Annotated in this window: 60 protein-coding genes; 36 read left to right on the top strand and 24 right to left on the bottom strand. The window is 70.5% G+C overall.

Going from position 1 to position 50,453, the window contains the following annotated elements; all coding sequences use genetic code 11:
• Nucleotides 1–1,261 precede the first annotated feature (1,261 nt).
• From ACFYNS_RS30330 to ACFYNS_RS30320, 3 genes are all read left to right on the top strand, one after another.
• Complete coding sequence (locus ACFYNS_RS30330; protein ID WP_236246816.1) at nt 1,262–1,924, top strand: replication/maintenance protein RepL; 663 nt, start codon at nt 1,262–1,264, stop codon at nt 1,922–1,924.
• Nucleotides 1,918–2,334, top strand: coding sequence for a hypothetical protein (locus tag ACFYNS_RS30325; RefSeq protein WP_388606044.1), 417 nt, complete (start codon nt 1,918–1,920; stop codon nt 2,332–2,334). Before ACFYNS_RS30330 ends, ACFYNS_RS30325 begins: the two co-directional genes overlap by 7 nt.
• 558 nt (nt 2,335–2,892) lie before the next feature.
• Nucleotides 2,893–3,015, top strand: a complete 123-nt coding sequence (locus ACFYNS_RS30320) for a hypothetical protein (RefSeq protein WP_388606042.1) — start codon at nt 2,893–2,895, stop codon at nt 3,013–3,015.
• A 106-nt stretch (nt 3,016–3,121) separates the two neighbouring features.
• On the opposite strand, the gene ACFYNS_RS30315 is transcribed toward ACFYNS_RS30320, so the two are convergent.
• A complete protein-coding gene (locus ACFYNS_RS30315) occupies nt 3,122–3,334 on the bottom strand; it encodes a cold-shock protein (RefSeq protein ID WP_358290777.1) in 213 nt (70 codons plus the stop codon).
• A gap of 383 nt (nt 3,335–3,717) precedes the next feature.
• Here ACFYNS_RS30315 and ACFYNS_RS30310 point away from each other — a divergent pair, with 383 nt between their 5' ends.
• Entirely contained in the window at nt 3,718–4,113 is a 396-nt protein-coding gene (locus ACFYNS_RS30310; protein ID WP_358290779.1) for a copper chaperone PCu(A)C, read from the top strand.
• A 32-nt stretch (nt 4,114–4,145) separates the two neighbouring features.
• Entirely contained in the window at nt 4,146–4,505 is a 360-nt protein-coding gene (locus ACFYNS_RS30305) for a hypothetical protein (RefSeq protein ID WP_388606040.1), read from the top strand.
• A gap of 167 nt (nt 4,506–4,672) precedes the next feature.
• On the opposite strand, the gene ACFYNS_RS30300 is transcribed toward ACFYNS_RS30305, so the two are convergent.
• The gene (locus ACFYNS_RS30300; RefSeq protein ID WP_388606038.1) at nt 4,673–5,464 is read right to left on the bottom strand and encodes a hypothetical protein; all 792 of its coding nucleotides are present in this window, start codon (nt 5,462–5,464) and stop codon (nt 4,673–4,675) included.
• Nucleotides 5,465–5,686: 222 nt separating this feature from the next.
• Between ACFYNS_RS30300 and ACFYNS_RS30295 the strand changes: the two genes are divergently transcribed.
• Nucleotides 5,687–5,983 (top strand): hypothetical protein, encoded by a 297-nt coding sequence (locus tag ACFYNS_RS30295; RefSeq protein WP_388606036.1) that lies wholly within the window; start codon nt 5,687–5,689, stop codon nt 5,981–5,983.
• Nucleotides 5,984–6,128: 145 nt separating this feature from the next.
• Nucleotides 6,129–6,635: a hypothetical protein gene (locus ACFYNS_RS30290; RefSeq protein WP_388606034.1), complete on the top strand. Its 507-nt coding sequence runs from the start codon at nt 6,129–6,131 to the stop codon at nt 6,633–6,635.
• 120 nt (nt 6,636–6,755) lie between these two features.
• Here the strand turns inward: ACFYNS_RS30290 and ACFYNS_RS30285 are convergent, their stop codons facing one another.
• The 5 genes from ACFYNS_RS30285 to tap form a co-directional block, all read right to left on the bottom strand.
• Nucleotides 6,756–7,013: a hypothetical protein gene (locus ACFYNS_RS30285; RefSeq protein WP_388606032.1), complete on the bottom strand. Its 258-nt coding sequence runs from the start codon at nt 7,011–7,013 to the stop codon at nt 6,756–6,758.
• The gene (locus ACFYNS_RS30280) at nt 7,010–7,315 is read right to left on the bottom strand and encodes a DUF6247 family protein (protein ID WP_388606050.1); all 306 of its coding nucleotides are present in this window, start codon (nt 7,313–7,315) and stop codon (nt 7,010–7,012) included. Before ACFYNS_RS30280 ends, ACFYNS_RS30285 begins: the two co-directional genes overlap by 4 nt.
• A 77-nt stretch (nt 7,316–7,392) precedes the next feature.
• A complete protein-coding gene (locus ACFYNS_RS30275; RefSeq protein WP_388606030.1) occupies nt 7,393–7,824 on the bottom strand; it encodes a hypothetical protein in 432 nt (143 codons plus the stop codon).
• A gap of 153 nt (nt 7,825–7,977) precedes the next feature.
• On the bottom strand, nt 7,978–8,535 hold the full coding sequence (gene tpg / locus ACFYNS_RS30270; protein WP_388606028.1) for a telomere-protecting terminal protein Tpg: 558 nt from the start codon (nt 8,533–8,535) through the stop codon (nt 7,978–7,980).
• A 3-nt stretch (nt 8,536–8,538) separates the two neighbouring features.
• On the bottom strand, nt 8,539–10,647 hold the full coding sequence (gene tap, locus ACFYNS_RS30265) for a telomere-associated protein Tap (protein ID WP_388606026.1): 2,109 nt from the start codon (nt 10,645–10,647) through the stop codon (nt 8,539–8,541).
• Nucleotides 10,648–10,888: 241 nt separating this feature from the next.
• Here tap and ACFYNS_RS30260 point away from each other — a divergent pair, with 241 nt between their 5' ends.
• Nucleotides 10,889–11,191, top strand: coding sequence for a hypothetical protein (locus ACFYNS_RS30260; protein ID WP_388606024.1), 303 nt, complete (start codon nt 10,889–10,891; stop codon nt 11,189–11,191).
• A gap of 247 nt (nt 11,192–11,438) precedes the next feature.
• On the opposite strand, the gene ACFYNS_RS30255 is transcribed toward ACFYNS_RS30260, so the two are convergent.
• The 4 genes from ACFYNS_RS30255 to ACFYNS_RS30240 form a co-directional block, all read right to left on the bottom strand.
• Entirely contained in the window at nt 11,439–11,633 is a 195-nt protein-coding gene (locus ACFYNS_RS30255) for a hypothetical protein (RefSeq protein WP_388606022.1), read from the bottom strand.
• A 319-nt stretch (nt 11,634–11,952) separates the two neighbouring features.
• The gene (locus tag ACFYNS_RS30250) at nt 11,953–12,639 is read right to left on the bottom strand and encodes a hypothetical protein (RefSeq protein WP_388606020.1); all 687 of its coding nucleotides are present in this window, start codon (nt 12,637–12,639) and stop codon (nt 11,953–11,955) included.
• Nucleotides 12,639–13,187, bottom strand: coding sequence for an RNA polymerase sigma factor (locus tag ACFYNS_RS30245; RefSeq protein WP_388606018.1), 549 nt, complete (start codon nt 13,185–13,187; stop codon nt 12,639–12,641). Before ACFYNS_RS30245 ends, ACFYNS_RS30250 begins: the two co-directional genes overlap by 1 nt.
• Nucleotides 13,184–13,423 carry a hypothetical protein gene (locus ACFYNS_RS30240; protein ID WP_388606016.1) on the bottom strand — a complete coding sequence of 80 codons (240 nt, stop codon included), beginning with the start codon at nt 13,421–13,423 and terminating at the stop codon, nt 13,184–13,186. The genes ACFYNS_RS30245 and ACFYNS_RS30240 overlap by 4 nt, the downstream gene beginning before the upstream one ends.
• A 513-nt stretch (nt 13,424–13,936) precedes the next feature.
• On the opposite strand from ACFYNS_RS30240, the gene ACFYNS_RS30235 reads away from it, so the two are divergent.
• Nucleotides 13,937–14,155 (top strand): hypothetical protein, encoded by a 219-nt coding sequence (locus tag ACFYNS_RS30235; protein WP_388550584.1) that lies wholly within the window; start codon nt 13,937–13,939, stop codon nt 14,153–14,155.
• Nucleotides 14,156–14,196: 41 nt separating this feature from the next.
• On the opposite strand, the gene ACFYNS_RS30230 is transcribed toward ACFYNS_RS30235, so the two are convergent.
• Together ACFYNS_RS30230 and ACFYNS_RS30225 are read right to left on the bottom strand one after the other, a co-directional pair.
• Nucleotides 14,197–14,865 (bottom strand): HNH endonuclease family protein, encoded by a 669-nt coding sequence (locus tag ACFYNS_RS30230; RefSeq protein ID WP_388606048.1) that lies wholly within the window; start codon nt 14,863–14,865, stop codon nt 14,197–14,199.
• Between the two features lie 213 nt (nt 14,866–15,078).
• The gene (locus tag ACFYNS_RS30225; RefSeq protein ID WP_388606014.1) at nt 15,079–15,321 is read right to left on the bottom strand and encodes a hypothetical protein; all 243 of its coding nucleotides are present in this window, start codon (nt 15,319–15,321) and stop codon (nt 15,079–15,081) included.
• Between the two features lie 344 nt (nt 15,322–15,665).
• On the opposite strand from ACFYNS_RS30225, the gene ACFYNS_RS30220 reads away from it, so the two are divergent.
• Nucleotides 15,666–16,934 carry a hypothetical protein gene (locus tag ACFYNS_RS30220; protein ID WP_388606012.1) on the top strand — a complete coding sequence of 423 codons (1,269 nt, stop codon included), beginning with the start codon at nt 15,666–15,668 and terminating at the stop codon, nt 16,932–16,934.
• Nucleotides 16,935–17,029: 95 nt separating this feature from the next.
• Here the strand turns inward: ACFYNS_RS30220 and ACFYNS_RS30215 are convergent, their stop codons facing one another.
• The gene (locus tag ACFYNS_RS30215) at nt 17,030–17,296 is read right to left on the bottom strand and encodes a hypothetical protein (RefSeq protein ID WP_388606010.1); all 267 of its coding nucleotides are present in this window, start codon (nt 17,294–17,296) and stop codon (nt 17,030–17,032) included.
• A gap of 279 nt (nt 17,297–17,575) precedes the next feature.
• On the opposite strand from ACFYNS_RS30215, the gene tcmP reads away from it, so the two are divergent.
• Entirely contained in the window at nt 17,576–18,727 is a 1,152-nt protein-coding gene (gene tcmP / locus ACFYNS_RS30210; protein WP_388606008.1) for a three-Cys-motif partner protein TcmP, read from the top strand.
• A gap of 1 nt (nt 18,728) precedes the next feature.
• Here tcmP and ACFYNS_RS30205 read toward each other — a convergent pair whose 3' ends face one another.
• The 4 genes from ACFYNS_RS30205 to ACFYNS_RS30190 form a co-directional block, all read right to left on the bottom strand.
• Nucleotides 18,729–19,478, bottom strand: coding sequence for a DUF5131 family protein (locus ACFYNS_RS30205; protein ID WP_388606006.1), 750 nt, complete (start codon nt 19,476–19,478; stop codon nt 18,729–18,731).
• Nucleotides 19,479–19,776: 298 nt separating this feature from the next.
• Entirely contained in the window at nt 19,777–20,655 is an 879-nt protein-coding gene (locus tag ACFYNS_RS30200) for a DciA family protein (RefSeq protein ID WP_388606004.1), read from the bottom strand.
• A gap of 9 nt (nt 20,656–20,664) precedes the next feature.
• Nucleotides 20,665–22,116 (bottom strand): winged helix-turn-helix domain-containing protein, encoded by a 1,452-nt coding sequence (locus ACFYNS_RS30195; protein WP_388606003.1) that lies wholly within the window; start codon nt 22,114–22,116, stop codon nt 20,665–20,667.
• A 660-nt stretch (nt 22,117–22,776) separates the two neighbouring features.
• Nucleotides 22,777–22,965, bottom strand: coding sequence for a hypothetical protein (locus ACFYNS_RS30190; protein WP_388606046.1), 189 nt, complete (start codon nt 22,963–22,965; stop codon nt 22,777–22,779).
• Nucleotides 22,966–23,139: 174 nt separating this feature from the next.
• Here ACFYNS_RS30190 and ACFYNS_RS30185 point away from each other — a divergent pair, with 174 nt between their 5' ends.
• The gene (locus ACFYNS_RS30185; protein ID WP_388606001.1) at nt 23,140–23,793 is read left to right on the top strand and encodes an HAD family hydrolase; all 654 of its coding nucleotides are present in this window, start codon (nt 23,140–23,142) and stop codon (nt 23,791–23,793) included.
• Nucleotides 23,794–23,797: 4 nt separating this feature from the next.
• Entirely contained in the window at nt 23,798–24,631 is an 834-nt protein-coding gene (locus ACFYNS_RS30180) for a DUF1932 domain-containing protein (RefSeq protein WP_388605999.1), read from the top strand.
• Between the two features lie 7 nt (nt 24,632–24,638).
• Here the strand turns inward: ACFYNS_RS30180 and ACFYNS_RS30175 are convergent, their stop codons facing one another.
• The 3 genes from ACFYNS_RS30175 to ACFYNS_RS30165 form a co-directional block, all read right to left on the bottom strand.
• Nucleotides 24,639–25,208: a guanylate kinase gene (locus ACFYNS_RS30175; protein ID WP_388605997.1), complete on the bottom strand. Its 570-nt coding sequence runs from the start codon at nt 25,206–25,208 to the stop codon at nt 24,639–24,641.
• The gene (locus tag ACFYNS_RS30170; RefSeq protein WP_388605995.1) at nt 25,205–26,242 is read right to left on the bottom strand and encodes an AAA family ATPase; all 1,038 of its coding nucleotides are present in this window, start codon (nt 26,240–26,242) and stop codon (nt 25,205–25,207) included. The genes ACFYNS_RS30175 and ACFYNS_RS30170 overlap by 4 nt, the downstream gene beginning before the upstream one ends.
• 179 nt (nt 26,243–26,421) lie before the next feature.
• On the bottom strand, nt 26,422–27,213 hold the full coding sequence (locus ACFYNS_RS30165; protein WP_388605993.1) for a GntR family transcriptional regulator: 792 nt from the start codon (nt 27,211–27,213) through the stop codon (nt 26,422–26,424).
• A gap of 411 nt (nt 27,214–27,624) precedes the next feature.
• On the opposite strand from ACFYNS_RS30165, the gene ACFYNS_RS30160 reads away from it, so the two are divergent.
• From ACFYNS_RS30160 to ACFYNS_RS30110, 11 genes are all read left to right on the top strand, one after another.
• The gene (locus tag ACFYNS_RS30160; RefSeq protein ID WP_388605991.1) at nt 27,625–28,233 is read left to right on the top strand and encodes a hypothetical protein; all 609 of its coding nucleotides are present in this window, start codon (nt 27,625–27,627) and stop codon (nt 28,231–28,233) included.
• Between the two features lie 195 nt (nt 28,234–28,428).
• Nucleotides 28,429–28,695, top strand: a complete 267-nt coding sequence (locus ACFYNS_RS30155) for a hypothetical protein (protein ID WP_388605990.1) — start codon at nt 28,429–28,431, stop codon at nt 28,693–28,695.
• A 376-nt stretch (nt 28,696–29,071) separates the two neighbouring features.
• Entirely contained in the window at nt 29,072–29,374 is a 303-nt protein-coding gene (locus ACFYNS_RS30150) for a hypothetical protein (RefSeq protein WP_388605988.1), read from the top strand.
• Nucleotides 29,375–29,433: 59 nt separating this feature from the next.
• A complete protein-coding gene (locus ACFYNS_RS30145) occupies nt 29,434–29,574 on the top strand; it encodes a hypothetical protein (RefSeq protein WP_388605986.1) in 141 nt (46 codons plus the stop codon).
• A 372-nt stretch (nt 29,575–29,946) separates the two neighbouring features.
• On the top strand, nt 29,947–31,761 hold the full coding sequence (locus ACFYNS_RS30140) for a DUF2637 domain-containing protein (protein WP_388605984.1): 1,815 nt from the start codon (nt 29,947–29,949) through the stop codon (nt 31,759–31,761).
• 116 nt (nt 31,762–31,877) lie between these two features.
• A complete protein-coding gene (locus tag ACFYNS_RS30135) occupies nt 31,878–32,354 on the top strand; it encodes a hypothetical protein (RefSeq protein ID WP_388605982.1) in 477 nt (158 codons plus the stop codon).
• Complete coding sequence (locus ACFYNS_RS30130) at nt 32,351–32,659, top strand: hypothetical protein (protein ID WP_388605980.1); 309 nt, start codon at nt 32,351–32,353, stop codon at nt 32,657–32,659. The genes ACFYNS_RS30135 and ACFYNS_RS30130 overlap by 4 nt, the downstream gene beginning before the upstream one ends.
• 280 nt (nt 32,660–32,939) lie before the next feature.
• Nucleotides 32,940–34,970 carry an ATP/GTP-binding protein gene (locus tag ACFYNS_RS30125; RefSeq protein WP_388605978.1) on the top strand — a complete coding sequence of 677 codons (2,031 nt, stop codon included), beginning with the start codon at nt 32,940–32,942 and terminating at the stop codon, nt 34,968–34,970.
• A gap of 20 nt (nt 34,971–34,990) precedes the next feature.
• Nucleotides 34,991–35,410 (top strand): conjugal transfer protein TraB, encoded by a 420-nt coding sequence (locus ACFYNS_RS30120; RefSeq protein ID WP_388605976.1) that lies wholly within the window; start codon nt 34,991–34,993, stop codon nt 35,408–35,410.
• 92 nt (nt 35,411–35,502) lie between these two features.
• Nucleotides 35,503–37,632, top strand: a complete 2,130-nt coding sequence (locus ACFYNS_RS30115; RefSeq protein ID WP_388605975.1) for a chromosome segregation protein ParM — start codon at nt 35,503–35,505, stop codon at nt 37,630–37,632.
• Between the two features lie 78 nt (nt 37,633–37,710).
• Nucleotides 37,711–37,899 (top strand): hypothetical protein, encoded by a 189-nt coding sequence (locus ACFYNS_RS30110; protein WP_388605973.1) that lies wholly within the window; start codon nt 37,711–37,713, stop codon nt 37,897–37,899.
• Here ACFYNS_RS30110 and ACFYNS_RS30105 read toward each other — a convergent pair whose 3' ends face one another.
• Nucleotides 37,900–38,112, bottom strand: coding sequence for a hypothetical protein (locus tag ACFYNS_RS30105; RefSeq protein WP_388605972.1), 213 nt, complete (start codon nt 38,110–38,112; stop codon nt 37,900–37,902).
• 181 nt (nt 38,113–38,293) lie between these two features.
• Between ACFYNS_RS30105 and ACFYNS_RS30100 the strand changes: the two genes are divergently transcribed.
• From ACFYNS_RS30100 to ACFYNS_RS30050, 11 genes are all read left to right on the top strand, one after another.
• Nucleotides 38,294–38,785, top strand: a complete 492-nt coding sequence (locus ACFYNS_RS30100) for a hypothetical protein (protein ID WP_388605970.1) — start codon at nt 38,294–38,296, stop codon at nt 38,783–38,785.
• Between the two features lie 107 nt (nt 38,786–38,892).
• Nucleotides 38,893–39,708 (top strand): hypothetical protein, encoded by an 816-nt coding sequence (locus ACFYNS_RS30095; protein WP_388605968.1) that lies wholly within the window; start codon nt 38,893–38,895, stop codon nt 39,706–39,708.
• A 264-nt stretch (nt 39,709–39,972) separates the two neighbouring features.
• Nucleotides 39,973–40,398, top strand: coding sequence for an RRQRL motif-containing zinc-binding protein (locus ACFYNS_RS30090; RefSeq protein ID WP_388605966.1), 426 nt, complete (start codon nt 39,973–39,975; stop codon nt 40,396–40,398).
• 111 nt (nt 40,399–40,509) lie between these two features.
• Complete coding sequence (locus tag ACFYNS_RS30085; protein ID WP_388605965.1) at nt 40,510–41,439, top strand: AAA family ATPase; 930 nt, start codon at nt 40,510–40,512, stop codon at nt 41,437–41,439.
• A gap of 75 nt (nt 41,440–41,514) precedes the next feature.
• Nucleotides 41,515–42,000, top strand: a complete 486-nt coding sequence (locus tag ACFYNS_RS30080) for a Pycsar system effector family protein (protein ID WP_388605964.1) — start codon at nt 41,515–41,517, stop codon at nt 41,998–42,000.
• Complete coding sequence (locus ACFYNS_RS30075) at nt 41,997–42,680, top strand: hypothetical protein (RefSeq protein ID WP_388605962.1); 684 nt, start codon at nt 41,997–41,999, stop codon at nt 42,678–42,680. The genes ACFYNS_RS30080 and ACFYNS_RS30075 overlap by 4 nt, the downstream gene beginning before the upstream one ends.
• A gap of 118 nt (nt 42,681–42,798) precedes the next feature.
• Complete coding sequence (locus ACFYNS_RS30070) at nt 42,799–43,203, top strand: hypothetical protein (RefSeq protein WP_388605960.1); 405 nt, start codon at nt 42,799–42,801, stop codon at nt 43,201–43,203.
• Entirely contained in the window at nt 43,200–43,400 is a 201-nt protein-coding gene (locus ACFYNS_RS30065; protein WP_388605959.1) for a hypothetical protein, read from the top strand. Before ACFYNS_RS30070 ends, ACFYNS_RS30065 begins: the two co-directional genes overlap by 4 nt.
• A 150-nt stretch (nt 43,401–43,550) precedes the next feature.
• A complete protein-coding gene (locus tag ACFYNS_RS30060; protein WP_388605957.1) occupies nt 43,551–43,748 on the top strand; it encodes a hypothetical protein in 198 nt (65 codons plus the stop codon).
• Nucleotides 43,748–45,481, top strand: coding sequence for a DNA cytosine methyltransferase (locus tag ACFYNS_RS30055; RefSeq protein ID WP_388605955.1), 1,734 nt, complete (start codon nt 43,748–43,750; stop codon nt 45,479–45,481). Before ACFYNS_RS30060 ends, ACFYNS_RS30055 begins: the two co-directional genes overlap by 1 nt.
• A gap of 235 nt (nt 45,482–45,716) precedes the next feature.
• On the top strand, nt 45,717–46,091 hold the full coding sequence (locus ACFYNS_RS30050) for a hypothetical protein (RefSeq protein WP_388605953.1): 375 nt from the start codon (nt 45,717–45,719) through the stop codon (nt 46,089–46,091).
• A gap of 1,451 nt (nt 46,092–47,542) precedes the next feature.
• On the opposite strand, the gene ACFYNS_RS30045 is transcribed toward ACFYNS_RS30050, so the two are convergent.
• Both ACFYNS_RS30045 and ACFYNS_RS30040 read right to left on the bottom strand, forming a co-directional pair.
• Nucleotides 47,543–48,658 carry a ParB/RepB/Spo0J family partition protein gene (locus ACFYNS_RS30045; RefSeq protein WP_388605951.1) on the bottom strand — a complete coding sequence of 372 codons (1,116 nt, stop codon included), beginning with the start codon at nt 48,656–48,658 and terminating at the stop codon, nt 47,543–47,545.
• Entirely contained in the window at nt 48,655–49,899 is a 1,245-nt protein-coding gene (locus tag ACFYNS_RS30040; RefSeq protein WP_388605950.1) for a ParA family protein, read from the bottom strand. The genes ACFYNS_RS30045 and ACFYNS_RS30040 overlap by 4 nt, the downstream gene beginning before the upstream one ends.
• A 354-nt stretch (nt 49,900–50,253) precedes the next feature.
• Between ACFYNS_RS30040 and ACFYNS_RS30035 the strand changes: the two genes are divergently transcribed.
• A partial coding sequence (locus tag ACFYNS_RS30035; protein WP_388605948.1) for a DUF2637 domain-containing protein occupies nt 50,254–50,453 on the top strand: 200 nt, incomplete at its 3' end.

The following is a 50,453-nucleotide window of genomic DNA, read 5'->3' as shown; positions in this document are numbered from 1 at the left end:
CCCGCGGAGCGGGATATGCCCCGGCAAGCCGGGGCATAGAGTGCGCAGCGCGCAAGCGCGCTGCGAATTCCCGCGCAAGCGCGGGAATTGAATTCCGCAAGCGGAATTCTAAAGGCGGGTCAATTCGCGCAAGCGCGAATTGCGAGCACCCGCGCAAGCGCGGGTGTCGAGGCTGGCAGCAAGGGGAGGTGCATCACGCATGGGCCTGTGTAGGGCTTGGGGATCCCAGCCACCACCCCCACAACGAGAGTGAGTGACGGACCGTCGGCCTGACGGGGCGCCGACCCTACCGAAGTGACGGGCTCCGCTGCGCTCCACCCGAACCCCTCCCCCACCCTCGAAGCCAGCCGCTCACGTTCACTAATACCCCGCCAGCATACACATCAACCCGTCACTGCGGGGCGGAATGTGGCGACGCCTCACCTGAGAGGGCGAACGCGCATTCAGCATGATGCATCATCCAGCGCGGCTGTGTAGCTTTTGGGACCTGGTTGCACCACCACAGGCTCCGGCCAAAAACTCACCCGCTGAATTCAGAATCGCGCGCCCTTGAACAGCTTAGCCACAGAACGGAAGCCCGATATGGGAATGCTGGAATTCGGCATGCGGAGGTACATGAGCCGTGCGGCCGCCAGGCCGCACGGCGGAACCCACCACCGGCACCGGCCACGCCTCCAGGCTTTTGAGCGTCACGGCTGGCACCCCCCGAGACTTAGAGCCGATGGTGCCCTCCACGGCCCGCACGGGAGCCGTCGGGCCGTACGCGAAGCCGCCTCAGCCACGGAGGGGTGCGTGCGCAGGAGTGGAAGGCCGCTCGTGCCGAGTGTCGGCCGCGGGCCGGGGCGCCCGGAGAGTGCGCGCCTGGGTGCCCCGTCTGTTGGTGCCGTCGGTGGCGGGATGCCGGGACGATCCCGAGGCCCTGGTGCGACCTCGCGCGCGCGTGCGTCTTAGGGAAAAGAGGGGGCCTCGCGGAAACGCGCCCTGACCTGGGCTTTTCCGGAAGGGGATGTGTCAGCCACAACACATTGACCTGCGGAAATGTGTCCGTGGTGCCACAGCGACACCCGTATTTGCCAACCCAGCTTGTACAACTGTGGAACGTTGCTGGTGAGACAGGGTTTTCAGGAAACACGGCCCGAATCCGCTGTGTCGGCGCCGACACCAAAGCGCCACGCCAGCATGTACAAATCTGCCAACTGAGCTTGAACAACTGCTAGTGTCCGGCGCGTACCCCACAAGATCGAGGACAGGACCCCCGTCGATGCCTCCCCAGCCCAAGCGCCCCTCCGCCGGCCGCGGCAAGGGCCGCATCGCTGCCGTTCCGCCCGGTGGTGACAGCGCCTTCCGCGAGACCCTGTCCTCCCGGCTGGGCAAGGACATCAAGCCGCCGACCCGCAAGCGGGCCGTGCAGCAGATGGACGTCAGCGTCCGGTACACGTACCGCGCGCCCCACGACATGTACGGCCGGTCCGGCTACAGCGTGGTCTCCAACGACTTCCTCGCCGACGTCCTGGCGGTGCTCATCGCGCAGCACGGCATGTCGCCGATCCAGTCCGCGGTGCTCCTGTGGTGCATCGGGCGGCAGCGCGAGGGCTGGCTGCGCGCCACGCACAAGAAGATCGCCGACAAGCTGGGCGTGGAGCGGTCGAACGTCACCCGGGCCATCGGCCGCCTGGAAAGCTGGCACATGATCCAGCGCGTCGACAACGGGCTGATCTTCGTGAACCCGATGCTCGGGTTCGAGGGCAACGGAGACGTCCAGCGCGAGATCCTGGACGCGCTGCGCGACAAGGAGACCGGGAAGCTCCCCGAGGACGTCTTCCCGGCCCTCAACGCCCCGCCGCCGCCGCGCAGCGTGCAGCTGGAGCTCGGTGTCGAAGACGGGGAAGATGGAGTCGTCGACGAGGAGGGGCAGGCATGCTGATCCAGGCCAGCGCCGGTTTCGGAATGCTGTACCGGCTGGACCTCACCAAGGCCGCCATGGAGTTGCTGAGCGCCCTCATCGAGCGCCAGGAGCCCGGCGGCGAGGTGAACGCCTCCCAGGCCGAGCTGGGGGCCCGCGTGGGCCTGTCCAGGAACTCCGCGAACACCGCGATGGCGCTGTTGGAGAGCCGGAACCTCGTGCTGCGGCCCAAGGACCGCAAGTACCGGACCTACTACCTCCACCCCTACGTCGCCTCCTACGCCTCCCAGGAGCACCTGGAGGAAGCGATCGAGGACGCCGCCGAGCGGATCGAGGCCGGCGAACTGCCCGAGATCACCGCCCCGCTGTACGAGACCGCCCCGCCCAAGCGCCAGGCCCAACCGCTCCGAGCCGTGCGCGCCGCCGGCTGATGCCGCGCGCCATCACCTCCGGGTGATAACCGACTGCGGAATGTGCCCCCGACGCACAGGAATGTGCACCGGGGGCACATTCACCTGCTCCGAGCGACGAGCACCCGGTGCGTACATCGTTCCCCTCCAGGGGAAACCAGCAGGTCAGGGGCGTGTGACGCGGGCGATCGGTAGCACTAGGTGAACCGGTTTGTTTTGGTTCTCCAGAACAAACCGGGCTGCTCCGGCCCTTGCGTACATCGTTCCCCTCTGCGGGAAACCCACAGGCAGTCGCACCGCCGGGTGGCGCTGGTGCCAGCGTTTCGTGGCGGCAGCGCCACCGAACAGCGCCGTAGGTCGGCAGACTCTGACGCACGGCGCTGCATGCAGCAGCCGTGCATAGACCTCGTCCGAACATCGCAGATCTGCGATCTTATGCAGCCGCTGCAACGCGCCCTCGGCCCGCTTCCCGGCCCCGGAGCAGCGGACGCGGGCCGGCTGCAGCAGCCCCGAGCAGCAGCGTGCAGCAGCAGGCCGTGCTGCACCGGCCGAGGCCGGCCCGCTACCCGAGCAGCACCCGTGTCCCGCCTGGCCCATGCAAATACTGCGCTGCGCCGCGACACCGCCCTGCTGCACCCCGAGGACCACCACCAGGACCACGAGCAGCACCCCCGGCGACAACCGCTGCTCCCCACCGGGTAGCAACCTGCTGCACACCACGGCGAGCAGCACGACCAGGAGCAGCAGCACTGACCTCTGACAGGTGATCTTGACCGATTGCCAAGTGACCTTGACGTACGGCCGGAACTCAGCCCTCTGCCTGGACCTCGTCCGCCTGCATGCCCTTCTGGCCCTGCACGGCAACGAAGGTCACCCTCTGGCCTTCCTTCAGGCTCTTGAAGCCGTTCCCTTGGACCGCCCTGAAGTGCACGAACAGGTCCGGGCCGGATTCCGGGGTGATGAAGCCGTACCCCTTTTCCTCGTTGAACCACTTCACAACGCCGTTCTGCCGCTCCGCCATGTTCACTCCTTGGATCGCCTGCTGTAGCCGGACGCGCAAGCGCCCCGGTGAGCTGATCATCACCGACGGGAGGGCGGAAACCCGGGATAGGCACCGCCATCAGACTCACCCGGCAAACGGTCAAGATCAACTGCCACGGGTGTCAACGGGACAGGAGGTGACCTTTGGCAGGCGACTTTGACCGATTGACAGGCGATCTTGACCGCTGCCGTACGCACGTTGCCCGGCGTTACCAAGCCGGGTGGTGGCCGTCACAAATCGCGCCGGGGGCGCACACCCACCGGGCTCGGCGGCCCCGGCGGTTCTCCTTGAGCACAGGACCCGCTCCGGATTGTCTGGGTTGGAGGGGGCCGGACGGCAACCCCGCTGCGGAAGGAGCGCCCATGAAGATCCCAGTGAGCACGGACGTCACGCCCCGGGAGAAGTCGGTGTGGGTGCGGTGGCTGCCCAACGCCCTGCCGGCCGCGGGCTACGTCATGCTGGACAACTCCTCCGATCAGCCTTTGGAGGTCACCAAGATCAAGAGCCCGGACTACGCGAAGATCACGATGTACGAGACGGTGACGGACGCGGAGTCCTCGAAGATGGTGAAGCTGGACAAGGTCACCCTCACCCCCAAGGGCGGCTTCGCCTTCTCGCCGGACAAGGCCCACATCATGTTCGAGAAGCCCACCCGCCTGATCACCCCCGGCGACAACGCCCGGGTCGTGTTCTTCCTCAGCGACGGCCGGATCTTCAAGGTCCGCATGCCCGTGCGCACCTCCCCCGAGCTGTACTGACCCGCCCCCACCAGCCAGGAGAGCAGCCGGACATGACCACCTACCACCTGGACCTGGGCGATGGCCGCACCGAGGCCCTCGACTCCGTCACCAAGCTCACCCTCGTCGGCACCCCCGTCGACATCGACACCTACGCGGTCGGCGACTTCAAGTCCCCCGTGCCGCTGTGGGGCAGCGTCGTACTCACCCGCGGCGAGCAGCGCCATCCGGCCACCACCCGGTGGGCCGAGGACGTGGAGAACACCGACACCCACCAGGACATCGTCCTGATCGCCGACGGGCGCCGCATCCGCCTCGCCGGCGCCTACGCCAGCACCACCTACCACCTCGACGAGGACGACGACCCCGACGCCTTCGCCATCAGCTTCACCGACATCACCACCGACAAGTAGCACCCGCCAGTCGGTCAAAGTCACCTGTCAATCAGTCAAGGTCACCTGTCAAAGGTCAAGCACCCCGTGGACGCAGGCCCTCGCCTCACACCTCACGCCCTCATAGGCACCGCGCCCACCTGGGGAAACGGGCTGTGTGCCTCACAGGAGCAGCCGGGATGGGAGGTCTACAGGACGGTGCCGTGCAGGGCGCGGCGGTCGCCGGACATGGCGTAGCGGCGGGCGGCGAGGCCGTGTTCGAGGGGTTCGCCGATCTGGTGGCACAGCAGCGCCAGGACGTCGGCAGCTTCGGTGTCGGAGAGGTAGGCCGGGGCGACTTCGAGCATCAGCTCCCCGATCGCGTGGGTGCTGGCGGCGAGGTCGTCGACGACGCGGCGCAGCGCGGCGACGGCCGGGTCCGCCGGCGGTGGCGGTTCGGGGGGCGGCGGAGGCAGTGCGGTGCGGACGTCGCGGACGGCCTGGCGGACCACCGCGCGCACCGTGTCCGCGTCGAGGGCCCGGAGGCCGCTGTGGGCGAGTGTGGCGAGGCGGCGGGTGATCAGCTCCGCGACGTCGCCGGAACGGGCGGAGACGGCGATCAGGGCGCGCTGGGACAGGCCGTAGTCGAGCGCGGCCGCGGCGGCCGGGCCGGTGTCTCGCGTGCGAGACGGATCGGCGTGGGCCGCGACGGCGCCGTGGATCGCGGCGAGGGCGCGGGCGACGTCCAGGAGCCGGTACGCCTGGGCGCGGCTGATGCCGAACTCCGCGGCGCAGTACGACTCCCAGCTGCTGTGCCCGAGGGGGAGCCAGACGCGGGCGGCGTGCGCGTCGCGGACCCGGGCGGCGAGGACCGCCACGGAGCGCCGGACGTCGTCCATCGCCTCGCGCAGCCCGGCCGTCATCTCCCGGGCGCGGGCCGCGGTGAGCGGCGGCTGCGTTGGTTCGGCGCCGTGCTCCTGGCCCTCGTGCTGCTCGCCCACGACTCCATCGTCCTCCGGGCCGGCGGGCCGCACCAGGGCGTGCGGGAGCACCGCCGGGAGCTCCGCCTCACACCCTCACAGCCTCACAGTTCACCTCGTCTACCTGGGGAAACACCCTGTGAGCCTGCCAGCCTCACAGCGTGACACCGTGCGGGGCGCGGGTCTGTCACGCTGATCCGCGACGGCGGGCGCGGGCCCGCCGCACGACGCGAAGGGGGCCAGGTGGCGGGCATCGAGCGGGAGCCGGCGGAGGTGCGGGTACCCAAGACGGCGCTGGACGCCTTCGCCGCGGCGCTGAGCGTGCGCACGGTGGCGATGCGGACGTGGCCCGACGGCATCGAGTGGATGTACCCGGTGGGCACGTGGGAGGACGAGCACCTGGAGGTGGCGCTCATGCCCGGCGGCGAGGAGGTGTGGCTGCGGATGTCCACCGGCCGCTCCAGCGTCGCCGTGTGGACCATCGAGCAGTGGTGGGCCTTCTCCGGGGAGCTTCCTGGCGCGACGCCGCCGCCAGCCTGAGACGCGAAGCCCACGGCGGGTTCGGCCGGCGCACGGACGGCGGAGGTCGGCGTGGCCCTGGCGGGCCCGGGTCGTTGAGCACCCGGCCGCACCCGCAGGCCCTGCGGCAGGGTGCTGAGCGCCGTAGCGACGCGAACGAGGACCGATGCCGAAGAAGCCCGCCCACGACCCGACGTACGGCTACGACCCGGAGACCAACACGGTCCGGGTCGATCAGCACGACCTGGCGCGGCTGCTGCTGATGTTCCGCAAGGTGATGCGCGAGCAGCCGCCCGGCAAGTGGAAGCACATGGACGACTTCGACCTGTCCTTCGAGCGCCTCGCGGACGCGGTCGACGCCAGCTCGGAGATCCGCTACGGCAAGCGCTGGACGGGGCCTGATCTGCGGATGCGCTGCACCACAACCGAGCTGGTCTACAAGTGGCCGGGCGGAGCCCCGTACGACGGGGAGGCGACGTTCACCTGGCTGGTGCCGGGCTACGGCTCGCACGCCACCAAGGACGAATCCTTCCGGGGCGTCACGCACAAGGCGCTGTGCGGGTTCAGCTGGACGAAGGACAACAGGCCACGCCGGATGGAGGGCCCACCGGAGTGCCCGGAGTGCCGGCGCGAGGTGCAGCTCGGTGCCGACCGCTCCCGCGGCGCCTGGTGACAACTGCCCGGCTACGCGTTGCCGCCGGGGTGATTACCGGTGGATACGGCGGTGGCTACGATCGGAAACGGCCTGACCCCGGCAGCTGCAATGCCGGGGTCAGGCCGTTGTCATGGGTGGCTACCCGAGCCAGACGATGTTCAGAACCGTCAGGCTGTGCAGGGGCCGGTTGATCCAGTAGGTGACGGAGAGCTGGCCGACGGCCGCGTAGCGGACGTCCTCGCCTTCGTCGTCGGTGTCGAACTGCCCGAAGCCCCACGGGTCTGCGGCGGCCGCGGCGAGGATGTCCCACACGATGTCCACCGCGTGCTCGGGCAGGGAGTCGAGGACCTTGGCGGCCGGGGCGGAGACGCGGACCGCGTACGGCGACGGGCTCACCCGCGCCGCCGGCGGAGCTCCGCCAGGTCGATGGCGTCGCTGTCGTCGTAGCCGGAGGCGACGAACGCGTCGACGGCCGGGGCGTGCGCGATGCGGCCCTGCCAGTCCTGGATGACCTCGTAGAGCCCGGCCAGGGAGAACGTGCGCCGGGATTCCTCGAGGGCGGCCGACCACTCGCGCTCGAACGCCGGCACCCAGGTGTCCGCGCGCTTGTCGGCGCGCAGCTGGGCGAGGAGTTCGGCCGGCGCCCCGGGCGCGGGGGCGTACGGCGTGACGGGTGCGTGGTCGGGCTGCGCGCTCATCTGGTCCTCCCGGCGGGTCGTCACCTCACGGTACGCGCGCCGGGTGGCCGTGGATGCGGGCATGGACGGATCCCCTCCTACTGGGTGCGCAGGGTACGGGCGACGGCCTGGGCGTGCTCGCGCAGCGGCAGGTCCTGCTTGTCCCAGGTGGCGGCCACGTAGTTGAGGAGTTCGGCCGTGGCGCGCTCCGAGTCGCTCGGGTCGCTGGCGAGCAGCTTGTCGGCGGCGAGGGCGACGTCGACGGCCGGGGTGGACAGGTCTTCCGTGGCGAGGGCGTTGCCGCGGTCGACGTCCAGGACCAGGAGGTGGCGCACCTGGTTGCGGGACTGGATGGTGATGGTGTCCTCGCGCGGCGAGTCCGCATCCGCGCTGACGAAGCCGGGGTGGTTGAGGATCGCCGCGGCGATGGCCTCGGTGAGCACCGGCTCGGGCAGCAGGTCGTCGGCGGTGGGCTCCGCCTCCTTGAAGGTCAGCGTGTAGTTGATGCCGGCCTCGGTGGTGAACCACACCGTGTCGCCGCCGGGGTCGGCGTCTGCGGCCGCGAAGTGCGGGCTGCGGCGCAGCGCGTCGGCGACGCGGACCGGGTCGTGGTCCGCGTCGAACAGCGGGCTCTTGTCGCGGTCGATGGGCGGAAATTCAGCGGGTCATGTATTCGCTCCTAGTCAGTAATCCAGATCGAGGTAGTCGATGTCGTTGATTTCCACTTCTGACAGTCCCATAGCGCGACCGCCGCCGTCCTGGAAATACACTTCCTTAAACCCTTCGGCGATGATTCCGCGCATCTGCTGGTCGCTGGCCCCCGCGTCGCGGGCGTCGAAGAGGCGCTGTGCGTACTCCGGGGGGAGGTGCACGGTGAGTCGCCGGAATCGTCCGTCGTCGGTTGTGCCGACCGGCGCGGTGTAGCCGAACCGGGCGCGGGTCTCCACCGTGATCCCGCCGGTGGTGGCGGCCTTCTTCTGCCGGCGCTTGCGCACCAGCGGCTGCCACCGCTGCCGTACGGCGTCGTCAATCTTCGCGGCGACGTCGGCGCGGGCGTGCTTGCGGGCGCCGCGCCGGTAGCGGTTGACGGAGTCGGCGGTGACCCCGAGCTCCTGGGCGACGGCCTTCGCGCTGCCGAACTGCTTGAGCAGGAACCCGATCTGGCCCTTCAACGTCTTGGGCGGGTCCTTGGTGAACGCCTCGCGGTCGGCCCGCTCGATCGCTTCCTCGATCTCCCCCACGGTCTACTCCCCTTCGTCCAGGACGGCGTCGCCGCCCTTGATGTGGCGGGCCGGGTTGAGGCCCTTCTCCATCAGCTCCACCGCCCACAGCATCGGCTGGACGCCCTCCAGCTTCGCCAGGCCGGGCGTGGGCCCGAGGCGGAACCCGCCGGGCTGCGGCTTGCCCGAGGCGGCGTACGGCAGGAAGTCCAGCGGGCTGTTGCCGGAGCTCGGGTAGACGACGCAGTCGGAGAGCACGGCGAGCGGGAACAGCCCGGTCATCCGGGACATGTTCAGCAGCTTGCGGTGCATGTTGACGCGGGCCTTGGAGATGACGGCGGCGCGGATGTCCGGGCGCCAGGTCGGCCGCATCATGGCCGGCCACGGCTCGCCCTCCTTGTAGTTCTTGCCCTGCGGGTTCTCGAACAGCTTCCCGATGCCGCCCTTCACCGTGCCCTTGATCGCGGCCAGCACGGCGGCCATCGCCGGGTCGACGTCCTTGTGCCGCTCCATCGCCGCCAGGAACTCCACGTCGGTGAGGTCCTTGGTGACGCCGAGGTCGGCGAGGGTGTCGACGTACGCGGTCTTGAGCCGGTCGTGCCACGGGTCGAGGTACGCGCCGGTCTCCTTGCGCAGGTACGCCTCGATCGGGGCGACGTTGTAGCCGAGCTCCTGGGCGTAGGCGACGGTGTTCGTCTGGTACCAGGCCGGGCCGGTCGGGCGCTCACCGGTCGGCGTGAACGGGCTGGGCAGGCGCGGGTCCAGCTCGATGCCGGACAGGTCGACCAGCCATGAGCCGGGGATCTTCGGGTTGAACGGCGGGTTCACGAAGTGGACCGGCTCCGACAGACCGACCGTCAGCCGCGCGGCGGCGGCGAGGAACGCCGTGTTGAGGTCCAGGCCCACGGCGAAGGGCAGCAGGCACTCCTCATCGGTGAGCGTGTCCACGTCCCGCACCCACTGGTACGCCTCTTCGTGCAGGAAGCCGCCCTTCCACCCGGAGTGGTAGATCGCGGGGTGCTCGGGCTGGCCCTCCGGCGGCGCCGGGTCCATCGGCTCTGTGCCCAGGCTGCTGGGGTTGAGGCCGGACACCCAGTTGCCGGTCGCTTCGTCGCGCACCGGCCGGGTCGGCGGGCGCAGCGCGGTCATCAGCTCCAGACCCGAGACGGCCGTGGAACCGCGCGGGGTGATGACCCGCTGGGCGTACACGCCGAGGACGCGGGCGATGTCGGCCGGCTCCATCTGAGCGACGCCGGGCCAGGACCGCTCATCGAGGGCGTCCCAGGGCAGGATCACCAGCTGCACGCACTGCCGCTCGCGGCCCTGCGCCTTGCGGTAGATCCGCGCCCACGGCCCGAACCCGCGCTGGGTGAGCTGCCACTTCGCCTTCGCCACCTGCTTGACGACCGGGTGGTCCTCCGGCAGGCGCAGGCCGCGCCGGTCCTCCAGGCGCTCGGGCAGCCCCAGCTTCACGGCCGCCGTGACGGTGAGCACGATCAGCGGGTCGGCGTCCTTGCCGTGGCGGTGCAGCTTCGGCGCGCCGAGGCCGGACTCGCGCAGCGTCCACTCCACCAGCTCCACCACCGTGGTCGCCGGACAGTCCAGCACGATCCCCTCGGCGCCGTAGGCGGAGCCGTCGCCATCGAGGACGGCCAGCGGGCCGTGCGGGAAGCGCGGGTCGAGGGCGGGCGCGGCGGTCTTCCTCGCCGCCGGGCGCCGGGACGACGCCGCCGGGCGCGCGGCCGGACGGGCGGGGCGCCCGGGCGCGACCGCCGGCGCGGCAGTCTCCGGCTCGGCCGGGGCAGCCGGGCCGGTGAACGTCTCGGGCGCCTCCGGCTGCGGCGCGGCGGCCGGAGCCGGGGCGGGTGCCGCCGGGGCGCCGCTGGCGGGGTACTTCGCCGCCCACCCCTTCAGGAGTCGCTGGTAGGCCTCCAGGCGCGGAGACTTCGGCTCGGAGCGGCCGTTCTCGTAGTTCTTCACCGTCTGCGTCGATGTCTTCAACGCGACCGCGAGCCGGGCCTGGGTGATACCGGCGGCTTCGCGCAGCCGGGCACGCTCTGCCGGGGGCGGGAGCTGCGGCTCCTCCTCCAGCAACGCGTCGATGTTCGCGAACAGCTCTTCCTCGGACGCCATGTCGATCTCCTCTCGCGCTCCCACCCTAGCAGCACTTACCCTGAAATTTAACCCATTCTTTAACTCTGTTGAGGATAGTTTCTGACCGGTGTGTCCGTCCGGCGCGGGTTCTGGCTCACACCTCACAGGCTTCGCGTACGAGGCGATCACCTCGGAAAACGCGGTGTGAGGCTCATAGAAGGCGGACCGAGTTCCCGAGAGAGCGCCCCGTCGACCGGGGAGGCTCGCTACCGTGGCGACCATGGCGGAACAGGGCGAGGCACAGTCGTGGTCGACACGGGCGCGGCCGGGCGCTGCCGAGCTCCCGCCGGGCGCACCAGCCGGGACGGTGCGGATGGTCACCGGCACCCGGGCCCGGCTGGTGAACGACCAAGAGGCCCGCGACTTCGGGATCTCCACCGACCGGGCCTGCCTGGAGATCGAGCAGATCTTCTACGACGCGGACGATGACGTCCTGCGGCACACGGTCACTGTCGACTACAGCGGCCAGTCGCACGTCATCCGGTACGTGCCCACCCCCGAAGAACTCGCACTCCGCGAGTAGCCGGCCGCCCCCGCTCGCCCGGCCGGGGCTGATCGGCGGATCCGGCTGGGCGGGGCCGGTACCGTGCCCACGACAACGACGCCAGCAGCTGGACCAGCCCGCCGACCAGGCCCCGCTCCCAGCGGGGCACCCCGTCAGCATGAGACCGGTTCCCGCCGGTACCAGATGGTGGTGTTCTGGCCGGGTTGGTGGCCGGCTCTCCGTCTCGATCGGTGGGTCCGCGGGTGCACAGCGGACCCACCGACGGTCAGTGCCGGGTCTCCCACCACAGGATCAGTACCGTCACTGCGCCGCTGCCGAGCTTTTGTGCGGCGCCATGCGCGAACTGAGTGTGCAGTTCGCGCCGGCTTGTCCATTCGACCAGGCGAGCAACGGTCGAGCGGATCCACCAGGACAGGCGAGCCGTGTACCCGGGCCCCTCATTCCCGCTAGGGTTGGCCATACGGAGTTCCTTTCGTCTGCGGGCGTTCTGGAACACCGCGCAAGGAGCCCTCCCAACTCAGTGGCCTCGTAAACCCGTTGGGGACGCAGGGCTCCTTTCGCGTTGCCAGGAGTATATGGAGGCTTCCCGACACCCCCGTGGTGTGGCCCGCTCGCCGTGAGCGCCTGGGGCGGCCCCAGGGACGCCCATGCGGAGCTCAGAGCCTGGCAGGGGGTGATCGAGCCCGAATGCGGGCTCACCGGCCGAGCCGATGAACTTGCCGCGGCCGTGCAGCATCGCCAGCTGACCGGCCGGGGCCGCTGCTCGCGGCTGCGGCCCGTCAGCCGACGGGGAGTTCCTGCGGAAGTGAGGGCGAGTGGAGGAAGGGCCCCAGGACGGAGCTTTCGAAGTGGGGGTGGGAGACGGTCTCGGGGTAGGAAGGGTCGCTGACTGGGCAGGGCAGGTGCCGGGTGGGGTCGAAGCCGAGCATCCGGGCGAAGTGCCGCCACACGCGGGCATCGATGGACCAGCCGACCGCGGCGTGGTGAGTGGCCAGCAGGTGGGCGGCGAGCGGGTCGCCGGCCCCGGCGGCGAACCGCCACCAGTACAGGGCTCCGTCCCGCCGGTCGAGGGTGTAGAGGAGGCAGGCGAAGGTGCGTGCGCCGGCGCAGTCGTAGTCCGAGGCGAAGGCGTTGATCGTCTCCAGGTCGTGGGAGTGCAGTACCCGGTCGCACAGGGTCCGGACGTGGGCGACGACCGCTTGGGGGCAGGTCGTCGGGTTGGTGGCGATGATCGGGGTTGGCCGGCGGCGGCGTCCGCGGGGGAGCGGCCGCTCGGGGGAAGGGCCCCGGAGGCTGCCCACAGTGGGACGGTTCCGGGCGCGCTGGTTGTCCTTCTCCGCCTGGGCGATGCGCAGGGCCAGCCTCCGGGTCAGATCGGAAGGGTCGTGGTCCGCGAACTCGGCTTCTACCTGAGCGCTTTCCGCCTGGAGGAGTTCCTCCAGCTCGGTGGGGTCCATGAGGTCCATCAGCTCCGTTTCCCGTTCATGAGTGAGCGGAGGGTCTTGATGCCGCGGCAGACGCTTGTCTTGGCGCAGCCCTCGGAGATGTCGAGCCGGTGAGCAATCTCCGGGTAGGTGAAGCCCTCGAGGTGGCGGAGCCTCACGCAGGATGCCTGGGTGGGAGCGGCCTTCTCCAGCTGCTCCAGGGCCTGGTCGAGCTGTTCGTGGCGGCGCAGCGCGTTCACGTCGTCCCCGGTGGTCTGCGGCATCCGGCTGAGGAGACGTTCGTGCTCCAGGTGCCGGGAGATCGTGCGGTAGTAGTCGATGATGGTCTCGTTGAGGATCTTGTAGACCAGCGCCATGGGGTTCTGGTGGGCGAGGATGCGGACCCATTTGCTGTGCATCTTGCAGCCGGCCGTTATCACCGCTTCCTCGGCGTCCCGGCGGTCGTGCAACCGCAGATGGGCGCGTTTGAGGAACTCCTTCTGGTGCTGCTCGAAGAACACCTCGAACGAGGGGGGAAGCTTGGCCGGGTCCGGCTCGGTCATGTTCTGATCGGGGTGCAGATGGTTCACCAGCTGCTCCCTTCCCGAGGCGGCCGGCCGTGGGCCGGTGCCGTTTCGGCAGCCGCGCGTTCCGGCTCACGGGGGTGTCCGGGGCGGCAGGCGTGCCGGGCGGGGAAGTACTGCGTGCGGGGGCGCAGCGGGGTCGTGCGGATGGTGCACCGCGAAGCGGCGGTGGGGGGCGAGGCGGTCATCCAGTAGGCGCCGCACAGTACTGCGAGCGCGTACCAGGCCATGTAGTGCCTCACGGACCCTCCTTGTCCAGGGATAGGTGCCCCCGGACACGTCGTCGGGACCGGGGGAAGGCTCCAGGTGTGCGAGCCTTCACCCATCTCACCGACAACACAGCGCCCTCGGTTAACCACATAACGTGATCTTTTCAGGTGGAGGTCCATCCTCCGTGCTTGATCGCCTCCGGACCTGCACATTTCCCTGTCCACGTGATGCAGGACACAGCGCGCTTGAGTTTATTCGCGACCTCCCGTACCCGGCGCACTCCACCCGATCCGGGAGATCCGACGATGGGGACTACACCTGCGCGCGGCCTGTCCCGGCGACCGGCCCTCCGACCAGCCCGACAGTCCAAGCTCGATCGGGTCCGCTGACCTTCGGGTACCGACCCCAGCTCGGGCGTGTCCGTCACGAGTCGGCTCCTCCTTCCGGCCAGCCGTCGGCTCCCCCTCGCTCGACGTCGAAACCATGCGCCGAAGGGGCCGATACTTCGAGATGCGGGTCGTCTCGCGGTCTCGCACCCTGGGGGCATGGCTGCTGCGGTGGTGGTCCATGGCCCCGACAGTGAGGGAGGCCGTCGCGTCGTCGCCCGCGGGCAGATCCTCGGCACCGCTTACAACGTCTTCGACGTGCTCAGCTTCCTCGAAGAGGTCGGGCTCGACCCCGCCACGGTGAGACTGGATGACGCGGGCCTCATCGACTGGCGCGGCGGCGGTGCGTGGGAGTGGGCACCCGGCAGTGGAACGTGAGGCCGGGGACTGCGACAGCGGGCCCCGGCCTCACGGGGCGGCTACGGTGCGATGTGGGTCTTCACCCTCGTGTCCGGGCAGGCCGTCGCCCGCTCGTCGAGGGCGTTCTTCTCCGCCTGGTCGACGGCAAGCTGCCACCGGGTTTTGGTGGCCACCCAGTCCGAGAGGTACTGGCAGGACGCGGAGGCCGCCGGCACCCACCAGTCAGAGGGGTCCTTGTCGGCCTTTTGCCGGTTCTCCCGGGCGGTCACGGCCACCAGGGACCGGGGCGCGTCGAGGTCGTTGGCGTACCGCTCGCGGCGGTCGGCGTCCCACTGGGAGGCGCCGGAGTCCCAGGCCTCGGCGAGCGGCACCATGTGGTCGATGTCGAGGCTGCGCGCGCTGGTGGTGTCCTTGTCGTCGTAGTACGAATGCCACCTGCCCCCTGTCAGCTTGCAGCGTTTCCCGACGGCCGCTTCTTCGGTGGCTTCCTCGATGAGGACTTCCTTGCGGGTGTTGCAGCCGTCATGGTCGGCGTCGATCCAGTGCTTGAACTTGCTGCGCTTGTAGCCGGCACGGCTCTCCTTCTCGAGCGGCAAGGCCTCGATGGCCTGCGCCACCGGCAGGTCGACAGCCCGCCGGGCGGGCGCCGGGTCGGCCCCCGCGGGAGCAGCGGCAGTCAGCAGGGGCACAACCAGAGCAGCGGCCGTCAGACCGCGAACCAAAGTGATCACCCTGCCGTTGTAGCCGGGCGTCTGGCTGCGTCTCCGCCTCATCGTGGTAAACCACCCGACCGTGCAGTAGCAAGTGGGTTCCCGTCAGGTGATGGGCGCGGCCGGGGCGAGGGGTCCTCGGACCGGCGGTGTTCCGGGCCTCGCGCTTCACCGAACCCATTCTGCTCGCCCTGGCGGTCCTGGCCCTCCGCGCCCGCGTCCAGCGCTGAATCATCCCCGCTGCCCGAGGTGGTGTATCGCGTAGCCGCGCTCCTCCGGGTGCCGTTGCAGCCGGGCCAGTACCCAGGCGGTCCGGGCGTCCATGCCCATCCCGCACGTGGCGGCCAGGCGCCGAGCCCGCCAGGTGGTGCGCGGGGCAAGCAGCCACCGGGCGAGCGGGAAGCGAACCCGAGGCCCCTGCCCCGGGCTCTTCGTCGAAGCTCTCGCGGTGCCGAAGGTGGGGGTGTCTGTCACGCCGAGAGCGTCGCGCCCCTCCGCACCGGACTGCTGCAAATCGACGCCTCGCCACTCGAAGGCGGTAGGCGCGCCGCGCGGTGTGTTGACGCGAAGCTGCGGGGGCGCCGACGTCTCCCTTCGTTCCTGGGCCACGGTTGCGGCCGCGGATATCCGAGGTATAACGGCGCCCTCTTCCAGGGCGGGCCGGCCCCTTAACCCAGGCATGCCATCTGTCCGGAGTGCACCTCTCAACGCCCCTCCATTTTCGGCCAGTTGGTCAATCTGTCCGCGCGGAACGCCGCATCCAAGGCAACATACGCAGCGAACTCGCTCGACTACCAAAAGCAACGAGATGGGGGAAGATGCCTGGTCGCTCGAACCCGGACCTGACCAACACGCTGACGATGCTGCACACCGCCGTCATGCACACGGACAAGAGCTTCCGCGATGAACTCGACAAGAGCGTCGAGAAGCTCGAGGCGGCCAACCAGGCCGCTCACAGCAAGACGGCCAAGGAACTCGTCGACGAGCTCAGCCGGATGCGCGCGAACTTCCGCGAGGTCTACAACAAGCTGAACTCCAACGGGGAGGCGCTCAACAGCGCCGTCCAGGACGTCGTAGCCCAGCTGCGCTCCGAGCTGCGCGCGGTCCGCAGCGCACTCGCGGACCTCACCCCCGAACCTCCCCCGCTCACCGGTCCGCTCTCCCCGACCCCGCATTCCCACGAGGAATCCGGGGTCGGGCGCGGCGACACCAGCCTCACTGCTGCAGTCGCCGTCGCCGAGCCTGCCGAATCCCAGGAGAAGCCCGACCTCACCGGCGCGATCCCGGCGCAGCGCTCCGCCGCCAAGGACGCCGGGTCCGGGCCGGTGCTGTCGGCTGAGATGGTCCGTCAAGCTGTCCGCGAGGTCCTCATCGAGGAACTCGCCCCCATGCTCGCCCCGCCCCGCACCGGCGAGAGCCCGGCCGACCGGCAGCAGGATGTTCCCGGGCAGCTGCAGGAAGCTGCCGGGGAGATCAGGCAGGAATTCAGCACCGTCCTGGAGGAGGCCCGGGCCGAGCTGACCTCTGTGCGGAAGCAGGTCTCCGGGCTGCGCACTGTGGTGGAGGAGCTGCTGCCCCGCCCCGACACCACCGCCGCCGGGATTGCGGCTGCGGAGGTGGGCGCGGAGCACAGCGCCCTACTCAGGACTGCGGCCCGCGTCTCCTCAACCGGCCTGCTGTGCCATCGCGACATCTGGGAGTTCCTCACCGCCCGCGCCGGACAGCATCCGCACTTCCGGGTGCCGCCACAGGTCGTCGACGAGGGAGACGAGCGGATCCGCGCCGCGCTCTCCGGCCGCTCCCTGATCGCCCTCCTGATCAGCCTTCACTCCATCCAGCACACCGCCAGTGAGGGCGACGGCGACCAGGAACTCGCAGCCACTGTGTACGAGCGGATCGAGAAGAGCCTGACCGGCCTCACCTCCAGCGGTGAGCCGGTCACCATCACCCTCGACGACCGCACCCGCCCCGCCCCGAACACCCAGACCGCCGAAACCACCGACGAGCCGACGGACACCAACGCCGAGCCGAACTCCAGCGAACAGGCCCCAGGCCCGGACGAGGAGCCCAGCCCCACCACCGTGTGACCCGCCCAGCCCAAGCTCCGGGCCCGGCCCTCCAAGCGCGGGCCCGGCTCGGCGGCCCTCCACCAGCAGCAGTCATCCATCGAGGGCCGAGCCGATCACGCCGCAGTGGCGGAGGTGCCCGGCGCGAGCGCTGCGCGGGCGGTCCTCTTCAGGTCCTGGCTGGCGAGGAAGTAACCGTGCTCCTCGACCAGACCGGAGGCGTGGAGCGCAGCTTCCTTCTCGGTGACGACCTGTCGCACCCGCTCCCGCACGCCCTCGGCATCGTCGCCGGGATAGGCATTCAGCTCATCGAACAGCTCGTAGACATGCTGCTGGAGTTTGATGAGGTCAGCGTGTCTTTCAGGGTCGATCACAGAGGCCATACCGACGAGCCTACGACCGGCTGATGACATCTCCGACCTATGTGGGGGTAGGGCGGAGCGGTAGCGGGGTGGCCAGCGGAACACTTTTGGCGTGCGTCCGGGCGCTGCGGTCGTCGCGGGAGAGACGCACGGTTCGACGGCGAGTCAGACGCAGCTGTCCGGATCGCGTCGGGCGGGCGCACGGGTGCATGGCGGTTGATTCGGGTGTCGGCGGTCTTTACTGCATGCAGCGTCACATTCACCATCGGTAATCCGGAGGGGAATGAGGGGGAGGCCGGGATGTCTACGGGAACGAGTGGCGCGTATTGGTCGGCTCAGGCGCTGCCGAGCGTGCTCAAGCACAATCTGCTGGGCCGGTACATACCGCAGTTCGGGGGGATGACCGGCTCCCGGGACGGCCGGGTGGTCTACCTCGACGGATACGCGGGCGAGGGCCGGTATGAGAGCGGTGAGCCGGGGTCGGCGGAGATCGCCATGCGCGTCGCAACACAGCATCGCGCTCGGGGACTGCGCTGGACGTGCTTCTTCACCGAGAAGGAAGCCAAGTCGCACGCCCGTCTCGAAGAGGTCGCCGCCATCTACCGGCGGCAGGGCGTCGATGCACGGGTGCACCACGGCGAGGCCGACGGGGTCCTGGACGAGGTCCTGCGCACGGCCACCGGTCTGCCCCTGTTCCTGTTCCTCGACCCGTGCGGGCTGGGCCTGCCCTGGCAGCGGCTCACCCAGACCCTGGCGCGCCGGCGGATGCCGCGCCGGTGGCCGCCGACGGAGTTCCTCATGAACTTCAGCATGGTCGCGGTACGCCGCCTGGGCGGCAACGCCCGCTCCGCCAAGGGCCTGGAGCGGTCCTCGGAACGTTTCGACGAGGTGTGCGGCGGACACTGGTGGCGGGACTTCTTCCCCGCCGACCGGGAGCCGGCCCCGGATGCGGCCGAGGCCGTCGCGGCGGAGTACGCACGGCGCCTGGGCGAGGCGACCGGCATGCTCGTGCAGTGGATTCCGGTGGCCAAGGCCCCGCAGCACAAGCCCGTGTACTACCTGGTGTTCGGCACCCGCCGCCAGCACGGCCTGTGGGTCTTCGGCGACGCTGCCGCCCGCGCCCGGAACGAGTGGTGGGATGGGCTGGAGGTGACCGAGGTCGAGAGCAACCCGGACACGCTCTTCCCCGCGACCTCACTGATCCGCCCCGATCCCAAGGACGTGACCGACAAGGCTGTGCCCGTGATGGCCGAGAATCTCGAGAAGCTGTTACGGCAGGGCAGGTCCGTCAAGCTGGTCGACCACACCCTCGACGTCTTCGGGGACTATTACGGGCAAGTACCCGAGACAGCGGCCCGCGCGGCCGTCAAGCAGCTGCACCGCGACGGCAGAACACCCAGCACCGGGATGGGCAAGAAGGTACGGGACCTGGTCGTCGAGCCGCCGCGGTAACTCACCCGACGGCGGCCGGCAGCGGCATCTGGTCCCAGGTCCGGCCCTCAAGTTCACGGCCGGCCGCCTTCGGAGTGCGCCCACCCCATTGCTTGAAGAAGAAGGCCACTCCCGCCTCCTGGCAGGTGTCCCGGATCTGAAGGGCCCACGCTTCGTCCATCGGCCGGTGCTCGGGGCCGGACTCGCCGCCGGCGATGACCCAGTCGATCCCCGCCAGGTCGAGGCCATCCAGCGAGCCGAGCAGCGGTTCGCAGGACAGGAACCGCACCGCAGCCGGCACCAGCCGCAGATCGTCGACGCGGGGCAGCTCTTTGGCGGTCTCGACCGAGACGCCCATCCACAGGTTCTCGGGCCACTCCAGCCGGTCGGCGACCTGCCGAAGCCGCCGGGCGCGCTTGGTGAGGACCTGGTAGGTGTGCTGCGGCGTGGAGGCGATCACGTCGAAGACCTGGCGGACGTAGTCGAGCGGCACGCGGGCGTGGAACAGGTCGGACATCGAATTGACGAACACCGTGCGAGGAGCCTTCCACCCCAGGGGAACCTCCAGCGCTTCCGGGTGGATCGTCAGGCCGAAGCCCGGGCCGGAAGTCCGCGGGTCACCGTCGGCCTGGTACTTAGGAGACCCCATTGCCTTCAACCGCTTGGCCAGAGCGAGCGCATAGCAGTTGTCGCAACCGGCCGAGACCCGGTCGCACCCGGTCGTCGGATTCCAGGTCGCCTCGGTCCACTCGATCGCGCTGCGGTCACTCAACGCTCTTCCCTCCCCGCCTCGAAGCGGCCTGGCTACCACGGCAGGCAGCATGACCAACGACGCGCCACTCCTGCAGGCACCGGCATCCAACCACCAGTCCGGCCGCCAAGGGGCACGATTCCACTAAATAGAACATCAGTACGTAACTCTCCGTCTGCAGCGCCTCGTATGCCAGCCCAACACGAATCAGTTCCTGACCTCCCACCGGGGTGCGATAGACGTCAGCGAACTGGCGGATACCGGCGGCGTATTCGGTCACGTCGGTCTCCCACCCGCTCCCGTTCGAGTTCCCCCATCCTCACGCGGTCCTGCCCAGCGGCGGCAAGGTTGGGACCGCGGCCGCCGCCCCGGCCTCCCGCGCTGCCCGCTCGGTCCGGGCCCGGCGCAGGGCCGCGGTGTGGGAGGCGTCGGCCTGGCGGCGCCGCTCGGTGAGGGCCGGCTCGATCGGCGCCGGCTCGTCGGCTGCCTGCTCCGGCTCGGGGAACGCCTGGAGACTGAGCACCCGCATCGCGGCGGTCTGCCGCTCCACCGCCTCGGCGATCGACGGGTCGACGCGGCTCGGGCGTGTGGCGGCCTGGTGCGCGGCGAGTGCCTGGTGGAAGCCGGGCGAGGCATCTTCCCGGGTCTTCACCGGCACCTTGGGCGCGGGGGCGGGTATCGGTGCGGCGGCTGCTTCGCGGGATGCCGGGCCGGTCGCGCCGATGGTCATGACGCGGATGGTGCGGACCGCCTGGGTGCCGGCCGCGTCGTTCGCTGCGGCGATGACCCGGGTGCTGAGCAGCCGGAGCTGGGTGGCGTAGGCGGGCGAGTCCGGGCGCAGGTCCAGCTGCCCGGAGTCCGTGTGGAAGGCGACGGCGCTGACGTGGGAGGCCAGGTTCGGGGAGACGGCGGCCGCGATGTCGGACCATTGGTCCAGGATGCTTCCGCCGGCGGCCGGGACGTCCCAGCCCCGGTCGGCCATCAGCCCGGCCAGCACGGCGGCGAATCCAGTCGGCTCCCGCCCGTCCCGTCGCGCGGCCGCGGTCCGGGCAGGCCGCTTCGCCTTCCGGATGCCGCTCTGCCCGCGGGCCTTCGCGGCTTCGCGGGCCTGGCGCAGGGCGATGCGGGCCAGGTCGGCGCCGGGCAGGTCTCCGGCGTCCGCGTCCTGCTGTTGGGTGGGGTTGGTCGTCTCGGTCATTCCGGCCTCCTACCGGTGTCCCAGGGCCATCAGCGAGCTGCGGCTGCCGCTCGCGAGGCGGAGTGCGCGCTGCACGAGGTCAGCGCCGTAGAGCCGTTCAGCAGCGGGTCCCCCGAACGCGTCGACCGTGGAGGTGACGAGCGTCGTGTCACCGCGCATGAACTCGCCCCAGGCCCTGTGCTGCAGATCCTCGCGCTCGGTCTCGCAGAGGTCGTCGATGCCGGTCTGCGCGGGCAGCACCTCGCCCTCCTGGTCCGGCTGCAGCGGCTGCTGGGCGCGCGGGGCGAAGGCCTCGGCGACCATGCGGCAGGCCGCCAGGCTGCGCGGGGCCTGCCAGGCGCCCTCCCACTCCTGGTGGCGGGCCTTCTCCGCGCGCCGGGAGTCCCGGTAGGCCTGGACCGCGCGCTGGCGGCCCTCCTCCGTCGGCCACAGCGCCGTCGCACCGGCCAGCCGCCCGGCAAGGAACCCGGAAGGGCGGTGGACGATGCCCGGGACGTCGCCGCAGTCCAGGAACGCGATCACCTGATCGGCGGTCCAGCCGGCGTCCGAGACCTCCTTGAGGACCCAGGCGATGCGCGGCACCGAGGCCCGGCCCATCCACGGCACCCGGCGGATCAGCTCCGAGGCCAGCTGGAAGCGGCGCCCCACCGCGTTGAGCTTCCGGCGGCCGCGCTTGGCCTTCTTCGGAGTGGGGGACTTGCTGTGCCCGCTTGCGAGCTTGCTCTCAGGGGGGAGGGAAGTACCACCCGCAGAAGAAGAACCCCCAGTACCACCCCCCATTGGGGTGCAACGCTGCCCATCCGAAACAGCCGTCACATCCCCCTGCTTGGCACCCTTCCGGGGCCCCTTCGCCGGGGCCTTCGAGGACGTCTTCGGCCGCGGCTTGCGTACCTTCCGGGATGCCTTCTTCGCCAGCTTGGCCATCAGGCCCCGGCCCGACTCCGCGATCCCGACCACCCGGCGTCCGGTCCCCTCCCCGGCGGTACGGATCCCCAGCGCGGCATCGAACTCGGCCGGGATCATCCGCGCGAACTCCGACGCCTGCGCCGACTCCCCCCGTACTCGGGTGCCCTTGACGATGTACGTCAGCAGCCCGGCCTCCCGCAGCATCCCCAGGTGATACTCCACCGACCGCTCCGCCAGCCCGGTCCGGCGCACCAGGTATCCGATTCCCGGACGGCAGGGGAAGAGCTGCGCGAGCTCCTGGGCGACGCGCACGGTCGTCGGCCCGAAGCTGCGTGGCCCGTGCGACCGGTGACGGCGCGGCTCGTAGAGGCCGGACCCGGCGACCCAGTGGACCGCCTGCATCCAGGAATAGCCCTCCCCCGCGATCCGGCCCGACGACGCCGACAGCCACTGCGACGCCTCCGGCACGAACAGCACCGGCAGCTCGGCGACCGCGTCCTCGACCGACGACCGCGCAGCGGGCACCATCACCGCGGCCGCCGCCACCCCGCTCACCGGCCTGCCCGAACGGATGAGGAAGAAGCCATCGCGTCAGACTCGCGCGGACTGCCTGTGGACAGATTCCGAGAAGCGGCGAGCCCCCGCAGACGTTCCGCGGGGCGGGCAGGGGCCCCCCTCTCGGCCACGATGCGGCGGGCCGGGAGCGTGGCACTCCACCACGAAGAAACTTCGTGACTAATGCCGTGAACAGGGCAAACAGGATGTGCGAATCCCGTCACGCGGGAAGCACGAGTGCCCTGAACCGGTGTGAATCGGGCACTGTCGAGCTGACAAGGGGACACCAGGTCGTGCACTATGACGGGGACACCAACTTCTGCGTGCGATGCGGATGCGGGTGGCAGCCCCCTCCGGGAGGAGCGGGCAGATGCCGAACGGGCGGAGGGGTCTCTCCTCTCTTCTCGGTGGTGAGTCCCTGTGGTGGGGGCTCCGCGGCGACCGGCCGTCAGGCCGGGTGAGTTGGCACTTCTGCGGCTGTGGTGGCCGCGTGAAGAGCGTTTGGGATATATGCGGCTCGGTGAGCCGCAGCTCAGGACCGGGGGTGAGACCGGTGTCTGAGCAGCCGATGCGGGTGGTTAATCCGCGTCGGTAGACGGGCCGCGCGAGGCCAGTGGGTGGTTAGTCCGCTTCTGGCGCGCGCGGTCGATGGCCACTAGGTCATCCCGACCCCCTTGATTCCGAGGTCGGCGTCGGCATGCCCTCATCCGGTTCAGCGGCCTCGGGGAAGCGCTGTGCGAGGCGGTTGAGCAGGTGCATGTAGACAGCTCGGTGTGGACGTCGGGGGTGGGTCTGTCCCAGCTCCCAGCGGGCCACGGCGAGACGCTTTACTCCTACGGCCTCCGCCACTTCCTGCTGCGTGAGGCCAGCCGCGCGGCGCAGCTTCGCGCGCACAGGTGGCGGTGGGAGGACGTCGTCCAGTAGGGCGTCGACCCGCTTCAAGCGGTCCGAGTCGGTCACGGCACACCCTCTCAAGATCGATGTCTCCTCGAAAGATACACCATGCGATGCCCGGTAGGGTTCATGTCCGTGCCCCGCCTCGCGCTTTTCGATCTGGACGGCACGCTGATCGACCGGCAGTCGGCCCTCAGCGACGCCGTGACCGGACTGTGCTGCGCCTACGCTCTCGCTCCGGACGCTGAACAGTGGCTGCGCACCGAGCTGTTCGACCGCGCGACCACCAGCGACTTCGTCCGGTTGCGGGAAGTCTTCGGACTGGAAGCGCCGGCCGCCGAGCTGTGGCAGGCGTACGTCGGCCTCATGGCGGCCGCCGTCACCTGTCGTCCCCAAGTCCTCGAGTGCCTGGCCCGCCTGCGGGCGGCCGCATGGACGATCGGCGTCATCACCAACGGGGCCGGCGACATCCAGCGCGCCAAGCTCGCCGGGACCGGCCTCGCCGACCTGGTCGACGGCGTCGCCGCCTCGGGCGACCTGGAGATCCGCAAGCCCGACCGACGCCTCTTCGAACTCGGGGCCACCCGATGCGGCGTCAGCCTCGCGGAGGGCGGCTGGATGGTCGGCGACAACCCGACCGGAGACGTCAGCGGCGGCCACCAAGCCGGCCTGCGCACCATCTGGCTGCGCGGCCGCCCATGGCCCGACGGACTCCCCGCCGCGCACCACGTCGTCGACGACGTCGCCGACGCCATCACCATCCTGCTCGCAGAGACGGAGTAGCACCGTGGACCAGCCAACCGTCGGGATCCTCCACCCCGGCAGCATGGGCGCCGCCGTCGCCGCCTGCGCCGCGACCAACGCGGCCGACGTCCTGTGGTGCGAGACCGGGCGCAGCACCGCTTCGGTGGAGCGCGCCGCCCGCTTCGGGCTGACGTCCGTGGCGACGCTGGCCGAGCTGCTGGACCGCAGCGACATCGTCATCAGCCTCTGCCCGCCGGCCGCTGCCGAGAGCCTGGCCCGCGAGGTCGCCGGGTACCGCTTCGCCGGGATGTACGTGGAGGCGAACGCCATCTCCCCCGAGCGGACGCAGCGGATCGCCCTGCTGCTCCCGGACGCGACCGTCGTGGACGGCGGTGTCGTCGGCTCCCCGCCGGTCGGCGGCAAGACGCCGACCCTGTACCTGTCCGGGCCCGCTGCCGCGACCGAGCGCATCGAGACGCTGTTCGCGGACACCACGGTCCGGGCCGCGGTGCTGGGCACGGAGGTGGGGAAGGCTTCCGCGCTGAAGCTGTCGTACGCCAGCTTCCAGAAGACCTCGCGGGTACTGGTGGCGCTCGCCGTCGGCATGGCCCGCGAGCACGGCGTCGACCAGGAACTCATCGAGGTCGCCTCCCGGCGCACCGACTCATACCTGTCCGAGCCGCAGTACGTCGCCAAGACCGCGGCCCGCGCCTGGCGCTGGGGCCCCGAGCTCGAAGAGGCCGCCGACGCGCTCGCGGCCGCCGGACTTCCGCCGGAGATGCTGCGTGCGGCCGCGTCCACACTGGCCCGCTGGAACGACGCCAAGGACAGCGAGCTCACGCTCACCGACGCCCTGGACCGACTCGCCCAGCCGTAACTCGCCCTCATGCCGTCGCCGCCCCCGCCCGCTGCGCCAGCAGCTCGTCGATGAGCCGCGCCGCTTCCTGCGGAGCCGACACCGTGGTGTCCACGCTCAGGTCCCAGACCATGCCCGGGTGCGCGTCCACGTCCTCGCGGGTCGCATCCCACGCCGCCAGCCGCGCCGCGGTATCGCTGTCGCCGCGCCCCGCAGACCGCTGCTCGGTCACCTCGCGCGGGCACCACAGCAGCACCACCGACCAGTCGGCCGGATAGCCGCCGACCAACGCTCGGATGCCGTCGACCTGCCCGAGGTGCACCACCGGTACCCCAGCTGCGAACGCGGCGTCCAGGCCGGGCCGGTCGATGGCGTACGCGTTGCCGTACCTGTGGTTCGCGTAGACGACGTCGTCCGCAGCCTCCAGCTCGCGCAGCTGCTCCGTCGTGCCCATCCGGTAGCCGGCCGACTTGCCCGTCCCGACCTTGAGCCGCGCGAACTGCGCGTACCTGGGATCCAGCCCGCGGAGCGCGGTGGTGACGGTGTCCTTGCCCGAGGCCGGCGGGCCGTACAGGATCACACCCTGCTTCGGGCTCACGTGTACATCGCCCCCAGTGCGTGCCGGGCCTGGTCCGCGAGCGTCACTGCGGTCCCCAGCCGGTTGTCGACGACAAGGTGGGGCATCGCCGGGCGCAGGTCGAGGTCGATCGTGGCCATGTACTCGTCCCACCGCTGGAGCTTCCACGCGTCCCGGGCCGCTGAGCGGAATCCGATGTACTCGCGCATCGACTCTTCGTCGCAGCGAACCCACACCGGGAAGACGTCGACCCCCATCGAGCCCGCGCGGTTGGCGAGGCGCTGCATCCAGTCCGAGTCGGTCATCTCGGAAATGAACGGCGCGGTCAACACCGTGGAGATGCCGCACTTGATGTTGGCCATTGCCGACTGCATCAGGCAGTCGTACTCCACGGGCCGGACCTTCTCGCGGTAGAGCTTGGTGTGCCGGTCGTTCGCGTCGCCGCCCAGCGCGACCAGGAGACGTTCCACGAGCGGGCGGGTGAGCGGGTCCTTGTCGAGCAGCGGCCAGCCTGTGAGCTGAACGAAGAAGCGGGCGAGCTCGGTCTTACCGCTGCCCGCGAAGCCGCCGACCAGGATGAGCACGGGACGGTGAGGGTCGCCCCCTGTGTGACGGCGCTTCCACGCGTCAATGATCCGCTGCTGCAAATCGAAGTGGTCGGATTCGTCGGAGCCCGGCGCGATGCGGTGAATGGCGCGCTCAACAGCCAAGACGTGCGAGCCGTTGAGGCAGTCATCCATCGGCGTGAGCTTGAAGGACGTCTCCTCCCCCGGCAGTGCGGCACGGAAACCGAGGTCCGGTTCGGTCGCTCGGTACAGCAGGCAGTAGGCGCGCCGGTAGTGCGGACCGGGGTAGACCTCCCCCTGCTCGTGCTGCCACAAGGTCTGCGGATTTGCAGCGGGAATGCCCTTGAGCTTGGCCCGCTCAGCGACTTCTCGGAGCCGCTCGCCGGCCTTCTCCAGGGTCAGGCCGTGGGCCTCGCGCTGCTCCCGCAGCCGGTCTGGCCTCCACCCAGCGCGCTGCTTCCCCACCCTCTGCCCCTCCGTCATCGTCATGGCCGCGAGCTTAGGGCTCGGGCTGCAAATCGCATGTATACGCGGATGTTGAAAACGCGTGAATGGTGGTGCGTACGAGCTTGGACATGTCCCCGTGATGGTTCGTCCCACCTGGCCCGAGTGTGATGGCCCTCACGAGATCAGCCGACGGGAGGAAGGTCATGGCACGTGAGGTGTTGTCAGTGGTCGTCGTCACCACTCCCGTAGCCTTCGCCGAGTCGAGCACTCGCATGGCGTCGGATGGAGTAGCCGATCTCGAATTCCTCGGCGCTCATCCTGGTGTCGTTCAGCTCGACAACCTCGCCGTTGGAGCTGGTCGTGACTCGCACGACGCGCAGCAGCGGAACGCCAACGTCGGCTGGGAGGTCCAATGCCTCCGCCTCTTCGGGCGAGGGCATGCGGGCGGAGACACCTTCGCTCCAGCGGAGGGGACGATGGCCCATCTCCTCCAGGCGGTCGTAGATTCCTCCGGGGCCTGTGTCGGCCTCTGCGAGTCGAGTTCCTCGAGCGAGTTCAGCCGGCAGGTAGCTGGTGGCCAACTGCTTCGGCTTCCTGCTCTCGGGGTCGCCCATCACGCGGTCACGAACGAGGACTTCGGATCCGGTGGGGATGGACATGAGGACAGCGAGATCGACCGGCACGGTGCCCCAACGCAGGGTGGGAGGCTCCAAGGCCACCCACGGTTGGGCAGTCGGGTCGAAGTAGTAGCCGATCTCATCGCGGAAGACCTGGCGGGAGCGCGTGATGCGCCGCTTCTCATGGCGTTCTCGCACGATGGTTCCTCTGCGGCGCACCGCGACGACCAGACCCTCTTGCTCCAGGAGCGAGATGGCGCTTCGCACGGTCTGGTAGCCAGCGCCGTACTGGGCTTGGAGCTCGGTGAGCATCGGCAGCTTGTCGCCCGGCGCGAATCGCCCCTCGCCGATCTGCTGTCGCAGGTCAGCGGCGATGTCGCGATACGAGACGGGCATCGGAGCCACCTTTCAGAGTGCTACGGGGATCTGATTCTAGGGCTAGCTCTATCAGGCGGCGATGGGCAGGCACAACCGATCGACACGAATAGAGCTATCGCTATTGACGCGGTGGTCCGGCATGGTCTCTACTGGGCGATAGCGATAGCCCTAACGCTCCGTTGAGCAGGGGTTACGCCCCTCGGCACCACCGCAAGACCGCAATAGTCGTCCACCCCGCGGGGTGGCCGGAGTAGTCCCAGTTCGCTGAGGACGCGAGAGCACCATCGAACTCCTCCGGAGCCTGACGGCCGCGACTGTGTGCACGTCGCAGCGCTGTGCGCTGTCTGTCCTGCGGGACGCCGGCCTTGTGCCGTGCGGCCCGGAGGGCGGAGAGAGCATCGCAACCCGCTCCGTCCGTGAGGAGTTCAAATGTCTGCTTCGACCCTCGAGCGCACCGCCCGCCCCCGCCGGAGCCGGACCCGCTCCCGCACCGTCAACGCCCGCCCGGCCTTGGCCCTCTCCACCCTCAAGCCCCACCACTACGACCTGCATCCGGCCTGCGCTTCACTGGTCTGCCCAGACTGCAAAACGTGGGTACCGATCACCGGCCTCGGGACCAAGACGCCGAAGGCCGTGCCGCACGACACCGGCCGTGCGGGCAAGGACACCGCCGCCCGCTGCCGCCTGGGCAGCAACCGCCTGGTCCTGATCGACGTCACGGTCAAGACGTGGCAGGAGCGCCTGGAGGACGGCCACGCGGAGACCGGCCACCGCCGGCGGACCACCGTGCGGCGCAAGCCGAAGACCGCGGTCGCCCCGGCCGTCAGCCAGATCGCCGCGCAGAAGCAGGCGTCAGCGGATGACGAGCCCGGCGGCGGTCGGCCCCTGTGGCTGCTTCGCGAGATGAAGTGGGCGTCGACCGAGTCCGCAGTCCGCGACGCCGACACCCGCCGCGCGCAGCTGCCCGAGGGCGACGCGCCGCTGGGCGCGCCGCCGGTGCCGCTCAAGACACTGCACCCCGAGCACCGCGAGAGCTGACCCGCTCTGGACGAACGACCACGGCCCCCGCCACCCCCCGGTTGACCGGGTGGCGGGGGCCGTGGCTGCTCGTACGAGTGGTGCAGCAGCCGAGTTCCGGTCCGCCGGGCCGAAAGAACAAGCGCGGCGCCCCGGAGAGGCAACTCCGGAGCGCCGCATCACACCAGGAAACCGCGGAGGAAACCTGTGCTGCCCATGATGTTGGCACACCCGCTCGCCCCTGTCGCGGCCGGGGACGACACCGAGCCCGAGCCCCAGCACGAGCGCGACACCAGCAACCCGGACTCGATGCCGGAGCTGCCCCGTCGTCTCCCGCAGACGGGGACCGCCGCCGAGCGTCGCCTCGGCCGGCACCTCCTGGACGCTGTTCGCGCCCAGGACGAGCGCATCCCCGCCGAGCGGCGCGTCCCGCGCACCGTCGCGGAGATGCGCGCCCGCCTCGCAAGTCGGGAGGCGATCTGATGGCCACGTTCGAGGAGTTGGAGGAGGCACGCCGACAGGCTGCCGCGGACCTGCAGCGCGCGAACGAGGCCGCTGACGCACTGCGAGAGACGGCGGAGAACGCCTGATGGGCGAGACCGACGAGGACCGCAGCCTCAACCGCGATCTGGAGGACCCGGCCCCCGACTGGGAGCTGTAGCCCGCACGTGACCGACGACCTCATACGCAGGGCCCGCACCGCACAGCACCACGCGGCGCGGGCCCTGCGCACACACGGGCTCACCGCCCACACCCACCGTCTGCTGCATCGCGCCGCGCTGCTGGCGCGCGCCGTGTGGGCCGCGGGCCACCCCGTCACCGCCCTCCACCCACCGCCCGCCGACCGGAAGGAACCGACATGCACAGCGCAGCCGACCTGCAGATGCGCTACTCCACCCGCATGAAGGCGTTCGTCGCCGCCCGCCTGGGCACCGACTACCGTCTCACCACCCAGCTGACCGAACAGGTGTGGGAGACGGTGCACTCCAGCCCGCTCAAGCTCCCCACCGGTGACGCGGAGGTGTTCAACCGGCTCGCGCAGGCGGCCCGGGAGACCATCGCCGCCCACTACCTGGCGGCACGCACCCGCCGCCCCTACCCGGCCACCCCCGCCGCCCCGGAGCCGATGCTGTCCACCACCCGGCTGGGGGTGGCGGCATGAACCCGACCTCGACGCCGTCCCCTTCTCTCCCGCCTCGCGAGAAGCAGAGGGTGCAGGCGGTGCTGAAGACCGCGATGGCCCGCACCCACTCCCCCTCCGACCGGATCGCCTACGCCCTGGACCAAGCGCTGCTGCAGCACCCGGAGCGCCTCTCCAGGGCCGCCGACTACCCCGGCTGGATCCCTGGACGCCGCCGCTGACGGCTGCCCGATCCGCCTGCCGCGCGCGGGCGGTGAGGGGAGCTGGACAGAGGCCAGCCACCTCCCACCGACCGTGCCGGCATCACCACCGCCGACCTCATCCGGCACGCCGCGCGGGCCCCCGAGAGCTGATTTCGTTCCCGCCCGGCGGGAGCGGCAGGCAGTTTCGGGCCCGCCCCGCAGCGCTCCCCCGCACCGGCCGCCCGCCTCTTGGGAGGCCGGTCCCTTCGTGCGCCCGGAGCGGGTAGAGCCGGTGCCAGTTTCGTGATCAACCATCCGCACCGGCCGCCGTTTCGGGAACGCACCCCTGCGTTTCGGGAGCACCGGCCGCCGTTTCGACCCCGGCCTGAACGATCCCTTCCGGAGGCCCCCATGACGATCACCGACATGCCGCAGACCGCGGCTCCCGAAGCCCCCGTTTCGCGCCCGCCGGTCGCTGCTTCGACCGCACCGAAGGAGGCTTCGGACACACCCTGGACCGTTTCGCGGACGCCGAAGCGGAAGACGATCAAGCCCAGGCGTGACCGGTTCACCGCCGCGCTGCCCTACTTCGCGGCGGTCTTCGGCACCCTGGTCGGCGGCATCGGCTTCGTGATGTCCTACGACACTCTCGCCAAGGTTGCTCTGAGCTGGGGGTTCAGCGAGGATCTGGCGCCCTGGTTCCCCGTGGGCGTGGACGCGTCGATCCTCGCGTTCCTGGCGCTGGACCTCTATCTGATCCTCAAGAACATCCCCTGGCCGCTGCTGAGGCTGTCCGCGCACGGTATGACGGCTGCCACCGTCTGGTTCAACGCGTCCTCGCAGGGCGAGATCGGCCAGGACCTGGTCAAGTCCGCCAGCCACGGCGTGATGCCGGTCCTCTTCGTCATCGGCGTGGAGGCCGCACGACGGCTGTTCATCAAGAAGGCCCAGCTCGAAGCCGGTACGTACGCCGACCGGATCCCGATGCACCGCTGGATCCTCTCTCCGTTCGCCACGCCGCGGTTCTACCGCCGGATGCGGCTGCACGGCATCACCTCGTATCCGGAGATGATCCGGCGGGAGCAGGAGCTCATCGGCTATGAGCAGTGGCTCAAGCGCAAGCATCGCGGCGACCTCTCCAAGGCGAGTGACGACGAGAAGCTGCCGATGAAGATGGCGGTGCACGGCTACACGGTCGCGCAGGCCCTCGCGATGCCTGAGCAGCAGGAACGGGCCGCCGAGGCCCGCGCGGAGGAAGCCGAGCGCCGGCGGCTGGATGCCGAGACGCGCCAGGAGCTCGCGCGCAAGCAGGCCGAGGCCGACCGGCTGGAGGCGGAAGGCAAGCTCCAGGCCGTCCGTGCCCGGGTCGAGGGCGAGACCGGTCAGGCCCGTGCTCACGCCCAGGCGCAGGTCAGCGCGGCAGAGCGGGCCGCACAGCTGGAGGAGGCGGCGCTGGAGACCGCGCTGATCGCCGAGGCCCGCGCCCGGGAGACGGAGGCGGAGCGCAAGGAGGCCCAGGAGCGCAAGGCGTGGGCCGCCGCCGACTTGGAGAAGGCCGAGCTCGAGCGGAAGGCCGCTGAGCAGCGCAGGGAGGCGGCCGAGGCGGACAAGGTCGCCGCCGCAGAGGCCGGCGCGGTCGAGACCGAGCGGATCGCGCAGGCGCGCCGGTCGGCGGCCGCCGCCGACCGGGAGGCAGCTGAGCTGGAGCGTCAGGCGGCCGAGAAGCGGAAGGACGCGGCGGAGGCCGACCGGGTCGCCGCGGCGGAGGCTCAGGCGGTCGAGACGGCACAGATCGCCGAGGCCCGCAGGCGTGAGGCCGAAGCCGACCGGGCTGCCGCCGAAACGGAGAAGGGCGCTGCCGAAACCCGCCGCAGTGCCGCCGAAGCCGACCGGCTCGCGGCGGACGAGGCCAAGCGCCAGGCGGTCGCCGACGCCGACGCCCAGGCCGCTCGGCGGCGTGAGGCCGAAGCGGAGAGGGCCGCTGCCGAAGCCCGGCTCGCCGCCGCCGAAATCGAGCGGCGTGCGGTCGAAATCGAGGACGACGCGAAGCTCAACCCGCGCGAGCGGGCCGTGCGCAAGGTCGCCCGGATGATCCTCGCCGCCGGTGACGCCGACCGGGTGCTGCTCGCCGACATCCAGCGCGAGCTGACGGTCTCCTCCACCGACACCGCCTCCAAGTACCGCCAGGAGGCCGTCGCGCTGCTCGCCGACGGCTACCGCCCCTGATCCACCGTCCGGTACACGCCAGTGAGGGCCAGCCCGCGGGAATCGGGCTGGCCCTCGCTGCGACTGCCGGAAGCAAGTCGACAGCCCCACCAGTACACCAGGAGGGAATCCCCGCCGTGAACAGCAACAACGACCCGAACCACTCCCCCCTGCGCGACGTCGCGCAGAGCCCCGAGGCAACCGCCCGGTACCTGGCCGATGTCCAGCGGGTCCTGCTGGACATCGGCAACAACCTGGAGACCCTCACGCACGAGACCCGGGTGCACCTGCGCGACACACACGTGGAGGGCGACCGCTGGTACCACGCCAGGCTGCGCGCGATGCCCGTCGAGAAGGCCCTCGGAAGTGTTCTCAAGAATTTGAACAATCTCACCGAGGGCCTGGAAAGGAGCGCCTACAAGCGCCGCGCCCACGACGAAGCCGTGGTGAATACGGCGAAGGGAAGGAAGGAAAAGGAGCTGGAGCGGCAGCGTAAGAAGAACCCGCAGCCGCTCCAGGCCGCGCCGAATCCGCCGCAGCAGGGTGCGCAGGGCCAGAACTGCGGCTATGGTGGTCCCACGTCGATTTACGACCTCGGTCGGGAGTCGGCGTGAACCGCCCCCTCAGCAGCGTCGAGCGGTCCGCCGAACGGCGGCAGAACTGGCTGAAGGATGAGGCGACGAAAGCCCGCGAATCTCGCGGCGAGGCAGGGCAGATGGAATTCTGGCTCCGCCTGGCACGATCCCGAATGGCCAAGGACGTCAAAGCCGGTCGCGGCGACGTCTACTCCGGATTCGCGCTGATCTGCCGCCTGTTCATCACGGCGATGGACCAGCGCGTGGAGGGCGACGGGCGGATCTGGAACGACCTGCTGCAGTACGCGGAGCAGGTCGTCGCGAAGCACCCTCCGCGTCACTGAACGTCACCAGTGAAGGCCCCGCCGGGCTCCGGCGGGGCCTCGCGCGCGTAAAGCGTGCACACGTGCACGTGCACACGCGTGCACACGAGACCCCACGCTCTGTCAAGTCCCAGGAGGGAGGCGCACCGTGTCCGATGAGGACGGCACCGGGACCCTGGTCCAGGGCCCCTGGAGCGGTGATTCCACGTACGTGCCACCGCCGATCCCCGATTACGGCGACACCATTCCGCCGCCGGAAGACATTCCCGAATCTCCCCCGGAGTCGCCGGAGGAGACGACAATGAGCCTGCCGACGATTCCTGCTCCTCCGGACCCGTCGGCGACCCTGCACTCCGACGGAATCATGGCACCGGAAACCGGTGAAGATGACGGCGAATACGAGGAAGGTGAATACGAGCAGCCTCGTTCTCTCGCCGACCGTCTCGGTGACTGGCTGGAATTCCGGCTGGAGAAAGCGCGGGCGCTTCATGAAGGGGAAGCGCCTTATCGCGAGGCCGAAGTAGCGCGTAAGGCCGCGCTGCTGCAGGGGCGTACCGCGCAGGAAGTCGCGATGATGGAGCAGAACGGAAAGCTCCACACGGCGATGATGAAAGCCAAGGGCGACAAGGCGGCGGCCCGCGGGAGGGCGGACGCCGACCGGGCGAAGGCGTCCGGCTCCGGCCTGGGGGCGGACAAGGGCCGCTCGAAGGCCGCAGGCGGTGGCGGGGCCACCCGCGGCGGCGGCAGCGGCGGCAGCGGCAGCGGATCGTCCCGCAAGGCCTCGGGCCCGGGGCCGAACCGTCCCGGGGCGTCGCGCGGCTCCAACTCCGGAGCCCAGGGCCATCGTTCCGGCTCTGGTACGTCCGGGGGGAGCGGAGGCGGCAAGGGCGGCGCGAGGGGCTCCGAGCGGGGTTCTGGCGGCCGTGCAGCCGGTTCCGGGCGCAACGGGTCGTCCGCGGGCTCGAAAGGCTCGCAGACGGGCTCTGGCGCCTCCGGCCGCGGCAGCGGCGGGGGTGCGAGGGGCGAGCGCAGCGCTCCGGCCTCCGGCGCCCGCGCCGAACGGGCCCGCGGACGCCAGGAGCGCGCCGGGACCCGGCAGGCCGGGCGGCAGGAGCGGCACGGTGCCGGGCACGCCGCCGGCATCGCGGACCGGTCCAAGGACCGCGATCAGGCCCGTGCGCAGCGGCAGCAGGCATGGGAGGACCGCCGCGCGAAGCGCCAGGAGCGGCACGCGGCGCGGAAGACGAAGCGGGAGGCCGCGGCGTCGGCCACGCCGGACCGCACCACACTGGGCCAGGCCATCGGCGAGGAGGCCCAGAGCCGCTGGGACAAGCGGCATAAGGGCGCCCAGGACCCCAAGGACGCGGGGGCGGCCGGCACCGAGAAGGTGAACCTGTCCAAGGACAAGAACGCCAAGACCAAGGCCACCGACAGCAAGGGAAAGGGCGGGAAGTCCGCCCCGGGCGCCCCTGGCGGTTCCTCCGGCGCGGCGAAGGACGGCGCGGCGGGCGATGGACCGAAGCCGGGTGCCGCGGCCGGTGACCGGAGGTCCGACAGCGCGAACAAGTGGCGCCGCTTCCGGCGCCGGCACCCCGGCGACGGCTCGGACGGCCGCCGCGGACGCGCCCGGCACACCCGCCGAACCGGCCGCCCGGGACGCACGGGTCGCCGCGGCCGTCCGTCCGGCAGCCCGTTCGGCCCGCCGCAGGACAGCCCGACGGTGGAGTGGCCCGACCGGCCCACCCGCCGGCCGCGCACCGACAGCACCCGCACTGCGGACGACATCGTCGACGCGGACATCGTCCCCGACCGGCCCAAGCCCGTGACCACCGGCGCCAGGGGCCTGCCGCCCGCGCCGGAGAAACACACCAAGCGGCCCGGTACCAGCCGGCCCGGAACGAAAGGCAGCGGCGTGAGCACAGTCAAGACCTCCGGGCAAGGCGGCCTGCGCACCCAGCACCGCACCGACATCACCTTCGACCAGTACCTGGTGGAGATGGCGAACACCGCCACCCGGGCCTCCTCCGACCAGGAACGCGCCGAAGCCCTGATGCAGGTCCTGAGCAAGGTCGCCGCCGCCCTGCGGGAGATGGCCGCCGACCTGTCCGGCAACCACAACATCGACACCGCCGTCACCAACCGGATCACGGACCTGGCCGACTCCGCAGGCCGCATGAAGGCGCAGTCCCAGCGGTGCGCGGAGCAGTGCAGCATCGCCAAGGAAGCCGCCAAGCTCGCGGCCGCGATGGTCGCCCGCGTCTACGGCCAGGACATGGACGCCAAGGAAGACGCCGGCCTCACCCACGCCTCGGCCGCCACCCACCACGACTAGAACCCCGAAGGAGACCTGCCATGAGCAGCGAGCTCGCGCCCCGCCGCGGCACGGCGGCCGTCCCGGCCGACAACGACAACCGGTACAAGGCCATCCAGGCCAAGCTCGACAAGTTCGGCAAGGCCCTGGAGGACGCCACCCGCGACCTGGAGAGGCTGCGCAACAGCATGCATGCCAACGCCGCCCACGCTGACAGCGTCGCCACCGACATCGAGAACGCCGAACTGGATCCGAAGTTCGTGAGCCTGACCGCCAACGTCGCCTCCGCCCTGGGCGGCGCGGCCCATGAGCTGCGCACCCTGGCCGACACCGCCCAGGAGACCACCGACCTCACCCACCAGACCCGGCGCACCCACGCCAAGCTCTACGGCGCGCTGGACGAGGTCCGCTCCAACCGGCGCCGCGAGAAGACCGCCAAGCCCGGCTTCTTCGCCCGCTGACCACTCCCCCACCCCCGCTGCCCCCACCCTCTGCCACGGGCGGTCCCGCGACCTGCGGGGCCGCCCGCCGCGCTTGTACGAAGGAGATGCCGGTGACCACGCCGCGCAGCGTCGCGCTCGAACGCCTCGCCTACACCCTCGCCGCGCCCGCGCTGGCCGTGGCCCCCAACCTCTACCCCGACAGCCCGGTCAACCAGATCGTCCAGCTCGCCGGCGCCGCCGGAATCGGCGGCTGGATCCTGGCCGCCAAGAGCGACCAGCCCGGCGCGGGACGCAAGATCCTGCGCTGGTCCCCGCTGGTCCTGGCCGCCGCCGTCGACGTCGCCGCCGCACACACCACCGGCTTCGGCCCCTACGCGGCCGACGGCCTGCTCGCCGCCGGATGGGCCGCGGCCGGCTACCTGGTGATGCCCTTCTCCCGGCACGCCCGCCGCCGCCACCGCCCCGCCCTGGCCGCCCCGGCCCCGCAGCCGGCGCCCGCCGACGTCCTCGAGGAGCCGGTGGCCCGGCCGGACGACGGAGCCGACCAGCTCACCCGCGCCGCCCGCCTGCTGTGGGAGCAGGCCGGGATGCCCGGCCGCACGCACATCGTCAAGGCCACCCGGCACCCCGGCATGCGCCACGACATGACGATCCTGCTGCGCGCCTCGGAGACCGGACGGCCGATCACCGGCCTGAACGAGGCCGCCGTCGCCGCCCCGTTCGGCGTGCACTCCAGCGACGTCGTCCTCGCGGAGGTCGCCATCCAGCCCGGCCGCCAGGGCGGCCCCGGCTGGATGGAGGCCCGCCTCACCCCCGACGCCAACACCCGGCGCCGCAAGGCCCCCACCGACCAGGAGCGCTGGGCGGACAAGGTCGGCTCACCCAAGGGCGGCGCCCCCGGCTCCGAACTGGTCCACAAGAGCCGCGACGACGACCGCGGGGTCACGTTCTACCGGGCCAAGATGACCGACTCCACCGAGACCCCGCGCATCGACCTGCCCAAGGTCTGCCGCGGACTGGGCCTGCCGGAGGACGACTCCTGCGTGTTCGTCCTCACCGACGGCAGCGAGTTCCTCATCAGCGCCTTCGACGAACCGCCGCTCTCGCAGATCTTCCGGGCGACCCGCGAGCTGCTCACCCCGGACGCCAAGGGCATGTACGTGTGCGGGTTCACCATCACCGGCCAGCCGGTGAAGACGATGGTGTACCAGCACGACAAGAACGCCCCGGCCCACGGCCTCACCCTCGGGGTCTCCCGGTCGGGCAAGACGCAGTTCTTCGCGATCCACATGGCCGCCCAGTCCCTGGACGGCGAGGTCGTGTGGCTCTCCACCGTCCGCAAGGACGAGAAGACCACCGTCCTGGGCCGCTACATCGACCGGCAGGGCTCGAACGCGCTGTGGATGGCCCGCTCCCTGCGGGCGGCCAAGGCACTGTGCGAGATCCGGGCGGAGATGCCCTGGCCGCACGACGGCCAGCCCCACGACTACAAGCCCGGCGACCCGCGCTGCCCCTACCGGCAGCTCAACGTCTACGGCGATGAGTTCATGACCGCCGCCCAGGACGCGGAGTTCGGCGAGTTCATCCAGAAGGACGGGGATGACCTCACCGTCACCGGCCTCAAGTACGGCATCGGCTTCAACCCCGCCGGCCAGAGCCCCTTCGCCCACAACGGGTTCTCCACCGAGATGAAGGACAACCTGCGCCAGAACAGCCGCCCGGTGATCTTCAACATGGGCTCGCCCGGCGCCACCCGTAAGGCGGCCGAAGGCACCATGGAGAACGCCTACGACGTGCCGACCATCCCCGCCCGCTACTCCCGCAACGAGGGCTCCGCCATCGAGCGGGCCATGCGCGGCGAAGCCGACCCCGAAAACGGCGTCAGCACGGGCGGCGTCGCGGTCATCGTCCTGGACAACGGCCGCGCCGTGCTCATGCGGTCGCTGTACGCCGACTTCGACACCGACCTCTCCGCGCTGTTCCCCGACCAGGTCAACCGGCTCACCGACTACGAGATCAGCGAGCTGGACAAACGCGGCCTGTGGTTCGACTGGAACGAGCCCGTGAGGCCCGGCGAGTTCTGGCCCGAACCCGACGAGGACGACGAGAGCCAGAGCCGCTCCCGCCGCGGCGGCGGGAAGGGCGGCGGCCGCAGCGCCAAGGGCACCGGCCGCGGCTCCGGGCAGGCCGCCTCCCCCCGCCAGGCGCTGGAGGCCATCAAGAGCCTCACCGACGCCTGACCACCCCGCACCCATCCCGGGAGCCGGCCTGCCCGCGCGCGGCCGGCCCCACCCCACCCCCTGCGAAGGAGCACCACCGTGGCCCTGTCGATCTCCGCCGCCCTGCTGCTGGGCATCATCGTCTTCGTCCTGCTCAAGGGCGGAAGCCTCCGCCTCGGCGCCGCACTGGCCTGCACCCTGTTCGGCTTCACCCTCGCCGCGACCGGCCTGGCCCCGGTCATCAACAACGGCCTGGCCTCGCTCGCCGGAATGATCTCCAGCTTCTGATCACGCCTCGGTCCACGGCGGATCGGGCGTGGAGTTCAGCTCACCGCAAAAGCGGCACTCCCACTCCGAGGGCACCTCCCACTTGTCGACCCAGAAGCCGACCTGCTTGCCCACGAAGTAGTTGTCACCCTCACACCACCCGCAGTCGAAGACGAACTCCACCCAGCCCCCTTCCCCGCGCCTGTCCGGCCCGAGGATGCCCGGGACGCGCATGCGGTGACTACCCCCGCCCCCCAGCCCCAACTCCGCTGCCACCACGCCGAAGGGCGCCCCGGACACCGAGCTCCGGCGGCGCCCTCCGCCGTCGTGCGCCTTCCCACCCCACGCGCCTTCCCGGCCACCACGGCCACAACGGCGCCCTCCCCTGCCTCCCTCGCGTGATCGGAGACGACCCATGGAACCCCTGCGTATCCAGCACGGCATGCCCGAGTCCGAGGCCGCGGCCGAAGCCCGCCGCCTCATCGACGACTGGGCCAGCACACCCGTACGCCACCACCCCACCGCGTTCCGCGACGACACCCAGCCGCCGGCCTTCGGCACCACCCCGCCGGTCAAGCAGCCCGACCAGCGGACCGTCCCCGCCTGGGCGGCCGGGATCGCCGTGGCCTCCATCGGCGTCGGAGCCGGAATCACCGGCATCGGCGTCGGCGCCTGGCTCATCCTGCAGGGCCTCGCCTCGGTCACGCTGACCGGCGTCCTGATGGTCACCCTGCCCTTCGCCGGCCTCGCCATGGCCGCCACCGCAATCGGCGGCGCCATCAACCGCGCCCGCTCCGCCGTCACCAAAAACCTCTACGCGGGCCCGGTCACCCACCACACCGAGATCCACAACAACAGCAGCACACGCGGCCTGTTCCTCGCCCGCACCCGCAACGACATCCGCTGACCCGGACACCCCCGCGACGTACCCGAACCCCATCCGCACTACCGGGAGCCGAGCACCACGCAGACGACCCCGGGCACCCCGGCAACGCCTTCGAAGGAGAGCCGACCGTGGCTGACCACAACGACCACACCCCGCAGATCCCCGGCCAGCGCCAGACGTCACCGGCCCACGACGCCCAGGACCCCGACCCCTCCAACACCCCGACCGTGTCGCTCCTCGACGGCCACAAAGGCAAGGAGCCGCGGCTGGCCGGCCTCCGCGAACGGTGGAACAACGCCTGGGACGACGGCGGCTTCCTGCACGACCGCTGGGAGGACCTGCGCCGGGCCCCCGAACTGAGCTGGCACGGCATGGCGAACTGGGTGAAGGCAACGCTCGGACTCGCCAGCATCTGCGTCGTCCTCATCCTGCTGGACAGCGCGACCGACATCCTGGCCGACACCCTCCACCGCCTGCTGACCGCCGTCCCCCACGTCCAGATCGGCGCCGACAACTCAAGCGGCGTCTTCGCCGTGGTCGACCAGCCGATCCGCACCTACATCGCGGCCCACTCCACCGCACTGCCCATCAGCGCCTCCACCGTCTACACCGTCTGGCAGACCGCCGGAATCTTCGGCCTGGCCGGCGGCTTCCTCCGCAGCAGCGGCGCCCGCCTCACCTGGACCGCATGGGGCGCGGCCAGCATCGCCATGGTCTGGAACGCCGCTCCCGACGACGGCCGCACCATCGCCACCGGACTCGCCGCCCTCGCCTGGACCGCCGCCTCCGCCTTCGCACTCCGCGGCCTGACGCTGCGGCCGGCGATCTTCGCCCACCTCCACAACGCCGGACACCAGATCGAGCCCCACATCCACCTCCCGGCCCCCGATGCCCCGACCGCCGACGACGCCTCGGACAACGTGCGCCCACTCCAGAAGCGCTGACCCGTCGCCCTGCCTGGCCCTCGCCCACCCCGAACACCGCGGCGGGCGAGGACCGGACAGGCCGACCGGCCCAACACCACTGCCGCGCCCCGCCGACACCAGCACAACGTCGGCGGGGCGCAGCGCTGTCTACGCGACAACTGCAGGAGACCGCTCGTGCTCATCCCCCGCCCCGCCCCGCCGAAACGGCCGGCCCCACCCGCAGCACCCCGGACCCTGCGGTCCACTCCCCCAGCACCGGCTCCCCGGCGGCCGGAACAGGTGATGGCCGACCAGGACCAGGACCTGGTCGACGTCGACCCATACGACCCCGGCGACGGCTCCGTGCCGGTCTTCCGGTGGAAACAGGCCGGGCGCAACAACCTCGCCACCCGCCGCCAGCTGCGGGAGATGGGACTGCGCCCCGGCGGCCAGGAACCCGTCGCCCGGATCGAATGCCGGGACGGCAAGCGCTTCGCGTGGCTGTACCGGATCGACCTGGCACAGCCGAAGCACCCGATGACCCTCGCGAAGGAAGCCGCGCTCGACAAGGCGATGGCCGCGCGCCAGACCTGCCCCTTCTGCCGTCGGCGCTACGTGCATTGCCTCCCGCTCAGGACCCTCGGTTCCTGTCAGGAGTGCCACGACGGGACAACCGCCGATCCCACCACCTACGTCGCACACCCCGCCCAGCACCGCCTGGCCGAATGACCACCACCGGCAGGCCGCGCACCGCAGCGCCGCCCGCGTCGCCGAGCACCCCTGCGGGGCGTCCGCACCTGGCCCTCACCGTTTCATCAGTTTCGACAAGGGAGAACGTCCATGAAGACCGGTTTCGAAGGCATCATGCAGCCGCTGGACACGACCATCCCCGACCCGGCGCTCATCGTCCTCATCGGCGCGGCGGGCAGCGGAAAGAGCACCTGGGCGCGCACCTGGCCCGCTACCCAGGTCCTGGAACTCGACCGGTTCAGGGCGATGGTCGCCGACGATGCCGGGGACCAGTCGGCCACCGCCGTCGCCGTCGACGCGATGCACGCAGTGCTCAGGGCCCGCCTCGCCCGTGGACTCACGACGGTGATCGACGCGACGAACACCGAGGCCGACGTCCGCGACGGTCTGCTCGACGTCGCCCGCACCTACCGCATGCCCACCGTCGCGCTGCTGGTCTCCACCCCGGCCGACGTCTGCGTCCAGCGGCAGGCCAGCCGTGAACCCTCCCGCGCGGTGCCCGAGGACGTCGTACGCCGCCAGCACGCCGACATCGTCGCCGCCCTCCCCGGCCTGCGCGGCGAGGGCTTCGACCACGTCGTGCACGCCGACAACATCCACCGCCTGGAGCCGCTGCTCCAGCGCGCCAGCGACACCCGACGCAGGGAGTTGGGCTGGCACACCGGCCCCGGCCTGGGCGCACTGCTACTGGTGCGCCGCGTCTTCGGCGCGGACGTACTGCCGCTGTGGACCTGGCGCGACAACTCCCAGCTTGCCGGCGGTGACCACGTCGGCGAGATCCGCCTGGGCAGGGACCGGCTCGTCCTCGCCCTGCGCCACGACATCGACGGGCAGGGCGACTTCGGCTTCGACCTGCTCGTGCGCTGCCCCTACGACGACGACTGCGACGCGCCCGCGTGGCAGGCCGTGCACTCGGTCACTGACCTGCTGATCGCGCACACCAGCGACCGGCCGCACCCCGACACCGCGTGCACCCTCCACGGCGGCCCCGACGACACCGACCAGGCCGCCCGCCACTGAATCACCACCGCCCCGAGCCGCTGCCCGGAGCGGCAGACCAGAACAACCATCCCCCGTCGAAAGGGAACATCGACCATGAACCTCACCGAGCCCGCAACACAGGACCCCGCAGCACAGGACAAGGCCGTGGACGCGGCGTGCGCCAACGTCACCACCGAACTGGCCCGCACCGACACCAAAGCCTCCCTCTTACTGGCCTTCGACGGAGCAGCCCTCGCCGGACTCGCCACCCTCACCGACTCCCACCACCCACTCCCGGCCCAACTCGCCGGCGCCGCAGCCGGGCTCGCGCTCGCCGCGGCCGCCGTGCTGCTGCTCCTGGTCGTGCGGCCCAACCTCGGAGGCCGCCGCCGCACCGTGCGTGAGGGCTTCCCCTGCTGGGCCGAGCTGGACGAAGACGCGCTGCACACCAAGCTGCGCGAGGACCACCGTGTGCGGCAGATCCGGGCCCTGTCCGTCATCGCGGTCACGAAGTACCGGCGCCTGGCCGCCGCGGTCGATGCGCTCCTGACCGCCCTCGCGCTTCTCCTGGCGGCAGCGGTCCTCGCCGCCGCCGGGTGAGCCACGAGCAGCTGCACGCCCACCGCCGGGCAGTCACCGCGCTGCCCGGCACCCCGCCGCAACTCGACAAGGAGCAGCCCATGTCTCTCACCACCCTCTTCGCCCGCCGCCCCGCCCCCGCAGCGACGGCCCCGTCGGCTGCACCGGCCGCCTGCGAGACGAAGCCGCCGCGGTCCGGCGAGAACTGGCAGCCCGAGGGCGTCACCATCGCCGAGCGGTACTACAACCAGGCCCACGCGGTCGTCCTCGTCTACACCACCGCTGCCAGGAAGACCGGCACCTACTACACCGTCGCCTGCCTGGGCTGCCACTACGCCTCCGCGCAGGACGGGCAGCGCACCTACAACCTGCCATACAGCCTTGCGGACGCCGCGAAGGTCGCCAACGAGCACGCCACCACCTGCCGCGCGCTGCCCCGCGACATCCCCGACCGTCCGGACGACGACACCATCCGCGAGCGGCTGCACGCCTGGGTCCGCGGCGCCCGCCGCCCGGGCGAGGACGTCGAACTGTGGATCTTCGACCTGGAACTGGTCCGGCTCGCTCTCCAGCGCACCAACGACTGGATCGCAGCCGAACTCCGCCAGCTGGCCGTCGACCAGCCGGAGACCCTTCGCACCGAGCGCAGCCAGTACAGCGACAGCGTCTTCTACTACGCCCGTCAGCTCCCGAAGAGCTGACCGGCTTCGCCCCTCCCCGCGGCTTCACGCCCTTCGAGGAGCCGCGTGCGGGGCCCCGAAGGCCAGCCGGATCAACGCACTGGCCACCGCGCCCAGAACTCCCCAAGGAGTAGCAGCAGTGAGCACCCTTCCGCACCACACCTACGCCGCCGCCATCGCCGGCGCCGTGGCCGCCGACGACTGGGACACCTGGACCGATGACGGCACCACCATGACCGCTCTCTACCAGTGGACCGACACCGTCTGGCCCCGCCACAACCCGGCCATCTACCGGCACGGCGTCGCCCTGCGCTGGGACTCCGACGCCGGCTGGCAGTGGGGCCGCTACCTCGACAGCCACCACACCGAACTCGCCCACCTCACCCCGCTGCCCGTCGACCAGTACGCCGCACCCGCCGCCGTCGCCGCCGCCATGCAGGTGATCCTCACCGACCCCGACCGGCCGGTCCTCGCCGGCTCCGGCCGGTGGATCCACGCCGACACCCTCGCCGCCAACCTCACCGCCAAGGAGGGCCTCCAGTGAACAAGGCCGACGCCCGCATCATCGCCCAGCGTCTCGCCGAGCACGACATCGACTACGAGACGGCCACGACAGGCGACATGTACGCCGCCGCCGAATACGAGGGCGTCGACCGCCCCGAGAGCCGGGACGACGAGTGGGACATCCGCTCCGCCCTCGCCCCCCTCGTCCCCTGCCCCCTCGACGACCCCAACAGCTGATGGCCAAGCCAACGGCAGTCAGCCCCTGACGCTCGCAAGGAGCCCGGACCAGCTGAAGTCCCGCCCCGGGGCGGGCACCCAAGGGTGTCCAGTCCAGTTCGCCCGCCCCGGGGTCCACCCATCCCGTACGAGACGAGAGGGAGGACCAGTATGACCTCCACCCGGCCCCGCACCAACGACCCGGCCAACGCCTACCCCGAACCCCCGGCCTGCTCCGCGTGGGGCAAGAGCCCGCAGTCCACCGACTGCCGTTCGCTCAGCCCCGCCGAGCAGGACCGCAACCGGCAGGCGCTGGCGGACAGCGTGCACACGCGTCGCCACCACAAGAACCGGGGGGAGAGGGACTGATGACCGCCGCGTCCAGGAAGAAGACCCGCACCGCCACGCACCGGCCGGCCACCGGGCGCCGCCGGTTCCGGCACGACGACTACGTCGCCGTCGACTTGTTCTCCGGTTTCGGAGGTCTCACCGAGGGAGTCAAGCGGGCCGGATTCACCACGATCATGGCCGCGAACCACAACCCCTACAAGGTCGAGGTGCACGAGGCGAACCACCCCGAGGCCGAGCACTGGATCGCCGACCTGGTCGACCCCGAGGCCGCGGACTACCACTCCGCCCGGGACCTGCCCCCTGCTGACCTGCTGGTCGCGGGGGTCAGCTGCGTGAACCACTCGCTCGCCAACACCGTCAGGGCGTACGAGCACGGCGCGACGCTGTTCGAGCTGGAGGACCCCGATTACGAGGCACGGGTCACCAGGTCCGAGCGGGACCGGGCCACGGCGACCTGCGTCCTGCAGTACGCGGCCAAGCACCACCCGCGGCTCATCCTCGTCGAGTGCACCACCCAGCTCACCTCATGGGGGCCCGCGCTGCCCGGCCGCAAGAAGGTCGGCGACGGCTCCACCTACCGGTGGTGGCTCAAGCAGTTCGACCTGCTCGGCTACGACCACAAGGTGCTGTACCTCAACTCGCAGTTCTTCGGGGTGCCGCAGTCGAGGGACCGCGGGTACTGGGTGTTCGTCGACAGGTCCCTCCCGATGCCCGACCTCGAGCACCGGCCTGTGTCCCGCTGCGGACGCTGCGACAAGGACGTCGAGGCAGTGTGGACGTGGAAGACCGGCATCCCGGAGTCGGGCACAGTGACGTACGGCAAGCAGTACGAGTACCGGTGCCCGTCCTGCCGCCGGGCGGTCGTGCCGCCGATGACACCGTCGCTGGCCGCGCTCGACCTCACCGACCTCGGTACCCGCATCGGTGACAAGCCGGTCAAGACGTTCCCCGACGGCTTCGTCGGTCCGCTCGCGCGGTCATCGATGGCGCGCGCCGAGCGCTGCCGCCAGCGGTTCGCGAACTTCCCGGCGATCCTCATGCCGGCCAACGGCGTGCACGGCTCGGAGCGGCTCTTGCTGCAGCCGATGGCGACGCAGACCAGCCAGCAGGAGACCGCGGTTCTGCCGACCGGCCCTGCTGCCCAGCCGCTGTGGCCGCAGGCGGTTGTCGACGGCTTGGCCGCGCTCGCGGTGGACAACTTCCAGGGGGCCGCGCGCGGCGCCGGAGAGCCGCTGCCCACCCAGGTCGGTTCGGAGACTCTCGCCGTACTGTCCTCCGGCGTCATCCCCTACCGGCAGAACACAGTGCCCACGGTGCACAGCCAGGCGATGCCCACGTTCACATCGGAGCAGATCCCCGCGGTGCTGACAGCTGCAGGCTGGTACAAGCAAAACGGCCCCACCGGCAATGAGACGGCGCCTCACCCGGTCACGGACCCACTCGGCACGCTCACCTCGCGGGACACGACCGCGCTGCTCATGGCCCAGTGGCGGGCGTCGCTCGCCGAACTGCCGCTGGAGGACTGCTTCTACCGGATGATGGCCGCCCACGAAATCGGCAGGGGCTGCGGCTTCGACGTCGACTTCCGCGACCACCAGGGGACCTTCCGCGTCTGGGGCTCGGCCCGCGACCAGGTCGACGGCTACGGAAACGCAGTCTCCCCGCAGGTCGGCACCTGGATCGGATCCCGGCTGCGCGCCGCCCTACACACCTCCCAGGACCACGGCCCAGGACTGGCAGTGGCGGCATGAGCGAGCAGACCACTCCCGAGTGCGGCCACTGGATCGGTACCGCCCACCGCGTGTGCCGGAATGGCGACGGCATCCGCCTGTATGCCACCGGCCTGCGGTGCCCCCGACACACCCCGGCCGCACTCGAAGACAGGCCCGCACCGGCGACCGGCCCCGGCTGGCACGCACGGCAGCCTCGACCCGACCACGGCCCCGTCCCGACGCTCCCGTCAGCCCCGACCCCAGGAGTCGCCTCATGACTGCCGTACCGCTCGACCTCATCATCGGCCCCTACCGGGCTGGCCAGTTCATCCGGGAACGCGTCGATCAACTGGTCTCCGCCGACTGCATCCCGGAGGTCCGTGCCGTGGACATGGTGTGCACGGCCGTCCTCGCGGGCGATCCCTGGACGCTGGCCGACTCTGGCCAGACCTGGATCCCCCAAGACGAACCCGGCCAGAAGCACGACGGCCTGCTCGCGGCCGAGCTGTACGTGGGCCAGCGCCGCGGCGCCACCGTCCTCGTCGAGAACGAGTGGGCGCAGCGCGCATGGCGACCCGTCAGCATCCTGGACGGCTACGTGCTCGACAGCTGGCACTGGGCCCGTCAGGGGACCACCACCGAGCGGTGAGCCGTCCCAGCTCGCCCCATCTCTGTCCCAGTGGCGTGGGTGGCAGCTCCCACTCATCGTCTCCGGGCGGCCGCGAGTGACCTGCTCCCGGGTGGGTGCTTACCCGGTAAGCACCCACCCGGGAGCAGTCCCGTGTGATCTTTTATGCCTTCCGTGGAGCTGGCTGTGCTGAAGAAGGAGGTCCTGCTTGTTCTGCTGGGTATGTGATGGAGAAACGCCCGGGGGGAGAAGCGGTGTTGGCTCTCTTAATTTCGATCTTGGCGGTACTTGTGTCGCTGGGGTCATTGAGCGTTGCCTACACGTCCAGTCGGCGGGCGCACATGCCTGTACTGCAGTTCATGTGGGAGGGCGGGCAAGTCGGCGGGGAGCCCAGATGGTGGCTCGTGAACGTTGGGACGGGCCCGGCAACCAACATCGTGGTGGCCCAGGCCCCGCGAACAGGGCTCACTCCCGGCCCGGATCGCGAGCGATGGTTCAACCCCGTGCTGGTCCCGTCGATCCCATCTGGCGGCAAGCTGGCTCTGACGTGGCTCGGTGGAACCATGGGCCTGGACTGTGCACTTGGCGCGAGCTACACGGATGCCGAAAGATACTTCTACACGACCAAGTGCGGTGATGACGTGTCGATGTTCTTCGTCGGTTTGCATCTGCCGCGGTGGCCTCTGCTGAAGTTAGGTGGCCAGAAGATGGTGAGGACTTGGTGGGGCGTGGATGCCTTGGACGGTCCCCAGCGGTCGATCGTTGAAGTGGGAACTGCCCGCCGACGCTGGTGGCTTCCGCGGCGCTTCGGGGTTTGCCGTCGGCTTGGAGGGTGGGCTGATCCCGTCCTTTCCTACCGTCCAAGTTGAACGGGTTCAGATGGAATTCTCCCAAAGGGGACTGGCCCGATGGTCTCAGGACGCATCCGACCCCCTGACGTATTCAGGGTGGCAGCGGCCTCGCGCCGTACTCGGCCAGCATCCGGTAGAGGGGTGGAGAGGCCGACGCCGGAGTTCGTCCGGAAGCCCCGAGCCTCGCGGCGCTCGCGCCGCGAGCGCGGTTCGCGCTCGACGAGCTAAGCGGGGCGAACTCGTCCAGCCGCCGTTCACACGTTTCGCTCCCGCTCGACTGCTTGAAGCCGTCCGTCCCGCGCCGGCGGCGCGCTCGTCCTCCACCCCGTCCTGCCGGACGGGGTACACCGCCGCTACGCGGCTCGATGTCCTGCGGTCCGACCAAGTCGGCGCCGTCACCGCAGGTGCAGCAGGTCCGCGTCCGCTGCGGAATCTGCTGCGCGCGCGAGCCAGATGCCAGGATGAGCAGCCGCTGCGCCGGGGCGGATGCCGTTCGTCTCCCGAAAGGCCCGGCTCTCCTACGTCATATGCGAGGGAGCCGGGCCATTTCGTCAGGCCCCATCTTCCGGCAGACACCGCAGACCTTGCCAATACGCCAGCCGATGCGGACCGTTCTGGAGGTCAAGAAGGAGCAGACTCCTCCGCCTTGTCACTGGTGTTCACGTCGATCAGCATCCTGGTCAGTGCAACACGGTCCGCACGAGTCATCTGCTGCACCAGCAGGCCGCACATGGCCTCCGGGTCGGCCCAGGGAAGCTCCCCCGTCGCAGCCGTAGGCGCCGGCCGCTGGTCGGGAAGCGGAGTCGCCGAGCCCTGGACACTGTCCCCCGTCTCGTGATCGTCCTTTACCGCGGTAAAGGACTCAGAGGTCTCTGCACGGGTCTCCGCCGGCCCGCTGTCAGCCGGCTGCTCCTTTACCGCGGTAAAGCCCTTCGCCTCTTGCCCGCGGCTCGGACCGCTGTCCTCCTCGGCCGAGCGCTTCTCGCGCCGTGGCTTCGGTTGAGCCTTCTCCTCCTCGCGCTTCGCCGAGCGCGTCTTCCAGGCCGTCGCCTGCTCGGCTTCGGGCAGCTTCACCAGGGCCCGGGTCTCGCGGACCGGCAGCTCTCCCGAGCTCACCAGCTCCTGCAGTTCGGGCGCCAGGTCCAGCAAGTACAGCTGCTGCGTCACCCAGCCCGCGGACTTCTCGTAGTACTCGGCGACCTTGGTCTTCCCGCCGAGTTCGTCGACCATCGTCTGAAGACCCAGCGCCCGCTCGATGGGATCGAGGTCCTCGCGGTCGTTGTTCTCCGAGAGGATGGCGTTGAGGAAGTCCCCGCGGGAGCGGGCCACCTCGTCATCGATGACCACTTCCAGGGTGGGCAGCTCGATCGCCAGGCTCGCCCGGTAGCGCCGCTCCCCGTTGGCGATGACGTAAGCGGCCTCGCCCACCTCGTCGGCCTCGTCCGGCCACAGCGCGAGGTATGCCTCGCGGGTGACGGCAACGGCCGGCTGCAGCTGCTTGGCCTTGAGCCGCTTTCCGAACTCGAGCAGGTTCTCCTCCGAGCCGAAGTTCCGGCGCGGGTTGAAGCGGGTGGGCACCAGCTGCGTGAGAGGGAGAGTCCGCAGCCGGCTGTCGGGTGCTCCGGTGGTGGGAGCGCCGGTCGTGGCGGCGACGGCCTGGCGGCGGGCGCTGACACCGCCCCGGGTCCGGCCGAAGGAGGCTCCCGTTCCGAGTTGGTCAGCGACGCGGCTGCTCATGAGATCTCCCTGGCCAGTGCGCGCATGGTGGCGGACTGCTCGCCGCGTGGGGCGAACGACAGCAGCGGCTGCTTGACCCGTACTGCCTTGCGTTGGTCTGTCAGGTCGCCGATGACAGCGACCACTTTCGGGTCCTTGATCTCTATCCACGCTTCCAGGGACGAGGTGGCGATGAATCCGCGGCGCGGGTCGTAGAGGTTCACCACGATGCCGAGGTAGTCGATCTCCACGCCCATGTCGTTGCGCAGGTCCTCGATCTGGGTGACGAGGAGGTCGTAGGCGTCGGCGCTGCTGTCCTCGGCCTGGACCACGATCAGGGGGCCGGAGCTGCCCGCGGGCTCGTCCTCGCGGCGCCGTCCGTAGTAGATGGCGGTGTCCATGCTCAAGCCCAGGCTGGGCGGGCAGTCGACGATGATCTCGTCGTAGGAGGCCTCCAACGGGGCCAGGGCACGCTCGAGCGCTGCTTCACGGAATCGCACCTTGGAGAGGGCCACATCGAGGAGGAAGCCGTCCTGGCAGCCCGGCAGGAGGTCCAGGCGGCCGCCGTAGCGGTCGCCACCGATCGGCACCACAAGGTCTTGGATGTCGCCCTTCGCCTCACCGGTCATGTGCTTGCTGAGGCTGTCGACGGACGAGTCCATCGGAATCTCTTCCTGGCCCAGCTGAGTGGTCAGGTGCCGCTGGGGGTCGAAGTCGACCAGCAGCGTGCGCCGGCCCAAGCCTGGGAGATCCTCCACCTCCAGTGGATCGTCCCGGGAACTCACTTCCAACTGCGCGGCGAAGTGCCGGGAGATCCGCACGGGGTGCAGTACTTCGCTTTCTTCGGCCAGCGCTGCTCCGAGACCGGCAGTCACCGCGGTCTTGCCCACACCGCCCTTCTGGTTGCAGACGATGCGGCGCCGGGGGTACTTCGCCGACGGCACGGTGGGTGCGGGGTTTTTCTCGAGCCACAGCTCGACGGACTGGGCCAGGCCCTGGATGAGAGAGACCTTCCGATCCCCTGCCGTCTGACGGAAGCGGTCCCATTGGCCGGCAGGGAGAAAGGTGGAGAAGGAGTCGGCACCGACCGTCTCGACCGTGCTGGGCGTGGCGGCCAACGCGAGCCATGCCTCGATGCCCTGCTCGACGGCGCTCTGGATCTCGACTCCATGCTGAGCCGCTCTGACTTTGAGGTTCTGCCGGAGCCATCCCGGCAGCTTGGAGACGACCTTCTCGCGGTCGCCGGAGGCTGGAGAACTCATGCGAGGTACCTTACTAACGCATGATGCCGAAGTGAGCACTGGCACGTTAGGAAATACCCCGGATGGGCGTGCGGAGTGAGCTTTACCGCGGTAAAGCCCCGGGAACCGGCCCCAGAACTCGAACTGGTGAGGACTCACACCTCACCCGGCAGCCGCGGTCCGCACGCTGTGGGACACAGCATCGGGGCAACGGCAGCCCTCGTCCCAGCGTCCCCGACCCAGCCCCCGCCAAGCGCGCTCACGCGTGCTGTCCCCGACGCGCAACTGCGGACGCTGAAGGCCCGTCATGCCACCACAAGAGGGATGGCGGGAGCGCCGGTGAGAGACTTCCCGCAAGGCGGACAGGGGGACCGAATGCAAAGCGCAGCGGGCGCGGCGAAGCTGCAGCGCACTCTTGTCGCCGTCGTGGTCGCGGGAGCCGTGGTGATCGCGGCGATCGGCTTCGCCGGCTCCTACGCCGCGGTCCGCGAGCTGGCCGAGCGGAAAGGTTTCGGCGCGTTCGCACCGTTCTTCCCCATCGGGGTGGACGCGGGCATCGTCGTGCTGCTCGCGCT

It is taken from the genome of Streptomyces sp. NPDC006925 (genome assembly GCF_042869575.1).
GTDB lineage: Bacteria > Actinomycetota > Actinomycetes > Streptomycetales > Streptomycetaceae > Streptomyces.
This window is presented reverse-complemented; position numbering and strand designations above follow the sequence as displayed.

What these genes read in the sequence shown, in the direction of transcription:
- ACFYNS_RS30330 (WP_236246816.1), top strand. Translation starts at nt 1,262, where the DNA reads ATGCCTCCCCAGCCCAAGCGCCCCTCCGCCGGCCGCGGCAAGGGCCGC.
- ACFYNS_RS30325 (WP_388606044.1), top strand. Translation starts at nt 1,918, where the DNA reads ATGCTGATCCAGGCCAGCGCCGGTTTCGGAATGCTGTACCGGCTGGAC.
- ACFYNS_RS30315 (WP_358290777.1), bottom strand. Translation starts at nt 3,334, where the DNA reads ATGGCGGAGCGGCAGAACGGCGTTGTGAAGTGGTTCAACGAGGAAAAG.
- ACFYNS_RS30310 (WP_358290779.1), top strand. Translation starts at nt 3,718, where the DNA reads ATGAAGATCCCAGTGAGCACGGACGTCACGCCCCGGGAGAAGTCGGTG.
- ACFYNS_RS30305 (WP_388606040.1), top strand. Translation starts at nt 4,146, where the DNA reads ATGACCACCTACCACCTGGACCTGGGCGATGGCCGCACCGAGGCCCTC.
- ACFYNS_RS30290 (WP_388606034.1), top strand. Translation starts at nt 6,129, where the DNA reads ATGCCGAAGAAGCCCGCCCACGACCCGACGTACGGCTACGACCCGGAG.
- ACFYNS_RS30280 (WP_388606050.1), bottom strand. Translation starts at nt 7,315, where the DNA reads ATGAGCGCGCAGCCCGACCACGCACCCGTCACGCCGTACGCCCCCGCG.
- tap (WP_388606026.1), bottom strand. Translation starts at nt 10,647, where the DNA reads ATGGCGTCCGAGGAAGAGCTGTTCGCGAACATCGACGCGTTGCTGGAG.
- ACFYNS_RS30260 (WP_388606024.1), top strand. Translation starts at nt 10,889, where the DNA reads ATGGCGGAACAGGGCGAGGCACAGTCGTGGTCGACACGGGCGCGGCCG.
- ACFYNS_RS30255 (WP_388606022.1), bottom strand. Translation starts at nt 11,633, where the DNA reads ATGGCCAACCCTAGCGGGAATGAGGGGCCCGGGTACACGGCTCGCCTG.
- ACFYNS_RS30250 (WP_388606020.1), bottom strand. Translation starts at nt 12,639, where the DNA reads ATGGACCTCATGGACCCCACCGAGCTGGAGGAACTCCTCCAGGCGGAA.
- ACFYNS_RS30235 (WP_388550584.1), top strand. Translation starts at nt 13,937, where the DNA reads ATGGCTGCTGCGGTGGTGGTCCATGGCCCCGACAGTGAGGGAGGCCGT.
- ACFYNS_RS30220 (WP_388606012.1), top strand. Translation starts at nt 15,666, where the DNA reads ATGCCTGGTCGCTCGAACCCGGACCTGACCAACACGCTGACGATGCTG.
- ACFYNS_RS30215 (WP_388606010.1), bottom strand. Translation starts at nt 17,296, where the DNA reads ATGGCCTCTGTGATCGACCCTGAAAGACACGCTGACCTCATCAAACTC.
- tcmP (WP_388606008.1), top strand. Translation starts at nt 17,576, where the DNA reads ATGTCTACGGGAACGAGTGGCGCGTATTGGTCGGCTCAGGCGCTGCCG.
- ACFYNS_RS30200 (WP_388606004.1), bottom strand. Translation starts at nt 20,655, where the DNA reads ATGACCGAGACGACCAACCCCACCCAACAGCAGGACGCGGACGCCGGA.
- ACFYNS_RS30185 (WP_388606001.1), top strand. Translation starts at nt 23,140, where the DNA reads ATGTCCGTGCCCCGCCTCGCGCTTTTCGATCTGGACGGCACGCTGATC.
- ACFYNS_RS30170 (WP_388605995.1), bottom strand. Translation starts at nt 26,242, where the DNA reads ATGACGATGACGGAGGGGCAGAGGGTGGGGAAGCAGCGCGCTGGGTGG.
- ACFYNS_RS30165 (WP_388605993.1), bottom strand. Translation starts at nt 27,213, where the DNA reads ATGCCCGTCTCGTATCGCGACATCGCCGCTGACCTGCGACAGCAGATC.
- ACFYNS_RS30160 (WP_388605991.1), top strand. Translation starts at nt 27,625, where the DNA reads ATGTCTGCTTCGACCCTCGAGCGCACCGCCCGCCCCCGCCGGAGCCGG.
- ACFYNS_RS30155 (WP_388605990.1), top strand. Translation starts at nt 28,429, where the DNA reads ATGATGTTGGCACACCCGCTCGCCCCTGTCGCGGCCGGGGACGACACC.
- ACFYNS_RS30150 (WP_388605988.1), top strand. Translation starts at nt 29,072, where the DNA reads ATGCACAGCGCAGCCGACCTGCAGATGCGCTACTCCACCCGCATGAAG.
- ACFYNS_RS30140 (WP_388605984.1), top strand. Translation starts at nt 29,947, where the DNA reads ATGACGATCACCGACATGCCGCAGACCGCGGCTCCCGAAGCCCCCGTT.
- ACFYNS_RS30125 (WP_388605978.1), top strand. Translation starts at nt 32,940, where the DNA reads ATGAGCCTGCCGACGATTCCTGCTCCTCCGGACCCGTCGGCGACCCTG.
- ACFYNS_RS30120 (WP_388605976.1), top strand. Translation starts at nt 34,991, where the DNA reads ATGAGCAGCGAGCTCGCGCCCCGCCGCGGCACGGCGGCCGTCCCGGCC.
- ACFYNS_RS30105 (WP_388605972.1), bottom strand. Translation starts at nt 38,112, where the DNA reads ATGCGCGTCCCGGGCATCCTCGGGCCGGACAGGCGCGGGGAAGGGGGC.
- ACFYNS_RS30100 (WP_388605970.1), top strand. Translation starts at nt 38,294, where the DNA reads ATGGAACCCCTGCGTATCCAGCACGGCATGCCCGAGTCCGAGGCCGCG.
- ACFYNS_RS30090 (WP_388605966.1), top strand. Translation starts at nt 39,973, where the DNA reads ATGGCCGACCAGGACCAGGACCTGGTCGACGTCGACCCATACGACCCC.
- ACFYNS_RS30085 (WP_388605965.1), top strand. Translation starts at nt 40,510, where the DNA reads ATGAAGACCGGTTTCGAAGGCATCATGCAGCCGCTGGACACGACCATC.
- ACFYNS_RS30080 (WP_388605964.1), top strand. Translation starts at nt 41,515, where the DNA reads ATGAACCTCACCGAGCCCGCAACACAGGACCCCGCAGCACAGGACAAG.
- ACFYNS_RS30060 (WP_388605957.1), top strand. Translation starts at nt 43,551, where the DNA reads ATGACCTCCACCCGGCCCCGCACCAACGACCCGGCCAACGCCTACCCC.
- ACFYNS_RS30055 (WP_388605955.1), top strand. Translation starts at nt 43,748, where the DNA reads ATGACCGCCGCGTCCAGGAAGAAGACCCGCACCGCCACGCACCGGCCG.
- ACFYNS_RS30050 (WP_388605953.1), top strand. Translation starts at nt 45,717, where the DNA reads ATGACTGCCGTACCGCTCGACCTCATCATCGGCCCCTACCGGGCTGGC.
- ACFYNS_RS30045 (WP_388605951.1), bottom strand. Translation starts at nt 48,658, where the DNA reads ATGAGCAGCCGCGTCGCTGACCAACTCGGAACGGGAGCCTCCTTCGGC.
- ACFYNS_RS30040 (WP_388605950.1), bottom strand. Translation starts at nt 49,899, where the DNA reads ATGAGTTCTCCAGCCTCCGGCGACCGCGAGAAGGTCGTCTCCAAGCTG.